General features: G+C 62.9%; 55 protein-coding genes (1 of these 55 cut by a window edge). 30 read left to right on the forward strand and 25 right to left on the reverse strand.

Annotated features, from left to right (window positions below; genetic code table 11):
• A partial coding sequence (locus MESCI2_RS0100005; protein ID WP_027034738.1) for a corrinoid protein occupies positions 1-648 on the forward strand: 648 nt, incomplete at its 5' end.
• 83 nt (positions 649-731) lie between these two features.
• Here MESCI2_RS0100005 and MESCI2_RS01000000134015 read toward each other — a convergent pair.
• Positions 732-872, reverse strand: coding sequence for an entericidin A/B family lipoprotein (locus MESCI2_RS01000000134015; RefSeq protein WP_023812312.1), 141 nt, complete (start codon positions 870-872; stop codon positions 732-734).
• Between the two features lie 64 nt (positions 873-936).
• Here MESCI2_RS01000000134015 and MESCI2_RS0100015 point away from each other — a divergent pair, with 64 nt between their 5' ends.
• From MESCI2_RS0100015 to MESCI2_RS0100060, 10 genes are all read left to right on the forward strand, one after another.
• Entirely contained in the window at positions 937-1,566 is a 630-nt protein-coding gene (locus MESCI2_RS0100015) for a DUF1638 domain-containing protein (RefSeq protein ID WP_027034739.1), read from the forward strand.
• A 115-nt stretch (positions 1,567-1,681) separates the two neighbouring features.
• Positions 1,682-2,257, forward strand: a complete 576-nt coding sequence (locus tag MESCI2_RS0100020) for a DUF4893 domain-containing protein (RefSeq protein WP_027034740.1) — start codon at positions 1,682-1,684, stop codon at positions 2,255-2,257.
• 95 nt (positions 2,258-2,352) lie between these two features.
• Positions 2,353-3,135 (forward strand): formyl transferase, encoded by a 783-nt coding sequence (locus MESCI2_RS0100025; protein ID WP_027034741.1) that lies wholly within the window; start codon positions 2,353-2,355, stop codon positions 3,133-3,135.
• Between the two features lie 204 nt (positions 3,136-3,339).
• The gene (locus MESCI2_RS0100030) at positions 3,340-3,642 is read left to right on the forward strand and encodes a virulence factor (RefSeq protein WP_027034742.1); all 303 of its coding nucleotides are present in this window, start codon (positions 3,340-3,342) and stop codon (positions 3,640-3,642) included.
• Entirely contained in the window at positions 3,635-4,261 is a 627-nt protein-coding gene (locus MESCI2_RS0100035) for a methylenetetrahydrofolate reductase C-terminal domain-containing protein (protein WP_027034743.1), read from the forward strand. The genes MESCI2_RS0100030 and MESCI2_RS0100035 overlap by 8 nt, the downstream gene beginning before the upstream one ends.
• Positions 4,258-5,349, forward strand: coding sequence for a methylenetetrahydrofolate reductase (locus tag MESCI2_RS0100040; RefSeq protein ID WP_027034744.1), 1,092 nt, complete (start codon positions 4,258-4,260; stop codon positions 5,347-5,349). Before MESCI2_RS0100035 ends, MESCI2_RS0100040 begins: the two co-directional genes overlap by 4 nt.
• An 81-nt stretch (positions 5,350-5,430) precedes the next feature.
• Positions 5,431-6,405, forward strand: coding sequence for a methyltetrahydrofolate cobalamin methyltransferase (locus MESCI2_RS0100045; RefSeq protein WP_027034745.1), 975 nt, complete (start codon positions 5,431-5,433; stop codon positions 6,403-6,405).
• Positions 6,356-8,506, forward strand: coding sequence for an ASKHA domain-containing protein (locus tag MESCI2_RS0100050; protein ID WP_032900275.1), 2,151 nt, complete (start codon positions 6,356-6,358; stop codon positions 8,504-8,506). The genes MESCI2_RS0100045 and MESCI2_RS0100050 overlap by 50 nt, the downstream gene beginning before the upstream one ends.
• A gap of 188 nt (positions 8,507-8,694) precedes the next feature.
• A complete protein-coding gene (locus MESCI2_RS0100055; RefSeq protein ID WP_027034747.1) occupies positions 8,695-8,880 on the forward strand; it encodes a hypothetical protein in 186 nt (61 codons plus the stop codon).
• A gap of 232 nt (positions 8,881-9,112) precedes the next feature.
• On the forward strand, positions 9,113-10,060 hold the full coding sequence (locus MESCI2_RS0100060; protein ID WP_027034748.1) for an alpha/beta hydrolase: 948 nt from the start codon (positions 9,113-9,115) through the stop codon (positions 10,058-10,060).
• A gap of 27 nt (positions 10,061-10,087) precedes the next feature.
• Here the strand turns inward: MESCI2_RS0100060 and MESCI2_RS0100065 are convergent, their stop codons facing one another.
• Positions 10,088-10,987 (reverse strand): LysR substrate-binding domain-containing protein, encoded by a 900-nt coding sequence (locus MESCI2_RS0100065; protein ID WP_013531163.1) that lies wholly within the window; start codon positions 10,985-10,987, stop codon positions 10,088-10,090.
• A gap of 221 nt (positions 10,988-11,208) precedes the next feature.
• On the opposite strand from MESCI2_RS0100065, the gene MESCI2_RS0100075 reads away from it, so the two are divergent.
• Positions 11,209-11,394: a hypothetical protein gene (locus MESCI2_RS0100075; RefSeq protein ID WP_013531162.1), complete on the forward strand. Its 186-nt coding sequence runs from the start codon at positions 11,209-11,211 to the stop codon at positions 11,392-11,394.
• Positions 11,395-11,691: 297 nt separating this feature from the next.
• Here MESCI2_RS0100075 and MESCI2_RS1000000138380 read toward each other — a convergent pair whose 3' ends face one another.
• Positions 11,692-12,084 (reverse strand): hypothetical protein, encoded by a 393-nt coding sequence (locus MESCI2_RS1000000138380; RefSeq protein WP_197031498.1) that lies wholly within the window; start codon positions 12,082-12,084, stop codon positions 11,692-11,694.
• Between the two features lie 129 nt (positions 12,085-12,213).
• On the opposite strand from MESCI2_RS1000000138380, the gene MESCI2_RS0100085 reads away from it, so the two are divergent.
• The 3 genes from MESCI2_RS0100085 to MESCI2_RS0100095 all read left to right on the forward strand — a co-directional run bounded on the left by MESCI2_RS0100085 (position 12,214) and on the right by MESCI2_RS0100095 (position 14,003).
• Positions 12,214-13,152, forward strand: coding sequence for a GlxA family transcriptional regulator (locus MESCI2_RS0100085; protein WP_348625597.1), 939 nt, complete (start codon positions 12,214-12,216; stop codon positions 13,150-13,152).
• 72 nt (positions 13,153-13,224) lie between these two features.
• Positions 13,225-13,515: a DUF1778 domain-containing protein gene (locus tag MESCI2_RS0100090; RefSeq protein WP_027034749.1), complete on the forward strand. Its 291-nt coding sequence runs from the start codon at positions 13,225-13,227 to the stop codon at positions 13,513-13,515.
• Positions 13,512-14,003, forward strand: coding sequence for a GNAT family N-acetyltransferase (locus tag MESCI2_RS0100095; protein ID WP_027034750.1), 492 nt, complete (start codon positions 13,512-13,514; stop codon positions 14,001-14,003). Before MESCI2_RS0100090 ends, MESCI2_RS0100095 begins: the two co-directional genes overlap by 4 nt.
• Before the next feature lie 34 nt (positions 14,004-14,037).
• Here MESCI2_RS0100095 and MESCI2_RS0100100 read toward each other — a convergent pair whose 3' ends face one another.
• The 12 genes from MESCI2_RS0100100 to MESCI2_RS0100155 all read right to left on the reverse strand — a co-directional run bounded on the left by MESCI2_RS0100100 (position 14,038) and on the right by MESCI2_RS0100155 (position 29,212).
• Positions 14,038-14,379 carry a peptidase inhibitor family I36 protein gene (locus MESCI2_RS0100100; protein ID WP_027034751.1) on the reverse strand — a complete coding sequence of 114 codons (342 nt, stop codon included), beginning with the start codon at positions 14,377-14,379 and terminating at the stop codon, positions 14,038-14,040.
• Positions 14,380-14,545: 166 nt separating this feature from the next.
• Complete coding sequence (locus tag MESCI2_RS0100105; protein WP_027034752.1) at positions 14,546-15,394, reverse strand: DUF1194 domain-containing protein; 849 nt, start codon at positions 15,392-15,394, stop codon at positions 14,546-14,548.
• A gap of 94 nt (positions 15,395-15,488) precedes the next feature.
• Complete coding sequence (locus MESCI2_RS0100110) at positions 15,489-18,050, reverse strand: GcvT family protein (protein ID WP_027034753.1); 2,562 nt, start codon at positions 18,048-18,050, stop codon at positions 15,489-15,491.
• A gap of 154 nt (positions 18,051-18,204) precedes the next feature.
• Positions 18,205-18,963, reverse strand: coding sequence for an FkbM family methyltransferase (locus MESCI2_RS0100115; RefSeq protein WP_027034754.1), 759 nt, complete (start codon positions 18,961-18,963; stop codon positions 18,205-18,207).
• The gene (locus tag MESCI2_RS0100120; protein WP_027034755.1) at positions 18,960-20,192 is read right to left on the reverse strand and encodes a glycosyltransferase 87 family protein; all 1,233 of its coding nucleotides are present in this window, start codon (positions 20,190-20,192) and stop codon (positions 18,960-18,962) included. Before MESCI2_RS0100120 ends, MESCI2_RS0100115 begins: the two co-directional genes overlap by 4 nt.
• 21 nt (positions 20,193-20,213) lie before the next feature.
• A complete protein-coding gene (locus MESCI2_RS0100125; RefSeq protein ID WP_245270233.1) occupies positions 20,214-21,644 on the reverse strand; it encodes an aspartate aminotransferase family protein in 1,431 nt (476 codons plus the stop codon).
• A gap of 104 nt (positions 21,645-21,748) precedes the next feature.
• Complete coding sequence (locus MESCI2_RS0100130) at positions 21,749-22,756, reverse strand: NAD-dependent epimerase/dehydratase family protein (protein WP_027034757.1); 1,008 nt, start codon at positions 22,754-22,756, stop codon at positions 21,749-21,751.
• Positions 22,753-23,187, reverse strand: coding sequence for an EamA family transporter (locus MESCI2_RS0100135; protein WP_027034758.1), 435 nt, complete (start codon positions 23,185-23,187; stop codon positions 22,753-22,755). Before MESCI2_RS0100135 ends, MESCI2_RS0100130 begins: the two co-directional genes overlap by 4 nt.
• 124 nt (positions 23,188-23,311) lie before the next feature.
• A complete protein-coding gene (locus MESCI2_RS0100140; RefSeq protein ID WP_027034759.1) occupies positions 23,312-24,664 on the reverse strand; it encodes an FAD-binding oxidoreductase in 1,353 nt (450 codons plus the stop codon).
• 2 nt (positions 24,665-24,666) lie between these two features.
• On the reverse strand, positions 24,667-26,100 hold the full coding sequence (locus MESCI2_RS0100145; RefSeq protein WP_027034760.1) for a UbiA family prenyltransferase: 1,434 nt from the start codon (positions 26,098-26,100) through the stop codon (positions 24,667-24,669).
• Positions 26,101-26,306: 206 nt separating this feature from the next.
• A complete protein-coding gene (locus tag MESCI2_RS0100150) occupies positions 26,307-26,570 on the reverse strand; it encodes a hypothetical protein (RefSeq protein ID WP_023812335.1) in 264 nt (87 codons plus the stop codon).
• Positions 26,571-26,725: 155 nt separating this feature from the next.
• A complete protein-coding gene (locus MESCI2_RS0100155; RefSeq protein WP_027034761.1) occupies positions 26,726-29,212 on the reverse strand; it encodes a mechanosensitive ion channel family protein in 2,487 nt (828 codons plus the stop codon).
• A 241-nt stretch (positions 29,213-29,453) separates the two neighbouring features.
• Between MESCI2_RS0100155 and MESCI2_RS0100160 the strand changes: the two genes are divergently transcribed.
• The 5 genes from MESCI2_RS0100160 to MESCI2_RS0100180 all read left to right on the forward strand — a co-directional run bounded on the left by MESCI2_RS0100160 (position 29,454) and on the right by MESCI2_RS0100180 (position 36,259).
• A complete protein-coding gene (locus MESCI2_RS0100160; RefSeq protein ID WP_027034762.1) occupies positions 29,454-30,713 on the forward strand; it encodes a sarcosine oxidase subunit beta in 1,260 nt (419 codons plus the stop codon).
• A 17-nt stretch (positions 30,714-30,730) separates the two neighbouring features.
• Entirely contained in the window at positions 30,731-31,057 is a 327-nt protein-coding gene (locus tag MESCI2_RS0100165) for a sarcosine oxidase subunit delta (RefSeq protein WP_027034763.1), read from the forward strand.
• Positions 31,054-34,047, forward strand: coding sequence for a sarcosine oxidase subunit alpha (locus tag MESCI2_RS0100170; RefSeq protein WP_027034764.1), 2,994 nt, complete (start codon positions 31,054-31,056; stop codon positions 34,045-34,047). The genes MESCI2_RS0100165 and MESCI2_RS0100170 overlap by 4 nt, the downstream gene beginning before the upstream one ends.
• Positions 34,040-34,642 (forward strand): sarcosine oxidase subunit gamma, encoded by a 603-nt coding sequence (locus MESCI2_RS0100175; RefSeq protein ID WP_027034765.1) that lies wholly within the window; start codon positions 34,040-34,042, stop codon positions 34,640-34,642. Before MESCI2_RS0100170 ends, MESCI2_RS0100175 begins: the two co-directional genes overlap by 8 nt.
• A gap of 174 nt (positions 34,643-34,816) precedes the next feature.
• Positions 34,817-36,259, forward strand: a complete 1,443-nt coding sequence (locus tag MESCI2_RS0100180; RefSeq protein WP_027034766.1) for an MFS transporter — start codon at positions 34,817-34,819, stop codon at positions 36,257-36,259.
• An 11-nt stretch (positions 36,260-36,270) separates the two neighbouring features.
• Here the strand turns inward: MESCI2_RS0100180 and MESCI2_RS0100185 are convergent, their stop codons facing one another.
• Complete coding sequence (locus MESCI2_RS0100185) at positions 36,271-36,975, reverse strand: nitroreductase (protein WP_027034767.1); 705 nt, start codon at positions 36,973-36,975, stop codon at positions 36,271-36,273.
• Positions 36,976-37,178: 203 nt separating this feature from the next.
• Between MESCI2_RS0100185 and MESCI2_RS0100190 the strand changes: the two genes are divergently transcribed.
• The 5 genes from MESCI2_RS0100190 to MESCI2_RS0100210 are packed head-to-tail and all read left to right on the forward strand — an operon-like array spanning position 37,179 to position 44,739.
• Positions 37,179-37,742, forward strand: coding sequence for a helix-turn-helix domain-containing protein (locus tag MESCI2_RS0100190; protein ID WP_027034768.1), 564 nt, complete (start codon positions 37,179-37,181; stop codon positions 37,740-37,742).
• A gap of 20 nt (positions 37,743-37,762) precedes the next feature.
• Positions 37,763-40,216 carry a GcvT family protein gene (locus tag MESCI2_RS0100195; RefSeq protein WP_027034769.1) on the forward strand — a complete coding sequence of 818 codons (2,454 nt, stop codon included), beginning with the start codon at positions 37,763-37,765 and terminating at the stop codon, positions 40,214-40,216.
• Complete coding sequence (locus tag MESCI2_RS0100200; protein WP_027034770.1) at positions 40,213-41,118, forward strand: homocysteine S-methyltransferase family protein; 906 nt, start codon at positions 40,213-40,215, stop codon at positions 41,116-41,118. Before MESCI2_RS0100195 ends, MESCI2_RS0100200 begins: the two co-directional genes overlap by 4 nt.
• On the forward strand, positions 41,111-42,292 hold the full coding sequence (locus tag MESCI2_RS0100205) for a pyridoxal phosphate-dependent aminotransferase (protein ID WP_027034771.1): 1,182 nt from the start codon (positions 41,111-41,113) through the stop codon (positions 42,290-42,292). Before MESCI2_RS0100200 ends, MESCI2_RS0100205 begins: the two co-directional genes overlap by 8 nt.
• Entirely contained in the window at positions 42,289-44,739 is a 2,451-nt protein-coding gene (locus MESCI2_RS0100210) for a GcvT family protein (protein WP_027034772.1), read from the forward strand. Before MESCI2_RS0100205 ends, MESCI2_RS0100210 begins: the two co-directional genes overlap by 4 nt.
• A 147-nt stretch (positions 44,740-44,886) precedes the next feature.
• Here the strand turns inward: MESCI2_RS0100210 and MESCI2_RS0100215 are convergent, their stop codons facing one another.
• Genes MESCI2_RS0100215 through MESCI2_RS0100245 form a run of 7 tightly spaced genes read right to left on the reverse strand, consistent with a single transcriptional unit; the run spans position 44,887 to position 51,443 of the window.
• Positions 44,887-45,474 carry an NAD(P)H-dependent oxidoreductase gene (locus MESCI2_RS0100215; protein ID WP_027034773.1) on the reverse strand — a complete coding sequence of 196 codons (588 nt, stop codon included), beginning with the start codon at positions 45,472-45,474 and terminating at the stop codon, positions 44,887-44,889.
• Positions 45,474-46,055, reverse strand: coding sequence for an NAD(P)H-dependent oxidoreductase (locus MESCI2_RS0100220; protein WP_027034774.1), 582 nt, complete (start codon positions 46,053-46,055; stop codon positions 45,474-45,476). Before MESCI2_RS0100220 ends, MESCI2_RS0100215 begins: the two co-directional genes overlap by 1 nt.
• Positions 46,055-47,458 carry an FAD-binding oxidoreductase gene (locus MESCI2_RS0100225; protein WP_027034775.1) on the reverse strand — a complete coding sequence of 468 codons (1,404 nt, stop codon included), beginning with the start codon at positions 47,456-47,458 and terminating at the stop codon, positions 46,055-46,057. The genes MESCI2_RS0100220 and MESCI2_RS0100225 overlap by 1 nt, the downstream gene beginning before the upstream one ends.
• Complete coding sequence (locus MESCI2_RS0100230) at positions 47,458-48,759, reverse strand: cytosine deaminase (protein WP_027034776.1); 1,302 nt, start codon at positions 48,757-48,759, stop codon at positions 47,458-47,460. The genes MESCI2_RS0100225 and MESCI2_RS0100230 overlap by 1 nt, the downstream gene beginning before the upstream one ends.
• Positions 48,760-48,763: 4 nt before the next feature.
• Positions 48,764-49,615: an ABC transporter permease gene (locus MESCI2_RS0100235; RefSeq protein WP_027034777.1), complete on the reverse strand. Its 852-nt coding sequence runs from the start codon at positions 49,613-49,615 to the stop codon at positions 48,764-48,766.
• Positions 49,602-50,426: an ABC transporter ATP-binding protein gene (locus MESCI2_RS0100240; RefSeq protein ID WP_027034778.1), complete on the reverse strand. Its 825-nt coding sequence runs from the start codon at positions 50,424-50,426 to the stop codon at positions 49,602-49,604. The genes MESCI2_RS0100235 and MESCI2_RS0100240 overlap by 14 nt, the downstream gene beginning before the upstream one ends.
• Before the next feature lie 12 nt (positions 50,427-50,438).
• On the reverse strand, positions 50,439-51,443 hold the full coding sequence (locus MESCI2_RS0100245) for an ABC transporter substrate-binding protein (RefSeq protein WP_027034779.1): 1,005 nt from the start codon (positions 51,441-51,443) through the stop codon (positions 50,439-50,441).
• A 265-nt stretch (positions 51,444-51,708) separates the two neighbouring features.
• On the opposite strand from MESCI2_RS0100245, the gene MESCI2_RS0100250 reads away from it, so the two are divergent.
• From MESCI2_RS0100250 to MESCI2_RS1000000136390, 4 genes are all read left to right on the forward strand, one after another.
• The gene (locus tag MESCI2_RS0100250) at positions 51,709-52,092 is read left to right on the forward strand and encodes a RidA family protein (protein ID WP_027034780.1); all 384 of its coding nucleotides are present in this window, start codon (positions 51,709-51,711) and stop codon (positions 52,090-52,092) included.
• A 54-nt stretch (positions 52,093-52,146) separates the two neighbouring features.
• Entirely contained in the window at positions 52,147-52,950 is an 804-nt protein-coding gene (locus tag MESCI2_RS0100255; protein WP_027034781.1) for a creatininase family protein, read from the forward strand.
• A gap of 185 nt (positions 52,951-53,135) precedes the next feature.
• The gene (locus MESCI2_RS0100260; RefSeq protein WP_027034782.1) at positions 53,136-53,390 is read left to right on the forward strand and encodes a type II toxin-antitoxin system ParD family antitoxin; all 255 of its coding nucleotides are present in this window, start codon (positions 53,136-53,138) and stop codon (positions 53,388-53,390) included.
• Positions 53,390-53,686 carry a type II toxin-antitoxin system RelE/ParE family toxin gene (locus tag MESCI2_RS1000000136390; protein WP_081738553.1) on the forward strand — a complete coding sequence of 99 codons (297 nt, stop codon included), beginning with the start codon at positions 53,390-53,392 and terminating at the stop codon, positions 53,684-53,686. Before MESCI2_RS0100260 ends, MESCI2_RS1000000136390 begins: the two co-directional genes overlap by 1 nt.
• A 14-nt stretch (positions 53,687-53,700) precedes the next feature.
• Here MESCI2_RS1000000136390 and MESCI2_RS0100270 read toward each other — a convergent pair whose 3' ends face one another.
• Both MESCI2_RS0100270 and cobD read right to left on the reverse strand, forming a co-directional pair.
• On the reverse strand, positions 53,701-54,210 hold the full coding sequence (locus MESCI2_RS0100270; protein ID WP_027034784.1) for a tyrosine phosphatase family protein: 510 nt from the start codon (positions 54,208-54,210) through the stop codon (positions 53,701-53,703).
• Positions 54,207-55,256, reverse strand: a complete 1,050-nt coding sequence (cobD, locus tag MESCI2_RS0100275; RefSeq protein ID WP_027034785.1) for a threonine-phosphate decarboxylase CobD — start codon at positions 55,254-55,256, stop codon at positions 54,207-54,209. Before cobD ends, MESCI2_RS0100270 begins: the two co-directional genes overlap by 4 nt.
• On the opposite strand from cobD, the gene cbiB reads away from it, so the two are divergent.
• On the forward strand, positions 55,255-56,113 hold the 5' portion of the coding sequence (gene cbiB, locus MESCI2_RS0100280; protein ID WP_027034786.1) for an adenosylcobinamide-phosphate synthase CbiB. Its footprint extends 110 nt past the window's final position; only the first 859 of its 969 coding nucleotides appear in the window; it begins with the start codon at positions 55,255-55,257; its stop codon lies beyond the right edge, outside the window. The genes cobD and cbiB overlap by 2 nt on opposite strands.

A 56,113-nucleotide genomic window follows, 5' to 3' on the forward strand; every position in this document is an offset into this window, starting at 1 on the left:
CAGCAGATGCACGACGATCTCTATGACGGGCTGAAGGAAGAGATCGAGGAAGGCACCAACATCCTGCTCGAGCGCGGCTGGGTGCCCTATAAAGTGCTGACGGAAGCGCTGGTCGAAGGCATGCGCATCGTCGGCGAGGATTTCCGCGACGGCATCCTGTTCGTTCCCGAAGTGCTGCTNTCGGCCAACGCGATGAAGGCCGGCATGTTCATCCTGCGCCCGCTGCTCGCCGCCACCGGCGCGCCCAAGCAGGGCAAGATGGTCATCGGCACCGTCAAGGGCGACATCCACGACATCGGCAAGAACCTCGTCGGCATGATGATGGAGGGCGCCGGCTTCGACGTCATCGACCTCGGCATCAACAATGCGGTCGAGAAATATCTCGATGCGATCGAACAGCACCAGCCCGACATCATCGGCATGTCGGCCCTGCTGACCACGACCATGCCCTATATGAAGGTCGTCATCGATACGATGAAGGAAAAGGGCATCCGCGACGATTACGTCGTGCTGGTCGGCGGCGCGCCGCTGAACGAGGAATTCGGCAAGGCCGTCGGCGCCGATGCCTATTGCCGCGACGCGGCAGTGGCGGTCGAGACCGCCAAGGACTACATGAAGCGCAAGCACAATGTGCGCGCTTCGGCCTGAGTGGCCAATTCAGAATGGACAATAGGAAGCCGCGCCTTGCAGCGCGGCTTTTTTGTTCCCAGATGAAGAAGTACGGGCGCGGATCAGGGGTTGTTGACGGTGTCCTCGACCGCATTGGCGGTTGATTTGACGTCCTTGCCGACGCCGCGGACGGTGTTCGCACAAGCTGTGAGGGCCAGGGCGCAGGTCAAGATGGCTATTGGCGTGATGCGTAGCAGTTTCATGGACGGTGTCTCCCTCAATAGATAAATTAGCGCTACAGCAACGAAGGCCGGCTCGACGGGTTCCATGGCCAAGACGCAAAAAACGAAACCGAATCAAGACGACAGGCTGCTCGTTATCGCCTGTGGGATGATTGCGCGCGAAATTCTGGCCGTCAAGGAACAGCTCGGACTGGACCACCTCGACCTGACCTGCCTGCCGGCGGAATTCCATTTCTATCCGGACCGCATCGCCCCGGCCATGGACAGGGCAATCGAAAAGGCCAAGGCCGAAGGCTACAGCAACATCTTCGTCGGCTATGCCGATTGCGGCACCGGCGGCCTGCTCGACAGGGTCTGCGAGAAGCATGGCGTCGAGCGCATGGTCGGCCCGCACTGCTTTGCCTTCTATCAAGGCATGGATGCCTACGCAAAAATCGCCGACGACGACATGATGTCGTTCTATATGACCGACTTCCTCTGCCGGCAGTTCGACGCTTTCTTCATGAAACCGCTGGGCCTCGACAAGCACCCGGAGTTGATCAAGGACTATTTCGGCAACTACGAGAAGCTGATCTATCTGGCCCAGACCAACGATCCGGAACTCGACAAGGTCGCCGAAAAGGCCGCCAAAATGCTTGGTCTCGTCTATGAACGCCGCGCAACCGGCTATGGCGACCTGACGGCCGGAATGGCGCAGGCGGCTGCACACGCCTGAAGCAATTCTTGACCCCGCTATGCTCTAACCCTGGGTGACAGGCCACCGAGAACGGGTAAGTTGTGCGCCACAAGGCAACAGGCCCTCCAGGCCATTCGAACGTGGAAACGCACCGATGACCCCTCGCCTCTTGATAGCCGCACTCGGTCTCCTCTGTTTCGCCCTGCCCGCTCATGCCGATGGCGAGATACAGAAACTCATCACCCCGGCCGACAAGAAGCGGCTCGACAATTATGGCGAGACGCGCAAGGCGGCGCTTGCCGAGGCGAAAGCTGGAGATGCGGCCGAGGTCAAGCAACTCGACGCCTTGCTGGCAAGACCGCTGGTGGCCTTTTCCGACAAGGACCTGACCGGCAGTTGGCGGTGCCGCACCATCAAGGCCGGCGGGTCTTTGCCGCTCGTCATCTATGGCTGGTTCAAGTGCACGGTGACCGACGACGGTTCCGGCTGGCGGCTGGAAAAGATCAGCGGCTCGCAGCGCACCAAGGGCCGCTTCTTCGACGACGGCGAGAAACGCGCGATCTATCTCGGCTCCTTCTATGTCAACGATGATCCGGCAAAGCCCTATGGCAGCGGCCCGCAAACCGACCAGGTCGGCTATGCCTTCCGCAACAGCGCCAAGGAATGGCGCATCGAATTTCCGGCGCCCTACTACGAATCGAAGCTCGATATCATCGAATTCAAGCGCTGACCGGGCATCGAAGATGCTGATCACCAAGGATTAACCCGGACGCCCTAGCATCCCAGCCATTGTCGAGAACGGGTTGCTTGGAGGGGGCAAGATCCATGGCAGCATCAGAATCCAGTACGCGTCCGATCGTGGTCGTCACCGGCGGCGGCCAGCATGTCTGGGCTATGATCAATGCAATCGCCGATCGCGTTGGTCCTGTCAGCGTCATCCTCGAAACCCCTGAATCCAAAAAGCAATTGCTGCGTGGCCGGGCTCGCCGCCAGGGCTGGATCTCCGCCATGGGCCAGCTTGGCACGATGGTGCTGAGCAGGTTGGGCAAGCGATTCCTGGCCGGCCACAGCGCGCGCTTGATTGCCGAGGAGAAGCTGGAGGTTGAGCCGCGACCAGGCCAGGAGATCATACAAGTAGCCTCCGCCAATGGGCTTGAGTGCCTGCAGGCGATCCAGAAGATCCGGCCAGGCGTTGTACTGCTCAACGGTTGCCGACTAATCTCGGCTGAGATGCTGAGCAAAATGCCCTGCCCGGTGCTCAACTACCATGCGGGCATCACGCCCAAATATCGGGGCATGAATGGCGGCTATTGGGCCCTGGTATCGGGCGATGCGCAGAATTTCGGCACGACTGTCCACCTCGTCGACGCTGGCGTCGACACTGGTGGCGTGCTGAAGCAGGCGCGCGGCAGATCGAAAAAAGGCGACACCATCTCAAGTCACGCGCTACGCCAGACGGCGTTCTCGCGCGACATCTGCGTCGAGGCGGTCAGCGATGCTCTGGCTGGAAAACTCACGACGATCGATCCCGGCCTGCCTTCGAAACTGTGGTATCACCCGACGATCTGGTTCTACCTCTGGACGGGCCTCAGAACCGGCATCTGGTAGCGCGTTTTTCGTCCCGGGCGGCATGCTGCGCGCCGGCGTTTCCGACGCGTCGAACCGGGCGCTGGCACACGCCGCAAACGAATAAACCCACCTTTCATTTTACGACATCGAAATGCGTCGCTTTTGAATGCGCGCGCGTCGTCCCATAACAAGCGGCCCCACTGCGCTTGCGGCAATGCTCGATAGTTCGAGGAGTGAGAATTCATGGCCGATCTGATCGTCGTCTACTGGCGCGATATCCCCGCCCAGATCATCGTCAAGAAGGGCCGGCAGAACGCCAAGCGCGAACTGCCGCTGCGCTTCACCGAGGCGATCGACATGTGCGCCATGCGCACCGGCGCCGGCGGCACAGACGACTATCTGGCCGAATGGCGCAAAGCCGATCCCATTCCGGTCGGCGACGACCTCGAAGCCGAAGTCGAGAAGGCATTCAACGACATCGATACAAAATACGACCGTGAGCGGCTGGTCGCGCTGGTCAAGGCGGGCGGCAAAGAAAATGTCTGAAACCATTCCTGCCAAGGAGGGGCCGGCTGTTACCCAGGCAACTCTGGTCAAGAAGGCGGCGCCGAAATCCGACTACAAGCCGGCCGACGTGTCGCCGCAGCGGCGCGTACAGCGTTCCTTCGCGGTCAGATTATGGTCTGTGCGGCACTCGCGATTACTCGAATGGTTCTACGCCAAATTCGCCGACATGTTCCTGCTCCTCCATCCCTTGTGGAAGGGCATAGGCTACGGCCGCGTCGAAGGGCCGATCAAATTCGTCGAGAAGCGCGTCAAGGGTTTCATGTTCGACTGCCGCATGTGCGGCCAGTGCATCTTGTCCTCGACCGGCATGTCGTGCCCGATGAACTGCCCCAAGCAGCTGCGCAACGGCCCCTGCGGCGGCGTGCGCGCCAACGGCAATTGCGAGGTCGAGCCCGATATGCCTTGCGTCTGGGTCAAGGCCTGGGAAGGCTCGCAGAACATGGTGCACAGCGACAGGATCCTGACCGTGCAGAAGCCGGTCGACCAGTCGCTGCGCGAAACCTCGGCCTGGCTGCGGGTGACCGCGCAGGCGGCCACCGCGCGCGAAGCCGCCGCTGCCGCCAAGAATGGGGCGGCAAACACCGGGGCGTCGGCATGATCGGACGTCAGCGCGACGAGAACCCCGCCGGCATCGATCTGCCGCTCGAACCCCTGCCCGGCCACACCTCGCGCGGCCGGCTGGAGCGCGTGCTTCGGCGCGGCGAGTTCGCGGTGACGACGGAGCTCAACCCACCCGACAGCGCCGATCCCGAGGACGTCTACAACCGCGCGAAGATTTTCGACGGCTGGGTCGACGCCATCAACGCCGTCGACGCTTCGGGCGCCAATTGCCACATGTCCTCGGTCGGGATTTGTGCGCTTTTGACCCGCATGGGCTATGCGCCGATCATGCAGATCGCCTGCCGCGACAAGAACCGCATCGCCATCCAGGGCGACGTGCTGGGTGGTGCCGCGATGGGCGTCGCCAACATGCTGTGCCTCACCGGCGACGGCGTGCAGGCCGGCGACCAGCCCGGGGCCAAGCCGGTGTTCGACCTCGACTGCATGTCGCTCCTGGAAACCTGCCGCATCATGCGCGACAATGGCAAGTTCCTGTCCGGCCGCAAGCTGACGACGCCGCCGCAGCTTTTCCTCGGAGCTGCGATCAATCCGTTCGCGCCGCCGATCGACTTCCGTCCGCACCGGCTGGGCAAGAAGATCGCCTCCGGCGCGCAATTCGTACAGAGCCAGTATTGCTTCGACGTGCCGATGTTCCGCACCTACATGCAGAAGGTGCGCGACCTCGGCTACACCGAAAAATGCTTCATCTTGGTTGGCGTCGGCCCGCTCGCCTCGGCCAAGACGGCCAAGTGGATCCGCTCCAACGTGCCGGGCATCCATATTCCCGATTCTGTCATCAAGCGGCTGGAAGGCGCCCAGGACCAGAAAAAGGAAGGCAAGCAGCTCTGCATCGACATCATCAACGAGGTGAAGGAAGTATCAGGCGTTTCCGGCGTCCATGTGATGGCCTACCGGCAGGAGGAATATGTCGCCGAGATCGTCGATGAATCGGGCGTGCTGAAGGGCCGCCAGCCATGGAAACGTGAGATCCGCCGCGACGATCAGCTTGTCGCCGACCGGCTCGACAGCATCTTGCACGACGACATTACCGAAACGCAGGTGGACATGGTGAAGACCGCGCATTGACAGCGCGGACGGCCACCCATTCGCTTGAACGAAACCAGACAACGATATAAAGAAATCTTTATATCACGGCGGAGAGAATTCATGACCCGTACCATCGTCGCCTCGGCGACACGAGAAATCATCATCGGCTTCGACCAGCCGTTCTGCGTGATCGGTGAACGCATCAACCCGACCGGCCGCAAGAAGCTGGCCGCCGAGATGATCGCGGGCAATTTCGAGACCGTCATCAGGGACGCATTGGAGCAGGCAGCCTGCGGCGCCACCATGCTCGACGTCAACGCCGGCGTCACCTCGGTCAATCCGAACGAGACAGAACCGGGCCTTCTGGTGCAGACGCTGGAGATCGTGCAAGGGCTGGTCGACCTGCCGCTGTCGATCGACAGTTCCGTCACCGCCGCGATCGAAGCCGCACTCAAGGTTGCCAAGGGCCGCCCGCTGGTCAACTCCGTCACCGGCGAGGAAGAAAAGCTCGAAGCCATCCTGCCGCTGGTCAAGAAGTACAACGTGCCTGTCGTCGCCATCTCCAACGACGAGACCGGCATTTCCATGGATCCGGACGTGCGCTTCGCCGTCGCCAAGAAGATCGTGCAGCGCTGCGCCGATTTCGGCATTCCGGCGCATGACGTCGTCGTCGATCCGCTGGTGATGCCGATCGGCGCGCTGGGCGATGCCGGCCGCCAGGTGTTCGCGCTGCTGCGCCGCCTGCGCGAAGAGCTCAAGGTCAACACCACATGCGGCTTGTCCAACATCTCCTTCGGCCTGCCGCACCGCCACGGCATCAACGCCGCCTTCATCCCGATGGTGATCGGCGCCGGCATGACCTCGGCCATCATGAACCCGGTGCGTCCGCAGGAGATGGAAGCCGTGCGCGGCGCCAATGTGCTGAACGGCACCGACGAGAACTGCACCAACTGGATCCGCACCTACAAGGACTACAAGCCGGCCGAAGGCGGCCAGGCGATCGCCGCCCCGACGCAGGTCAACGCGCCGGGTGATGGTGCTAGCAATGGAGGTCGCCGCCGTGGCGGCCGTGAAGCCCGGATGGGCCGAGGATAAGCGCGCAATCGTGAATTCACCTGCAAACATCACCGACCCGCTCGTGCTGTTCATGCCGTCGGGCAAGCGCGGGCGGTTTCCTGTCGGAACGCCGGTGCTCGATGCCGCGCGCCAGCTTGGCGTCTATGTCGAAAGCGTATGCGGCGGACGCGCCACCTGCGGACGCTGCCAGATCGAAGTGCAGGAAGGCAATTTCGCCAAGCACAAGATCACCTCCTCCAACGACCACATCACGCCCAAGGGCGCCAAGGAAGAGCGCTATGAGCGCGTCCGCGGCCTGCCCGAACGGCGCCGCCTCTCCTGCTCGGCGCAGATCCTCGGCGACCTCGTCATCGACGTGCCGCAGGACACGGTCATCAACGCGCAGACAATCCGCAAGGATGCCGACACCAGGGTCATCGCCCGCGATTCAGCGATCCGCATGTGCTATGTCGAGATCGAAGAACCCGACATGCACAAGCCGCTTGGCGACCTCGACCGGCTGAAGATCGCGCTGATGCACGATTGGGGCCTGAAAAGCCTCGATTTCGATTTTCATCTGCTGCCGCAGGTGCAAGGCATCCTGCGCAAGGGCAACTGGACCGCGACCGCCGCCATCTACAAGGATGCCGACTCAGAGACCGCGCGCGTCGTGGCGCTGTGGCCCGGCCTTAAGAACGAAGCCTATGGGCTGGCTTGCGACATCGGCTCGACCACCATTGCCATGCATCTGGTGTCGCTGCTGTCGGGCCGCGTCGCCGCCTCGTCGGGCACCTCGAACCCGCAGATCCGCTTCGGCGAGGACCTGATGAGCCGCGTCTCCTATGTGATGATGAACCCCGATGGCCGCGAAGGCATGACGGTCGCCGTGCGCGAGGCGATCTCGGGTCTCGTCGACAAGGTCTGCGCCGAAGGCAACGTCCAGCGCAACGACATCCTGGACAGCGTCTTCGTCGGCAATCCGATCATGCATCATCTGTTCCTCGGCATCGATCCGACCGAGCTTGGCGGCGCGCCCTTTGCGCTGGCTGTCTCAGGTGCGGTGCATATCAAGGCATCCGACATCGGCCTGAAGCTCAACCAGGGCGCCAGGCTCTACATGCTGCCTTGCATCGCCGGCCATGTCGGAGCGGACGCGGCGGCCGTCACGCTGTCGGAAGGCCCGCATCGCCAGGACGAGATGATGCTCATCGTCGATGTCGGCACCAATGCCGAGATCGTGCTCGGCAATCGTGCGCGGGTCGTGGCCGCTTCTTCGCCCACCGGCCCTGCCTTCGAGGGTGCCGAAATCTCAGGCGGCCAGCGCGCAGCACCGGGCGCCATCGAGCGCGTGCGCATCGATCCCGATACGCTTGAACCAAAATACCGCGTCATCGGCTCTGAGCTGTGGTCCGACGAGCCGGGCTTCCTGGAGAGCGTGCAGGCGACCGGCGTCACCGGCATATGCGGCTCCGGCATCATCGAAGTGGTGGCGGAGATGTATCTCGCCGGCATCATTTCCGAGGACGGCGTCATCGACGGCGGACTTTCGGCCCGCTCCCCGCGCGTCACCGCCAACGGCCGCACCTTCTCCTATGTGCTGAAGGAAGGCTCCGCCGCATTGACGGAAGATGGGCCGAAGATCACCATCACCCAGACCGACGTGCGCGCCATCCAGCTTGCCAAGGCAGCGCTTTATGCCGGCACCAAGCTGTTGATGGAAAAGCAGAACACCGAGCATGTCGACCGCATCCATTTCGCCGGCGCCTTCGGCTCCTTCATTGATCCGAAATACGCCATGGTGCTGGGTCTGATCCCGGATTGCGATCTCGACAAGGTTTCGGCAGTCGGCAACGCTGCCGGTGCCGGCGCGCGCATGGCGCTGCTCAATCGCGGCTACCGCCGCGAGATCGAGGACACGGTCAGCAAGATCGAGAAGATCGAGACGGCGCTGGAACCGAAATTCCAGGAGCATTTCGTCTACGCCATGGCGCTGCCCAACAAGGTCGATCCGTTCCCGAAACTGTCGGCGGCGGTGAAACTGCCGCCGCGCAAGACGGTCAGCGAGGACGGCCTTGCCGGCGACGCCACCCCGCGCCGGCGTTCGCGCGAAGGCCACGCCGCCAGGCGCGGACGGGAGTAAGCGGGCCGCGCCCAGGCCACCGCCTTTCCAAACTCATTTGCATGCAAATGTTTCCGGATCGCTTGATCCGGAAACCAAAGCGCTGTTTTCGTGAAATTCGCCAGATACATGGCAGGCGCATTCAACCGGCATCGAACGGCAGGCAGGAAATATCTTTCAGCCGCCGCAACGCTCCAGAGGAGACGACGATGTCGATGCTCGAAAGCCTCGGCCGCTATGGCGCGGCCATCAAGAATGCTCACGACCGCAGCAAGGCGCGGCGCCTGTTGAACAGCCTGCCGCCCGAAATCCAGAAGGACATCGGCTGGCCGGTATCGCCGCGATCCAGCGAAAAGGCAGCACTCATCAATACCATCTGGAGCGCCGCGCGCTGATGACCTTCGCCGACAAATGCAAATTGCTCGGCCTGCGCCGGGGATATCGCATGTACCCAGCGACGACCAGCAACCGGCTGCGTGCCGCACTTTTACCGCGTCGCTGAGCACTGCGGCGCGGATCACACCGCCGTGTAGACGCGGGCGTGAATCTTGACATTTTCAGCCACGGCACGATCTTTCGATTTAGGGGGTTCTCTTAGTCGGCTTTGGCCGAAGTTCGTGTATCCGCATGCCAAGTTTGAAAAGCCATGTCGTGTCTTTTGTTCTGCGGCACAGCCGTAAGCAGGCATTTGCCAGTCCGGAAAATCTGCAGCGCTGGATCGCGGCCGCGCGCAGGACGGAGAACCACCAACCCCCTGCCTCGCTGCACCAGCGTCTCGACATCCAGACACACACCGTAGATGGCTTTCCGGTCTACGAAATCGCCCCAAGGACCGGCGAGCAGAAGCGGATTCTCTACTTGCACGGCGGCGCCTATGTCTTTGAGATCACGCCCTATCATTGGCACTTGATCGCCGAGATGGCGGATCGGCTGGGCTACGGCATCACTGTCCCGATCTATCCAATCGCCCCCGAACACGATTTCCACGCCATGTTCGGCATGGTTGGCGACGTGTACCGGCAGATGCTCGACGAGACAGAGGCTGAGGACATTGTGTTCATGGGTGATTCCGCCGGCGGCAACATGGCCGTGGTGCTGACCATGATGGCCGCCGAAGAAGGACTGCCCCTGCCGTCGCGGCATGTGCTCATTTCGCCGGGCCTCGACGTGTCGCTCACCAATCCCGCAGTGTTCGAGGCGGAACGCAACGACCCTTGGCTGGGCATAGCTGGCGGACGAGAGGCAATTCGTCTGTACAGTGCCGGCATCGATCCCAGCGACTGGCATATCAGCCCGGTCTATGGAGATCTGTCAGTGCTGCCAAGAACACTGCTTTTGACCGGCTCGCGTGATCTGTTGACTCCCGACAATCTGATCTTCGCCGAAAAAGCCCGCGCAGCCGGCGTTGAAATCGATCTTGTCTATGAGGAAGGCATGTTCCACGTCTGGCCGCTGATCGACATGCCGGAAGCCCGACGCGCCCGCGAGCGCATCGTCGCGTTTCTGGGAGAGAGCCGGATCGTGCAAGATACGAGAATAAGGCCTGAAGAGCGCCCCGCCGAAGCGGCGGAGTAGCTCTATACTATCGTCCTTACCAGCCGCTCAGAACTTGCCGGTTTCCCGGAACACTTCGAAGGTCGCGCGGATGTGGTCGGCGACCGCCTTGACCGGCGCGCTGGCATCCGGCGCCACCACCATCGCCAGATTGTAGGTGCCGATATCGGGCATGCCGTCCTTCGGGCAGAGCTCGACCATGTCGTTGCCGAGGAACGACTTCGGCAGCGGCGCCACGGCGAGATCGGACATGATCGCGGCGCGCTGGCCGGCCGTGTGCGCGCTCATATAGGCGATGCGGTAGTTCCGGCCCTCGCGGCCAAGCGCATCGAGCGCTCCGGCCCGCCAGGCGCAACCCTCTTCCCATAGCGATACCGGCAAGGGCTCGCGCAGATGCGCGCAGCCGCCCTTGGCACCGGCCCAGACGATCGGCTCGGTCAGCAGCACCTCGGCGCCGAGCGCGCTGGTCTTGTAGGAATTGGTCAACAGCGTGATGTCGAGCGCCCGGTCGTCCATGCGCCGGCGCAGATTGCTGCTCTGGTCTATGGTGACGTCGACGGCGATCGACGGATGCGACTGCGCGAAACGCTTCAGCACATGCGGCAGCACGCGCTCACCGTAATCGTCCGGCGAGCCAAGCCGCACCACACCGACAATCTCGGGAATGATGAACTTCGACACCACCTCGCGGTTGATGGACAGCAGCCGGCGGGCATAGCCGAGCAGCATCTCGCCATCCGTCGTCAGCGACACTGAGCGAGCGTCGCGCGCGAACACCGAGCGGCCGAGAATGTCCTCGAGCTTCTTGATCTGCATGGAAACGGCTGACGGCGTGCGGAACACGGCATTGGCGGCGGTGGTGAAGCTGCCAGTCTCGGCAATCGCCACGAAAGTGCGCAAAACATCGAGATCGAGCAGCGGCAGCGGATGATTGAGCGGGGCGTTCATGGCAACCGACCTTCAATTTTTCTGATACAAATCATCATTCCATTTCGTTTGATTGAACATCAGATTGGGAGGATAGTCAACTCCATCGAAGCAGGCTGCTGCCACAAGCAGCCATGAAACGACCTCGGCACAGACCTGCATTCGACACGAAATGAAGTTGAAACAAACCCGACGTAACCAACTCGCGGTCTGGCACCAGCCAGCCACCAAAGGAGAATGAAATGTCTATCCTGTCGTCCCTTGGTCGCATCGCGACCGAATTCAGCGCGGCCCGCGCCCGCTACCAGACCGAACGCGCCATCCGCTCCCTGCCGATCGAACTGCAGAAGGATATCGGCTGGCCAGAGGCTTCCGACACCAAGACCGGTACCCGCAATGGCATCGGATCCTGGGCTGGAGCAAAGTAGATCGTGTGTACCATGTGCTGAAGGCCTGCCGCGCAGCCCGCTCGGCAGGCCTTCTCTGTTTCATTTGTATTCAAATGAGTTTTTGGAGCCATGTCGCCGGCGCATGACGCATATGAGAAAGCCGCATAGCAGCTCCTGATTCCAATTAATGCCTTGTAAATAATCGTAAATTTTGGGCACCTTGCCCAAATCTGTCGCACTCGATGTCGCATTTCATATCAAGCGCTTCGCTTTTGCGATTTAGTTTCTGCTTACACAAGCCTATATCAGCGTCAGCAAACGAGCTGCCCCACTCCATCAAGCGAAGGCGACCCGTCTGAGCAACAAATGGAGATGATTATGAAGCTTTTTGCACGCCTCTTTGCCCGCCGCGAAATGAACCTGACCACCGCTCTTGAGCGTCAGCGTCTTGCCAACACCATGCCCGGCCAGACCGGCGCCATGAATGCGGCGCGCCTCGGCTTCGTCGCCTGAAGATTTTAGGCGGCAGCGCATCCCTGCCGCTGCTTTAAAACTGTAACGCCGCCGGGCTCCAGCCAAGGCGGCGTTTTTGTTCTGCGCGCAGCCGTACGTTACTCGTCCCTTGAACAGTTGGTGCCACTTCCAGGGCGCGCTGCACGCCGATTGCCCATTTGCGACCCATGTCGCAAATTTAATCTTGTCGTAGCGGCGTAGCCGATTGACAGACATGGTTTTTCCTGATGTCGCTATGCTATTCGCGACATCCTGTTCGCGTCATGGCTGTGTGAGGTTCCCTTGAACGCCGTAAAGCATCCGATCAAGCGATCGTTTGTATTCTTTCTTATTCCCGATTTCACCATGATCGCTTTTGCGACCGCGCTCGACCCGCTGCGCTCGGCCAATCGCATGCTCGGCTATGAGGCCTATCGCTGGCGCCTCGCCAGCATCGACGGCAAGCCGGTGCGCGCCTCGAACGGGGTCGAATGCGCGGTCAACACGTCGCTCGAGGATGAGCGCAAGAAGATGGCAGGCCCCGACCGACCGAACATGGCCATCGTCTGCAGCGGCATCAATGTCGAGCGTTATCAGAACAAGTCCGCCTTCGCCTGGCTACGCGAGGAATACAATCGCGGCGTCGCCGTCGGCGGCCTGTGCACCGGCGCGCATATCCTCGCCGCCGCCGGCCTGTTGTCCAACAAGCGTTGCGCCATCCACTGGGAGAACCTGCCGGGCTTTTCCGAGGCGTTCCCGAAGGCCAATGTCTTTGCCGACCTCTTCGAGATCGACCAGAACATCTACACCTGCGCCGGCGGCACCGCCGCACTCGACATGATGCTGAAGCTGATCGGCGACGACTTTGACGAGAACCTCGTCAACCGCGTCTGCGAGCAGGTGCTGACCGACCGCGTGCGCAGCCCCACCGACCGCCAGCGCCTGCCGCTGCGCGCCCGCCTCGGCGTCCAGAACTCGAAAGTGCTGACCATCATCGAACTGATGGAGGGCAATCTGTCAGAGCCGCTGTCGCTGATCGAGATCGCCGACCATGTCGACCTGTCGCGTCGTCAGATCGAGCGGCTGTTCCGCACCGAGATGGGGCGCTCCCCCGCCCGCTACTATCTCGAAATCCGGCTCGACCGCGCCCGTCATCTGCTGATCCAGTCATCGATGCCGGTGGTCGAGGTGGCGGTCGCCTGCGGCTTCGTCTCGGCCTCGCATTTCTCCAAATGCTACCGAGAACTCTACGCCCGCTCGCCGCAGCAGGAGCGCGTCGACCGCAAGCAGCTGCTGGCGGCGTGATCCGATACGCCTTAGAGAATTGTCATGACATTGTCTGGCAAAATGTGATATCCTTATGTCGAAAGGTGTCACATGACCACGAGAACGACTCGATCCGAAAAACTGGACTTGCGTCTTACCGTCGAGGCAAAGCGGACGCTCGCGACCGCAGCCGCCGTTGAGCGCCGTTCGCTGAGTGATTTTGTCCTTGAAAGTGCACTTGGGCGCGCCGAGGAAACATTGGCGGACCGACACAGCTTCTCCCTCGACGCAGAAAAATGGGCTGCGTTCATGGCGGCGCTGGATGCCCCCACGCGAGATCTTCCGCGCCTGAAGCGCCTGCTGAGTGAACCGAGCATCTTTTCCGGCCGCGATCCAGCGTGAGCCGGTTTCGTATCGAGAAACTGGCTCGCACGCATCTGGTGGATGTGTTCGATTGCGGCGAGCAGCCGCTCAATAGGTTTCTCGCCAGGTACGCGCTTCAAAACCAGCAAGCAAATGGCTCGCAAACCTATATTGGTCTCTCCGGCGAAGATGTGATCGGCTTCTATACGCTCGTGGTTGGTGAAGTCGCCTATGATGGTGCGCCCGAGCGGTTGACGAAAGGCCTTGCGCGCCATCCGGTTCCGATAATGCTGCTGGCGCGTCTCGCGGTCAGCCTGAACTGGCAGGGCAAAGGCGTTGGCGGCGGAATGCTGCGCGATGCCATCCTGCGCAGCCTGCAGGCGGCTGACATTGCAGGCATCCGCGCGGTGACCGTACATGCCAAGGATCACAACGCCCGCGCCTTTTACGAGCGTTATGGTTTCATTCAATCCCCAACCGACCCGCTACACCTCTATGTGCTTGTAAAGGATTTACGGAACCTTTGAGGCACACGTAACCGGTCTGCGCCGCACCTGAACCTCAGTAGCCGTCGCAGGTGCATTCCGCCGAGGAGATACGGTCGTTCCAGTCACTGCCGCCCAAATTGCGGATCCTGCGCGTGATCTCGATCGAGCGGCCGCCCATCCGAGAATCCTCATAGGCCACGAGCGTGCAGCCGCGGCGAACGATCACCGACGACACACGGTCATTCCAGAACTGGCCGCCACGAAAATTCACGGAGTCCTCGGCACCCATGCCGATGGACCGCCCGCGAAAATTCCCGTTCTCGAACATGATGCAGGCAGCCTGGTTGTATTGGGCGCTGGCGACGTCGGCATACAGCACGGACGCGACTGCGGTCAGAATGGCAAGACGTCTCATCGGTTTTTCCTCGGTTCGGCCGCGCTCCTGGCTGGGTCACGCGGCCTGCCCAGTTTGCCACTGCTTCGGTAGCGGAGGCAAGCCTGGAGCGTAAGCCCGAACAGGTAGGCAGCGGGGCAAGAATGGGAGGCGGTTTGGCCAAAGATCACGCTCAATGGGAAGAGCTTTAGCGGCTGTCGAACATCCAGCTGCGGTTTCGCCACATTTTCTCGCCGACCAGACAGTCGGTGGTGGACCTCTCCTGCGCCAATATCACCGGCGGATGCGCGGCTTCTTCCGCCGCCCATTGCGGCGAGGCCGGACCGGCGAGTTCCAGCACCAGTTTGCGACGGATGGCTTCGGGAAACTGCGTCCAGTCATTGACCGGGATCATGAAGGCTCCGGGACCGCCAATGACGCAGTCGCTGTAGTAGCGATCGAGATTGCTGACGTCGTAGGCACCGGTGAAGCCGCCTCGCGTCATCAGCGGCAGGCCGTTGATGACGATGCCTTGCTTGATCAGCCCGTCGCGGGTCAGGTTGACCGGCGCGCCCTGGTTGTTGGGGCCGTCGCCCGAAATGTCGATGACCCGCTTCGTGCCCCGGTAGCCGCTTTCGGCAAACAGGTCGTTGCCGAACTCCAGCGCTCCGGAGATCGAGGTACGCCGCGCGCTGTTGGGCGGCTGCGCCGACAATTGCGCAACCACGCGCTCGGCGTCGGTGCGGCTGGCGATCACCGTCCACGGCACGATGACGCGCTGCCAGCTGGTGCCGGCCCATTCGACATAGGTGACGGCGATCTTGCCATAAGCGCCATCGGCAATGGCCTGCAGCACATTGTCGTGTGTCAGTGCCGCTGCGTAGCCGTGACGCTGGATCTCGAGTTCGTCCGGAGACATCGACAGCGAGACATCGACGGCCAGCACCAACTCGACATCGACGGGCTCGTCAGCAAGGGACGCCGGCGCCAACCAAAGCGTCAGCGCGAACGCGGCGCAGCCTGAGAGGAAATGTCTTGCGCGGGCAAAAGCAGACATTCCGCAAGGGTAAGCGAAAACCGCGGGCTTAAAAAGAGAAAAGCCCGGCCGACGGCCAGGCTTTTGCCTTCATGCCCTTTGCGCCGGCCAGTGATCAGCTGCGCGGCTTTAAATTCTCCGGGTCGTAGAGCGGCTTGTAGCCGACCGCAGCCACTTCGACGGGATAGGTCTCGCCGAAGTACTCGATCGTGAGCTTGCGGCCTTCCTGGGCGTACGCCCATGGCAGATAGGCAAGACCGATATTCTTACCGATGGTCGGGCCATAGGCCATCGAGGTGGTAAAGGACCGCCTGCCGAGATCGTCGACCAGCGTCTCGCCAGTCTTCGGATCCATCACCGGCATCGTGCCGACCGGATAACGGGCCACGCCCTTCGCATCGACATTCTCGGTCATCACCAGCGTGCACAGTATGGCCGGTTGGTGCTCGCGGGCGCGGTATTCGACATGCCTGGCCTTGCCGCAGAAATCGTTCTCCTTGACCTTGGGGCGAGCGAGATCCGCTTCGAGCAGATTGTACTCGGTCAGAAGGTCGGCGTTCTGCAGGCGCAGGCTCTTTTCCATGCGGCGGGTGTTGGCGTAGGTCTCGACACCGAAAGGCATCACGCCGGTCGAGCGCAAGGCGTCCCAGACGGCCAGGCCGTCCTCGTAGCGCATGTGCAGCTCCCAGCCCTGCTCACCGACATAGGAGATGCGGAAAGCGGTGACGTCCTTGCCACCGATCCTGACAGGCTTGATCGCCGCGAACGGGAAGTTCTCAACAGAGAGCCCGTCCGGATTTTCGACCACCTTCTGCAAGGTCGCCCGGGCGTTCGGCCCCCAGATGCCGATGGTCACATACTTCTCGGTCACGTCGGTGATGGTGACGTCGAAACCTTTGTCCTGCGCCGTGCGGCGCATGTACTGGAAGTCGCGCGGGCCAGCATCCGCGCCGTCGATCAAACGACAGCGGTCGGCCATGCGGATGACGGTAAAGTCGGCGCGCACCATGCCTTCCTCGTCGAGGAAGTGGGTGTAGATGCCCTTGCCGATGTTGTTGTCGCCGCCGATCTTGGCCGCGCACAGCCATTCCAGCAGCGCGACATGGTCGGGACCTTCGATGTCGTACATGGCGAAGTGCGACAGGTTGACGATGCCGCAATCCTCGCTCATGGCGAGGTGCTCGGCATTGGAGACGCGCCAGAAATGGCGGTTGTCCCATTCGTTCTCACGCACCGGCACGCGGTTGCCGTATTTTTCCAAGAGATGCTCGTTGGCGGCATAGCCGTGGGCGCGCTCCCAGCCGCCGAGTTCCATGAAATAACCGCCGAGTTCCTTCTCGCGTTCCCAGAACGGCGAGCGCCTGATGTTGCGGGCCTTGGAGAACGGCTCGCGCGGATGCACCGCCGGATTGTAGACCTTCATCGCCGTCTCGGTGCAGCGATCCCAGATGAACTGCTCCTTGGTCTGGTGCGGATAGAAGCGCGCATAGTCGATAGCGTGATGGTCGATTTCCGTGCGGCCGTCGGTCATCCAGTCGGCGATGAGCTTGCCCATGCCGGGACCATCCTTGACCCAGATGGCGACCGCATACCACAGGCCCCGCACCTTCTGGCTTTCGCCCATGGACGGGCCGCCATCGGCCGTCACCTGAAGAAGCCCATTGAAGGAATGGCTCTCGTTATAGCCGAGTTCGCCCAGGATCGGCGTCAGTTCCATGGCGCGTTCGAGCGGCGCCAGGATTTGTTCCATCTCGAGGTCGCGCTGCGAGGGTGAAAGCCGCGCCTGATCCTTCTCCAGGAGGTCGCGCGGATGGCAAAGGCGCGGATTGGTCTCTTCGTAGTAACCCCATTCGATCTGCCCGCCCTCGGCGGTCTTGGGATCACCGGTGTCGCGCATATAGGCCGAATTGCCCTGGTCGCGCAGCAGCGGCCAGCCGATCTCCTTGCCGGTGCCGGCGAACTCGTTGTAGGGGCCGAAAAAGGTCAGCGGATGGTCGATCGGCATGACCGGCAGGTCCTCGCCCACCATCTCCGCGATCAGCCGGCCCCATATGCCGGCGCAGACGACGACATAGTCGGCCTCGATGGTGCCGCGGTCCGTCACAACGCCTGATATGCGGCCGTCCTTGACGACAAGCGACCTGGCCGATGTGTTGGCGAAGGATTTGAGCTTGCCCGAGGCTTCCGCCTGGTCGACCAGCTTGCCGGCGACAGTCTGCGAGCGCGGGATGACCAGACCGGCATCGGGATCCCAAAGGCCACCCTGCACAATCGCTTCTTCGATGAGCGGAAATTTTTCCTTGATCTCGGCCGGCTCGATCAGGCGGGCGCGCGTGCCAAACGCCTTGGCCGAGGCGATCTTGCGCTTGATCTCTTCCATGCGGCTGTCATCGCCGACGCGCGCGACCTCGAGGCCGCCGATACGCGCGTAATGACCCATCTTCTCGTAGAAATCGATGGAGTAGAGCGTCGTCCAGCACGACAGGAAATCGTGGCTGGTCGTGTAGCAGAAATCGGAGGCATGCGCGGTCGAGCCGATATCGGTCGGGATGCCTGATTTGTCGATGCCGACAATGTCGTCCCAGCCGCGTTCGATCAGATGATGGGCGATCGATGCGCCGACAATACCGCCCAGGCCGACGATGACGACCTTCGCCTTTTTCGGAAACTCTGCCATTGCCCGCGACTCCAAAGTGATAAAGCGGGCGGACTATAGGGCGGAGCGGCAGCACGATTGAAGCCTGTTTGCGACATTGGCAAAAAGCCGAGCGACCAGACGGCAGAATGCTTCACACCGGCGCCTGGGGCGGTTCGCTTTTCGGTGGGCTAACTCAGGCGAAGGCCCAGATGTCCTCGGCCTGGAAACCGACCTGATAGCCTGATGTCTTCAGCTTGACCACGACCTGGCCGATCTCGGCAGCCGGCAGCGCGCCGACCTCGACCTTGATCATGCCGGGACGGTAGCGCTTGAGGTCGAGCTGTTCGAAGACGATCCAATCGGCGCCCTCGCAATCGACGAGAAAGGCGTCGATATGGGTGATGCCGTTGCGGTCGAGCAGCGTCTGCAAGGTCTCGGATGGCACCTCGATGTCCCTGAGATGCGGCGCGAACTTGTTGAAGTTGGCGTCGGCCTCGCCCCAGGCATTCTTGCCCGACATCAGATTGGTGTCGGTGACCGACGAGCAGCCGATGAACTCGATGGGCAGCGTGCCGGCCTCGAGCGCGGCGGCATCGAAGGTGTGGACGGTGATCGTGCCCTTTGTCTTCGTGACCGCCACCGGCTCGATGATGAACCGGCCAGTGTCCGGGTAGTTGGCGCGCAGTCGTTTCTGATTGTACGGGATCGGCTCGACCAGCATCGCGCGTGCGCCGGCAATCCGGTGCAGCCACGGCGTCACATCGTCGAACAGCGCGCCGTCGCAGGCGCCGACATTGACCATCTGGAACGGCCGCCCCGCCCCACCAAACCGCGCCTTCAGCGCTGCCTTGGCCAGGAATTTCGTGCCGCGCAGCGACGGCCCGCGATCGAGAACTCCCTTGGGAAGACCAAGCGACAGGGCAACGCGCGCCAGGCTGGATAGCGAACTCATGACTTGTCTCCGGGAATGATTTGCAAGGCAGCGCGATTCTGGCTGCGGGCCACGGCTGCCCACAACGCCATGAACGGCGTCGCCAGCAGCAGGAATGGCGGGATCAGATGCGGGAAATAGATGCGCGTGTCGTGGATCGGGAAGACGGTGAACTTCGCCAGCGCGCCGAGCACCAGTGCCGCAAAAAGGATGCTGGCGCGGCGATCGAGGCGGAAGCCGGCACGGGCGACAGCAAACCAGCCGGCCAGTGCCAGCACCGACACGCCGACCCAGCTGTTCAGGCTGACGGCGCGCAACAGCGAGGTGGCGAAAGCCCTGAGATAGGCACCCACCGAGAATGGCGGTTCGAACCCGTCCATATTGTAGTGCTGCTCGATGCTGGAGAACCACAGATGCGGCCACCAGCCGGGATGATGCGCCCAGTGCGAGATGGCAAAGTAGGCGATGAAGGACGCGGCAAAGCCAACCAGCGCACCCCATGCTTTCTGCCGGAACACGACCAGCAGGATCGCGAAAATCGCAAGGAAAACAATATTGTCCGGGCGCACCATGAAGGCGAGGAAGAGCAGGATCGCCGTCGCCACCTCGCGGCCGCGGACATAGGCATAAAGCCCGCCCAGCAACAGCGCCGATGTGAGCAGATCCGGCGTTGAGGCGCGCGCCGCATCGCCGAAATCGGCCATGATCAGCACCGCGCCGACCACCGGCGCCAAGGCCAGTGCCCCCTCGGAGCGCAGCCACAGCAGCGCGATCGCGCCGAACAGCAGAACCGAGAACAGTGAGACCAGGCGCATCGCCTCGACCGGCGACATCACCGCGCTCATCGTCGACAGGATCTCGGCATAGAGGAACTTGATCCGGTACATGCCGAGTAATGAATGGAAGTCGGCGGCATTCTCCGCCATGTGGCTGCGGAAGCCGCCGCCATCGTCGGTCAGCGTCTTGTAGTCGCCTGCGGACACGCCCGATTTGACAGTGTTGTAGGCATAGTCATGCAGCGCCTGCGCATCGGGATAGGTGCCTTCCTCCGCTATAGCAAGATAGGGCAGCATGTCCCAGTTGGCGTCGGGCATCACCCATGCGGTGAACGCCGTCAAAAGGATGTAGAGCGCGAAGGCCGCCGCGCCGATGGGTGCCGCCAGCCGCGCATAAGCCCCCTCGCCCCACGCCAGACCGGCCTCGGTGAGCCGGTCGAGTGGGTTTTGTGGAGCGGGCGACTTGGTCAGCATCGTTGTACCCAGCGAACTCGCTTAACGAACCTGGCTTTTGACGAAATCCTTCACGATCGACACGATGCCGCGCGACAGCAGGCTGTCGAAGGCATCGACGAAGCGGTCGACATGCTCGCGCTGGCAGATCAACGGCGGCTCCAGCCGGATGACGTTGCGGTTGTACTCGGTGAAGGCGACCAGCACGTCGTAATCGCGCAGCAGCAGCGCGCCAACGAAGCCCGACAGCGAGCCCTTCAGCTTGTCGTCGAGCACGCTGACGATCGGCCGCAGCACCATCGGCAAGGTCTGCGAGAAGTCGTGGAACTCCAGGCCGACCATAAAACCCTTGCCGCGCACATCCTTGATGATCTTCGGGTACTTTTCCCTGAGCGCCTGCAGGCGCTGCAGCAAATAGTCGCCGGTGACGGCGGCATTGTCGATCAGCCCCTCGTCATAGAGCACGTTGAGCCCCTCGATCGAGGTGACGCAGGCCTCGCCCATGCCGCCGAAGGTCGCCATGGCATGGATCATCGCCGTTTTCGGCGTGCCATAGGCCTTCATGTAAACCTCGCGCCGCGCGATCATGGCTCCCACCGCCGCCTTGCCGGCGCCAAGCGACTTGGCCAGCGCGGTCACATCGGGAATGACGCCGTAATGCTCGAAGGCGTAGAAGCGGCCCGAACGGCCATAGCCGCACTGCACTTCGTCGGCGACCCACAGCACGCCATACTGGTCGCACAGTGCGCGCAGCTTCTGCCAATATTCGGCCGGCGCCTGAATGATGCCGCCACCGCCCTGGATGGTTTCAAGCACGATGACCCCGACCTCCGGGTCGGAGCGGAACAGGCGCTCGACCGCCTCGATGTCGGCGAACGGGATGCGGACCGTGTTTTCGGCCACCTTGAAGTCGGCGCGGTAAAGCTGGCCGTCTGTGATGCCCAGCACGCCCTTGGTCTTGCCGTGGAAGGAATTCTCGGCATAGACGATCTTCGGCCGCTTCGGACCGGCGGCGCGCTCGGCGAGCTTCACCGCCGCTTCCATCGCTTCCGAGCCGGACGAGCCCAAAAATACCATGTCGAGATCGCCGGGCGAGCATTTGGCGATGTTGTGCGCAAGTGCCGCCGCATATTGCGACATGAAGGCGATGGCGATTTCCTGGCGCTTCTCCTCCTGGAATTTCTTGCGTGCTTCCAGGATGCGCGGATGATTGTGGCCAAAGGCCAGCGAACCGAAGCCGCCGAAGAAGTCGAGGATCTTGCGGCCGTTCTGGTCGATGTAGAACATGCCTTCGGCACGCTCGATCTTGATCTTGTGGAAGCCGAGCAGCTTCATGAAGTGCAACTGGCCGGGGTTGAGATGCGCCTTGAACAGGTCGGTCATGCGGGCCACGTCCATCGCCTTGGCCTGCTCGACGCTGATCAAATCGGGCTTGGCGATGGTGGCGGGCGACAGCGACGGCGCGCTGACCATGGTGCGCAAATTGGTCTGCTCTGGCTTGGCCATGACGGTCATTTCAATCTCCTGTCTGCACGCACGACCAGGGTCGAGCGCAACGAAAGCTGTTTTGCGAGCCGCTATTCGGCGGGCACATGTTTGGTGGCGACTGCGTGACCGGCTTTCTTTGCGCGGTACTCGCTGTAGGCGGCGATCAGCATGTCCTCGTCGCGATATTGCGGCACCCAGCCGAGCTGGCGCCCGGCCTTGGACACGTCGAGCACGCAGTCCTCGTCGGCGATCAGATACTGCTCCGGGTCCATGATCGGCATGTTCAAGAGGTCGAGCAGGTCCAGCGTGCGCTTGACCGCCCAGCCCGGTGTCGGGATCAGGATCGACTTCGAGCCGGCGTGCCTGATCAGGTCGCCGAGCAATTTCTTCACCGGTGGCGGGTTGAGCGAGCCGAGGTTGTAGGCCTCGTTTGGCACACCGGCCTTCCAGGCCGCGCGCGCGGCCTCGGCGCAGTCGAACACCGAGATGAACTGATAAGGATTCCTGCCCGAACCGATCATCGGCACGGGAAGGTTCCAGTCGATCAGCTTGAACAGTTTTTCCAGAATGCCGAGCCGGCCTGGGCCGATGATCAGGCGCGGGCGAAACAGCGAGATCGACATGCCGCGCTTGCGCCATTCGGCGGCGAGCTCCTCTGTCTTCTGCTTCGACCAGCCATATTCGCCCAGCGGCGCCACCGGGTGCTCCTCGGTCATCGGCTGCATGACCGTGTGGCCGTAGATCATGTCGGTCGTGTAGTGGACGAGTTTTGACGCACCGGCTCCGTCCATGGCCTGCATGATGTGCTCGGTGCCATGGAAATTCACAGGGAAGAAGAAATCGTGCCGCTTGGCCCGCACCTGGATCGGCGACAGCATCTTGGCCGACAAATTGTAGACCATATCATCGGCCTTCAGCCCAACCGCCGCGACCGAGGTCGGATCGGTGACGTCGCACTGGATAAAGCGGACGGTGCGGTAGTGCGGCAGGTCGCTCTTGACGATGTCGGCGACGACAACCTCTTCACCATCGGCGACAAGCTTCGGGGCAAGATGGCGGCCGACGAAACCGTCGCCGCCGAAAATCACATGTCTCATCGAACGATCTCGTTTGCTTGGATCTTGTCGGGCGCGATGGAAGCGGTCTGGTCCTCATGCCCTCGCCCACTTTGCGCGATCAGCACCGTGCCGACGCAGATGAAGGCGATGCCGGCGATCCGCCAGCCATTGAGGTCCTCGCGGAAGACGAAATAAGCGAAGATGGCGACGGCAACATAGGCGAGGCTGAGGAACGGATAAGCGAAGGAGAGCTCGACCTTGGACAGCACATAGAGATGCGACGCCATCGAGATGACGAAGGTACACAGGCCAAGGAACACCCAGGGGCTAAAGACGATCTGCAGCAGCTTGACGAGCGGATTGACGCCCTCGAACGAGATCGGTCCGAGCGACATCATGCCTTGCTTCAGCATCAGCTGCGCGGCGGCATTGGTCATGACGGTAAAGAGAATGAAGACGATGTATTTCATGTGTTCCAAGCCGCCCCTTCGCGCTTCCTATTACAAACCCGCAAACATTTGGTGAAGTCCCAACAATATTTTGAGTGAATTGCGTTATTAATCATCAATTGACCAAGAATTATTCGAATTTTATCTATTCGGCCGCCTCGACCGAGCCTCGTCTCGCATCCAATCTCTTCGCAGTGCGCGCCCAGAAGTCAGACATGAAGGCGTGGTCTCGGAGCGCTTCCAGCCGCTGCCATTCGGGAAAGGACGAAGCGAAGATTTCGGCCCCCATGCGAGCGTCCTTGTACGGATTGACCGCGCCGCCGGCCTCGACCGTGATGCGGTCGAGTTCCCGCAGCAGTGTCAGCGTCGCGGCGCCCCTGTTGGGGAAATCCAGTGTCAGCGTGTAGCCGGGACGCGGAAACGACAGCAGCGCCGGCGAGCGGATGGAGCCAAAGCGTTTCAGCACCGTGAGGAACGAGCCCTGCCCGGCTTGCCTTGCAGCCGCCAGCAATGCCGGCACGGCCTCGCGCGCCGTCTCTTCCGGCACCACGCTCTGGTGCTGGAAGAGCCCTTTCGGCCCATAAAGCCGGTTCCAGTCGCGCACGCCGTCAAGTGGAAAGAAGAAGCCCTGATATCCGGCCTGGCGCGGCACCGTTGCTCGGCTCTTCCTCCACCTGTAGGCAGCGTTGAAGGCGGTCAGGAACGGCCGGTTGAGCACATTGAACGGCGGCTGCACCGGTACCGAAAAATTGCCGCCGACGCACGAGGCGGCATGCGAGCCGTGCTCGGCGTGATTGCCCGACAGCAGCAGGCCGCGACCGCTGTTGCGGCCGCCGGCGAGCTGGTCGATCCAGGCGACCGCATATTCGTTGGCCTGATCGGCCGCCTCGGCCAGGTCGAAGAATTCGCAGAGATCACGAAACGGCGTCGCCTTTTCGACGATGTCGAGGGAATGCACCCGCATCAACCGGATCGAGGCCGACAGGATGAGGCCGGTCAGCCCCATGCCGCCGATCGTTGCCGCAAACAGCCGCGTATTGTCTGTCGCCGAGCAGCGGTGGGTCTTGCCGTCGGACCTGAGCAGCGTGAAGCTCTCGACATGGCAGCCGAAGGTGCCGCGCCGATGATGGTTCTTGCCATGCACGTCATTGGCGATGGCCCCGCCGAGCGTGACGAATTGCGTGCCTGGAACCACCGCCGGAAAGAAACCGTAAGGGGCGGCGTGGGCGATGATGTCGGACAAGAGCACGCCGGCATCCGCCTCGAGAACACCGGTTTCGGCGTTGAAGGCGTGGATCCGGTTCAGCGACCGCATATCGACGACCGCTCCGGCCTCGTTCTGGCAGGAATCGCCGTAGGAGCGGCCATTGCCATAGGCAAGCAGCGACGCCGGCTTGGCCTGACCGCCCTTCAGCAGCGCGATCGCCTCATCGGCACCGATGGCGCGCGGCGCCGGTGGTGTGGCAAGGCCAAAGCTTGGGAAGCGTCCGGCGGCCATGCCTACCAGCCCCCGATGACCAGCATCACCGCGCCGATCAGCACCACGATCTGGCTGCGCCAGTCGCGGATGATGAAGACGACCGGATCGTCATGCATCTCGTTGCGGCGCGCCAGGATCCAGACGCGCATGGTGAGATAAAGCACGATCGGCGCCAGCGGCCAGATCAGCCATGGGTGCGGATAGAGTTCCCGCACCGCGACACTGTCCATGTAGAGCGCCAGCACCAGCGCCGAGGAGAAGGCAGAGGCCATGCCGGCCTGGGCGACGATCTCCTGGTCTTCGGTGCGATAGCCGCGACCGGCAATGCGCTCGCCGGGGGGAATGGCGGTGGTGCGCAATTCGACAAAGCGCTTCACCAGCGCCAGCGACAGGAAGAAGAAGATAGAGAAAGCCAGCAGCCAGAACGAGACGTCGACGCCGGTCGCCGCCGCACCGGCCAGGACGCGGATCGTGTAGAGGCCGGCGAGCGTCAGCACATCGACCAGCAGCATGCGCTTGAACGACAGCGAATAGGCAGTGGTGACGACCATGTAACCGCCGAGCACAGCCATGAATTCGGGCGACAGGAACAGCCCGGCGCCGATGCCGATCGCCAGAAGCACCGCGATCGCGCCAAGTCCGAACGGGATCGACAGCGCACCGCTGGCGAACGGCCTGTTGCGCTTGGTGAGGTGTTTGCGGTCGAGCGCGAGGTCGAAGAAATCGTTGAGGATGTAGATGGCCGATGCCACCGCGCTGAACGAGACGAATGCCAGCAGGCATTCCCAGATCATGTCGGTGTTGAAATATTCATGCGAGAGCACCATCGGCACGGCGATCAGCGAATTCTTCAGCCACTGATGCACGCGCAGCATCTTGACGATGGTCCGCAAAGTCGGCTTCGGCACCGGCACCGTCTCGGCGCCATGGGCCGCCTGCCAGCGCGCGGCATGGCGGTCGGGCGCGACGACGATCGCGTTGCGCGCGGCATCGAAGACCTGGAGGTCATGGCGGCTGTTGCCGGCATAGTCGAAACCGCCATCACCATAGGCTGCGATCAGCGAGGCGCGCTTCCTGCCCGAGGTGAGATTGGCGAGACCATCGGTAGCCAGCACCTGGTCGAAAATGCCGAGATGGGACGCGATGGCGTCGGCGAACTTGCGCGGCGTACCGGTCGCCAGCACGATCTTGCGGCCTTCGGCGTGCTCGGTCCGGAGGCGGCAAAGCAGCACCTCGCGATAGGGCAGCGATGCCGGATCGATGTCGATGCGCTGCGCGATCGCCTGCTTCAGCCGCGCCGGCCCGCCGGCGGCCCAGAAAGGCACGAGGAAGATATAGAGCGGGTTCTTCTTGAGAAGGATGAACAACCCTTCCCACAACAGGTCGGTCGCGATCAGCGTGCCGTCGAGATCGACCGCAAGCGGTATTGCGTTCCTGTCCGACCGCGCATCCATGTCCGTCCTGCCCTGCCCGCGTAGAGTGGCGCGCCGCTTTTCGGCGTCTTGAGGCTGGTATAGCGGGCGATGGCGTAGCGAACGTTAAAACGCACGGTTGCAGACGGCTGCCACGGCGGTATTTCCGGCGTCATTGTTAAACAACTGATACCGGAAACGATAAAAGGCCGGGCAAATGCCCGGCCTCTACAATCGTGACGCCTGGATTACTTGATGCGGGCGACACCGCCCGAGATCTCGACGGTTTCCGAACCGGTCAGGGCTTCGAGGTCGCCATTGGGCAAGGTGACGAAGCAGCCATTCGGGCAGAACTCAACCGTTTCGCCACCGGCCAACGCAAGGTCGGTCTTGCTGCCGCCCTCCGTCACGACCAGCGTGCGGGTCTCGGCATCCTTGTTGACCGCGCTCGCGGCATGGACCGAGCCGATGGCGGCGACCAGGGCGACGGCAGCGACGAGAGACTTCCACATGGTGCAATATCGGTGTTCCCACCGCCTCTGTTGCATTTCGCAAGGCATTTTCGCCTTTGCATGGAGCTTATATGAGATGGAAGCTGAACCGCAACTGAATGCCGCATTCATGCCGCAATCGGTTCCGGCAGGATCAAGGTCGACGGAGTTTCAGCTTAGTCCGGATCTGGCTTCTTGGTTTTGCGGGACTTGACCAGTCGCTTCTTCTCCGCCTCGGCTTCGGCCTTTATCTGCTCCTGTTCGGCGAAGTCGGCCTCGATCTTGTCGTCGTCTGTCGGCCACGCCTTGGGCTTGTGGGTCTCGACCACGGCGCGCGGCGTCGAGGGGATCTCGATGTGTTCGCTGCTGAATTTTTCGAGGACGGCAAAACGGATGTCGTTCTGCGCGATGTTGCCGTTCATCACATCGGCCAGGAACACGCGGATCTCGAATTCCAAGGCGGCAGGGCCGAAATTGGAAAACAGCACGAAGGGTTCGGGGTTCTTCAGCACCATCGGGTGGCTGCGGGCGATCTCCAGCAGGACGGCATGAACCTGCTTGACGTCGCTGCCATAGGCGACGCCGACCTTGATGTCGATGCGGCCGAGCTTGTTGCGGTGCGTCCAGTTGCCGACGGCGTTGTTGATCAGGTTCGAATTGGGCAGGATCACCGACTGCCGCTGGAAAGTCTCGATCTCGGTGGCGCGCACGCTGATCTTCTTGACCGTTCCGCTGACATCGCCGGCGACGATCCAGTCGCCGACCTTGAACGGCCGCTCGGCCAGAAGGATCAGGCCGGAGACGAAATTGGACACCACATTCTGCAGGCCAAAACCGATACCGAGGGAAAGAGCGCCGGCGACCAGGGCCAGGCTGGACAGGTCTATGCCCGCCGCCGAGATGCCGACCAGTGCCGCGAGCGCGACGCCGGCATAGCCAACCGCCAGCCTGATCGAGTTGCGCACGCCCGTATCGACCTTGCCACGCGCCATCACCGAACCGTCGAGCCAGCCCTGGAACCAGCGCGTCAGGAAATAACCTATGACGAAGACGACGATGCCGGAGAGGATGCCGGTGACCGAGATCGTCACCGACCCGATGTTGATCCCGGTTGCGAGTTTGTAGGCCCAAGCCTGGATATCGCCGGGCTGGAAACCCCACATCAGCAGGATCAGCGGCAGGAACACCAGCACGATCATCACATTGATGGCGACGCTGACGACAAGGCCGAGTTGGTCGAGGGCCGTATCCTCGTAGCTGGATTTGGCCGACAGCCAGCGCCCGACGGTCGTGTTGGCGAAAGCACCCTCCTCGCCGATCGCCTGTGCCGACAGGAAACCGATGTAGGCAGTGATCAGCGCGGTGCCGGTGACGACGACCTGCAGCGAAACGAACAGAGCAAGGCCGATATAGCCGAGCAGCGCCGCGACGATGGTGAAAAGACCAAGTGCAAGCGCCGTATAGCGCAGCCATGCCGGCCACGGCCGCCAACTTCCATCACGCGCCTTGAATGGCCTCAGCATCGCCATCAGGATCAGGATGACGCCGACGATGATGGTTGCGCCGAAACTGCGGGCAATGGTCAATGACAGCGGCGAGCCCATTTTGTCGTTGATCACCGACAGGAAGGTGTTGACGCTGATGACCACGGCCATGGCGGTGGTAAGGCGCACCAGCCAGCGCGCCGGCCCCGTTTCGACCGGGATCAGCCGCCAGTTCGGCAGCCGCGGCTCCAGCGCCGCATTGGTCAGCCGGTTGACGCAGAACACCACGCCGATGGCGGTCGCCAATGCATTGAGGAACAGGCCAATATCACCACGCAACACATTGTAATAATTGAAGAAGAAAATCGTCGATCCCAGAAAAGCGGCAACCGCCAGCGTCGGCAGCAAGGTCGACCAGAAAGCCACCGACAAGCGGCTGAGATAGGACGGGTCTTCATTGGAGGGATCGGCTTCGAACACCCTCCCGAACAGCCGCCTGCCGCCGACCAGCAGCACCAGCGCCAGCCCAAGCGCCACGAAGGTCGCTGCGAGGATGGCCTGGAACTTGAACTTGAAAGCGAAGCTCAGCCAGGAAGACACCGCCTTGTACAGATTGGTGTATTCGTCCTGGGCGTCGGAGAAAACCTGCGGGCTCAGCGCATCCGACAGCACGTAGCGTTTGGTCAAAAGATTGCGGAACAACTCGCTGCGCATATTGCCGATCTTGTCGATCAGCCCGCTGATGCGGATCGACAGGGCCTGGGCCTGCGCAATGACCGCGTTGATCTCCGCCTTTTCCGCCACCAGCCCCTCACGCTCGCCAGCGACGATGTCTGGCTCCGGCGGCTGGCCGGCCGCGGGTGCCGCGCCAAGCTGCTCAAGACGGCTGTTGATCTCGCCAAGACGCGTGCGGAAGGCCAGCGCGCTGTTCAGCGATTGCCGCGACAACTCCTCGAGCTGCAGGCGGATATCGACAAGGCTGCTATCCTCCTCGGCGTCCTGCTGTATCTGCTTCTCGAAATTGTCCGTCTTGGTCGTCAGTGCCTGGATGATCTTCTGCTGGTCGGCGACCAGTCCGGCAGGCGCCTGGCCAAGCCCCTGTGCCATCGCATCGAACGACAGCGGCGCCGAGACGACAAGCGTGAGGATCAAAATGAGACGAAGCAATCGGAAAAGCATGATTTGTTGGCGACTCATCGGCGGCAAAGGCAATTTGAAAAGCCTGTCCTTGATAAAGACGGCCCTATCATGGGGCAAGCCGTCGTATCGCGAGCCCATCCGATCATTGACCCTATTGATCCCTGCCCCCAACTGATCCCTGACCAATGCGTCGGCCAGTCGAAAGGCGATGGCGCAATACTGGCTTTGCGGATGCGGCCTGCTCTATAGTCTGCCGCATCGCCCGAACCGGATGACATCAATGGCAGAGTACTCGGCCTTTTCGCTGCTCGCGAACGCGCTCAAGGGAAACAAGGATTGGAAGCCGGCATGGCGCAAGCCTGACCCGAAGGCGTCCTATGACGTCGTCATCATCGGTGGCGGCGGTCATGGGCTGGCGACCGCCTACTATCTTGCCAAGGAACACGGCATCACCAATGTCGCCGTTGTGGAAAAGGGCTGGCTCGGCTCCGGCAATGTCGGCCGCAACACGACGGCGGTGCGCTCGAATTATCTGCTGCCGGCCAACACCCGCTTCTACGAACACTCGATGAAGCTGTGGGAAAACCTTTCGCACGAGCTCAACTACAACGTCATGTTCTCGCAGCGCGGCTGCCTGAACCTGGCGCACACGCCGGCCCAGTTCGACGACTATGCAAGGCGCGGCAACGCCATGCGCCATCTCGGCGTCGATGCCGAACTGATGACGAAGGCTGAGATCAAACGTCTGATTCCGGCGCTCGATATCTCCGACAGCGCGCGCTTCCCGGTCGTCGGCGGCCTGATGCAGCGCCGCGCCGGCACCGCCCGCCACGATGCGGTGGCCTGGGGCTATGCGCGTGGCGCCGACCGTCGCGGCGTCGACATCATCGAGAATTGCGAGGTCACCGGCTTCCTGCGCGACGGCGACCGCATATCAGGCGTGTCCACCTCGCGCGGCGACATCCGCGCCAGGAAGGTGGCCGTGGCGGTCGCCGGCAGCACCGGACGCGTCATGCAGCTGGCCGGTATCGAGACGATGCCGATCGAGAGCCATGTGCTGCAGGCCTTCGTCACGGAATCGCTGAAACCCTTCATCGACACGGTCGTCACCTTCGGCATGGGCCATTTCTACATGTCGCAGTCGGACAAGGGCGGCCTCATCTATGGCGGCGACATCGACGGCTACAACAGCTACGCCCAGCGCGGCAATTTGCCGGTCGTCGACGAGGTGATGAGCGAGATGCTGGCGCTGTTCCCCGGCCTTGCCCGCGTGCGCATGCTGCGCTCCTGGGGCGGCGTCTGCGACATGTCGATGGACGGCTCGCCGATCATCACCGCCGGCCCCCTGCCCGGCATGTATCTCAACTGCGGCTGGTGTTATGGCGGCTTCAAGGCGACGCCGGCTTCCGGATGGTGCTTTGCCTGGACCATCGCCAAGGACCAGCCGCACGATCTCAACGCCCCCTTCACCCTCGACCGCTTCCACCGCGGCCTGGTGATCGACGACAAGGGCCAGGGTGCAAACCCGCGGCTGCATTAGGCATTAGGTAGAGTTCAATGTTGATCACTTGCCCCTATTGCGGTCCGCGCGACGTCATCGAGTTCACCTATCAGGGTGACGGCAACCGCGAGCGCCCCGATCCTGCCTCTCAGAATTTCGAGGCGTGGAATGCCTATGTCTATGACAGGCTGAACCCGGCCGGAGATCACAACGAGATCTGGCAGCATTCCGGCGGTTGCCGCGCGCATCTCAAGGTCGTGCGCAACACGCTGACGCATGAGATTTCCAGCGTCGCCTTCATGCGCAGCGATCATGGGCGCGGTGATCATGGACGCGGCGATCATGGCTCGGCCGCACGCCGCAAGGCGGAGGACAAGGCATGAGCCCGCGCCGCGCCGACACTGGCGGCCGCATCGACCGGCTGAAAACCATCCGCTTCACCTTCGATGGCACCGCCTATACCGGCCATGCCGGCGACACCCTGGCGTCAGCCCTGCTGGCGAAGGGCGTCACGCTTTACGGCCGTTCGTTCAAATACCACCGCCCGCGCGGCCTGCTGACAGCCGGCGTCGAGGAGCCCAACGCCCTGGTGACGGTGCTGAAGGGCGAGGTCCGCGAGCCCAACATTCCGGCGACCATGGTCGAAATCCATGACGGGCTGGTTGCCATCAGCCAGAACCGCTTTCCCTCGCTGGCCTGGGACATCAACGCCGTCAACCAGCTGGGCGGCAAGATCCTGTCGGCCGGCTTCTACTACAAGACCTTCATGGGACCGGTGTTCGGTCCGCTCAAAGGCACGCGCTTCTGGATGTTCTGCGAACATTTCATCCGCCGCGCAGCCGGTCTTGGCAGTGCCGGATCGGCAAAGGACCCGGCCCGCTACGGGCGCATGAACGCCTTCTGCGACGTGCTGGTGGTCGGCTCGGGGCCGGCCGGCCTGATGGCCGCCAAGGCCGCCGCCGATCAGGGTGCCCGCGTCATGCTGGCAGATCTCGAGCCGCTTTTCGGCGGTTCGGCCAACTGGTCCGAGGAAACGATCGATGGCGCGCCTGCCGCCGATTGGGCGCGCCGCACCGTCGCCCAACTCGCAGGCCGCGACAATGTCCGGCTTCTGCCGCGCACCACGGTGTGGGGTTATTACGACAACAACACGCTTGCCGCGCTCGAACGGGTCAGCGACCACAAGGATCAGCCAGTCAAGGGCGAGCCGCGCCATCGCTATTGGGCGATCCGCGCCAAATCCGTCGTCCTGGCCACTGGTGCGTTCGAGCGGCCGCTCGTGTTCCCCGGCAATGACCGGCCAGGTGTGATGCTGGCGCATGCCGCCGAGCGCTATGCCAACGAATTCGGCGTGCTGCCGGGCGAGCGGATCGCGCTGTTCACCAACAATGACAGCGCTTACCGCGCCGCCGTCGCCTTGAAGAAGGCCGGTGCCGCGGTCGTCGCCATCGCCGATGTCAGGCCGGAACTTTCGCCGGAGATGCGCAAGCTGGCCTCGGAAGCCGAGGCCGAGATCTTCGCCGGCCATGCCGTCGTCGCCACCGAAGGCGGAAAGGCGCTGTCCGGCCTCAAACTGCAACGCTTCGACATGACCAATGGCGCACTCATCGGTGATGCCCGCAGTATCCACGCCGATTGCCTGCTGATGTCGGGCGGCTGGTCGCCGACCATCCATCTGGCCAGCCAAGCCGGCGCCAAGGCGGAATGGAATGCCGCGCGGCAGGCCTTCCTGCCGCCGAAACCAGCACAGAGCTGGATCGGCGCCGGCGCCTTCACCGGAAGCTTCTCGACGGCAGAAGCCATCGCCGAAGGCCGCACCGCCGGCATTGCCGCGGCCGGTGGACAGAGCACGCCTTCTGTATTGCCGGTGGTAGAAGCCGTGCCCGGCGATCCCGATCCCGCGCCGGTGTTCGAGATCAGGGCCAAGGGCAAGAGCTTCGTCGATTTCCAGCACGACGTCACGGCTGAGGACGTGCGGCTGGCGCACCGCGAGGGCTTCGTCTCGGTCGAGCATCTCAAGCGCTATACCACGCTCGGCATGGCGACCGACCAGGGCAAAAGCTCCAACGTGCCTGGCCTTGCCATCATGGCCGAAGCTCTGGGCAAGCCGATCCCCGAGGTCGGCACGACACGCTTCCGGCCACCCTTTGCGCCGGTGTCGATCGGCTCGCTGGCGGCGGAACGTTTTGGCGATCTCAAGCCCGAACGATTGACCCCGATGCATGATTGGCATCTGGCCAACGGCGCGACCATGTATTCAGCCGGCCTCTGGTATCGCCCGATGATCTACGGCCATGCAGGCGAAACGGTCGAGCAGGCCTATGTGCGCGAAGCCAAGGCGACACGCGAAAGCGCAGGGATCGTCGATGTCTCGACATTGGGCAAGATTGCCGTGCAGGGCCCCGACGCCGCCGCATTCCTCGACCGTGTCTACACCAACATGTTTTCGACGCTCGCCGTCGGCAAGGCACGCTACGGGCTGATGCTGCGCGAGGACGGCCTGGCCTTCGACGACGGCACCACCTGGCGGCTTGGCGAGCAGGATTTCCTGATGACCACCACCACGGCCAATGCCGGCAAGGTGATGCAGCATCTGGAATATTTCCTCGACGTGATCTGGCCGGAGCTGAAAGTCCACGTCACTTCGGTGACCGACGAATGGGCGGGGGCCGCGATCGGCGGGCCGAAGGCCAGGCAGATCCTCGCCGCCTGTGTCACCGGCACATCGGTCGACAACGCCGCCTTGCCCTTCATGGGCATCGTACGTGGCGAAATATCAGGCGTGCCGGTGATGATTTGCCGGCTGTCCTTCTCCGGTGAAATGGCCTTCGAGGTCTATTCCGGCGCCGGCCACGGCACCCATGTCTGGGAAGCGCTTGTTGAAGCAGGCAAGCCGTTCGGGCTGGTCACCTACGGGCTTGAAGCGCTGGGCACGATGCGCATCGAAAAGGGCCATGTCACCGGCGCCGAGATCGATGGCCGCACCACGGCGCGCGACCTGCATCTCGACTGGATGCTATCGAAGAAGAAGCCGTTCATCGGCTCGGCGATGATGGACCGCGAAGGCCTGATCGCGTCTGATCGCCTGGAACTGGTCGGCCTGATCGCCCTCGACAACCGACCGTTCAATGGCGGCGCGCACATCGTCGAGGAGGTTGACGAGGCCAATCCGCACGGCTCGATCGGTCACATCACCGCCTGCTGCTATTCACCGGCGCTCGGCAGGCATATCGCGCTGGCGCTGGTCAAGGGCGGCAAGGCACGGCAGGGCACGCGCGCTCATGTCTCCGATCCCCTGCGCAACCGGTTCGGACCGGTCGAGATCGTCTCCAACCACTTCTTCGATCCGGACGGGAGCCGCATGCATGGTTGAGCGCCAGTCACCCGAACCCTTGTCGCCGCTTGAGCCTGAATTCCATGTCGGCTCGCACGGCAATTTCGAGCACGGCGTCGAGATCATCCTGACCGAGACCAGGCCGGGCTCGATCGTGCAGCTCGCCGCGTGGCCCGGCGAGGAGAAGAAGCTGATAGCAGCCATTCGCACCGTCACCGGGCTTGCCCTGCCCGATGGCGCCGGCGGCGGCTTGAGCGACGGCGTGAAATCGGTGTTCGGCTTCGCGCCGGGAAAGTTCACCGTTGCCGATGAAGCCGAAGGCCTGGCTGCGGCCTTTGCCAAAGTGGTGACCCCCGCCATTGGCACCGTGACCGACCTCTCGCACGGCCGCACCGCCATCCGCATTGCCGGGCCGAAGGCCGAATGGGTGCTGGCGAAATTCTTCGCCATCGATTTCGCGCTGCCGGCCTTTCCCACCGGCGCCGGCCGTTCGACCACCCATCACGATGTCTTCGCCCAGATCCAGCGCACCGGCGCCGACCAGTTCGACATCTATGTCTTCCGTTCGTTCGCACGCTCGTTCTGGAAGGCGCTCTGTCACGCCAGCGAGGAAGTCGGCTACGAGGTGCAGTAGGCGGGTCGGCCGGATGGCCGCGTTGCCCACATCTGGCATCAACGCCAGCCGCTTCTGCCGCTAGAGAATCAGGCTGCCGGCGCCCATGGTGCGAAAACGTGGCCGCCCAACCGGCCCAGGGATATGAAATCCCTTCTTCAAGAGTCGGCACATTCGTTTGGTTCGAACATCTCCATGACCGCAGAACTATCCGCCGGCGCCACGGATCGCGCCGATGTGCCGGCCAGAGCCCTGCTCCTGCTGCCGCTGACGGTTGCCTGCGGCGTGTTCATGACCAGCCTCGACCAGAATGTCGTGGTGACCGCGCTGCCGGGCATCAGCGAAAGCCTCGGCCGTCCGCCCAGCCAGCTCGGCCTCTTGATTACCGTCTATGTCGCCAGCCTGATCATCTCGATGCCGCTTGGCGGCTGGGCCGCCGACCGCTTCGGACTGCGCAATGTCTACTGTTTTGCCTTGCTGGTGTTCGCCGCCTCGTCGGCGCTCTGCGGGCTGTCCGACAACATCTGGACGCTGGTCGGTGCGCGTGCGCTGCAAGGCTTTGGCGGCGCCTTGATGGGCACGCTCGGCCAAGTCGTCATCCTGTCGACCTTTCCGCGCAGCCGCACGCTGAAGATCAACATGTACATATCGCTGGCCGGCCAGTCCGGACCGCTGGTCGGCCCGCTCGTCGGGGGCGCGCTGACCACCTACATTTCCTGGCGCTGGATCTTCTTCATCAACGTGCCGTTCGCGCTGGCGGCGGCAATTCTTGCCGCCTCTTTGTTTCCGACGATGACCAAACCAGTGCGCACGCCGTTCGATTTTCCAGGCTTCCTGCTGGTCGGCAGCGGCATGGTGCTGCTCGTCTTCGGCATGGATTCGCTTGCCGCCAAGGATGCCGCGGGCGGCATCATCGCCGCCGAACTGGCGCTGGCGCTCGTCATCCTGACCATCGCCTCGTTCTACTGCCTGCGCGTGCGCAATCCGCTGCTCGATCTCAAGCTATTGCGCATCCGCACCTTCCGCATTTCGTTCCTCACCGGTGGCGGGCTGGACACGATCGGCCTCAGCTCGGTCGTCTTCCTGCTGCCGCTGATGTTCCAGCTCGGCTTCGGCATGAGCGCGGTGCAGGCGGGGTCGCTGACCTTCGTCGCCGCGGTCGGCTCCGTGGCCATGCGCTTCTTCATGCCGCGCGTCCTCAACCGCTTCGGCTTCCGCCGCGTGCTGGTCTACAACACGCCCATCGTTGCCGCCATGGTTGCCGGCTTCGCCTTGATGCAGGCGACGACGCCGGTGTGGATCGTGCTCACTTACATCTTCGTCTTCGGCGTCTTCCGCTCCGCGCAATGGGCCTCGACCGGCAACCTCGCCTATTCCGACATCGCGCCCGAGCAGCTCGCCCGTTTCAGCGCGCTCTATTACATATTATGGCAGCTGGCGGTGGCGATCAGCGTCGGCCTGGCTGCGGCGGCATTGTCATTTCTGGCGGGCAGCGGCCCTGCCGTCGCAGACGATTTCCGCATCCTGTTCGTGATCGAGGGCATCATCACGCTCTGCGCGTTGCTTGCCTATCTCAAGCTGACGCCGCAAGACGGCGCCCATGTCAGCGGCCACGGCGCACAGATGAACACGGAATGAGGCTGGCAGGCCTACTCGCTGAACGTCACCCACTCTTCCAGCGGCACGCGGTCGGTGCGGAAGGCGTTTTCAGGTTTTGACGTATCTTCATAACCAACCGCCATGCCGCAGACGACGATCTCTTCGTCCGGAATGTCGAGCACCGGCCTGATCTGCCGGTGATAGGGCGCGAAGGCCGCCTGCGGACAGGTGTGCAGACCCCTGCCTCTAGCTGCGACCATGATGTTCTGCAGGAACATGCCGTAGTCGATCCACGAGCCCTGGTTGAGGCGGCGGTCGATGGTGAAGATCATGCCGACCGGAGCGTCGAAGAAGACGAAGTTGCGGTCGTGCTGGGCGCGCATCTTGTCGACCTCGCGGCGACCAATGCCGAGCGCGCCATAGAGGCCGAAACCGTTGGCGCGGCGGCGGGTCAGATACGGCTCGAAGAACTGGGTGGGATAATACCGGTACTCGTCCCAATCGGCTTTTTCGGCGCGAATGCCGGAATTGAGAATGGCGTCTGATATCCGCTGCTTGCTCTCGCCCTTGGTGACATAGACCTTCCATGGCTGCATGTTGGTGCCGGATGGGGCGCGCGCCGCAACCGCCAGAATGGCGCGGATGGTGTCGTCGTCGACCATGTCGGGCAGGAATGCGCGCACCGAACGGCGCGACAGGATCGCCTCGTCGACAATCTCGGCCTCGCCCGCAATTCGGGGGTTATTTTCCAGCATGGGCCGTCCTTACCCTTTGTCTCGATCGGACGTCCCCACTCGCCGCTCTCGGCGGAGCCTTTGCATGAACCGTCAAAATCGCGCAAGCAAATCTTATGTGTCCGTGAAAATCTACTTGATTTTTTCATGAGCTTGATCTCTCATGAAATTTGACTGTATTTTTTCACAAAGTGAGCGCTTTGCCTTCGACTACCGCAAGAACATTGCAGGGACCTGACGAACGCGTGCTGGCCGGCGATATCAGGGCCCTGCGCAAGGCGCGCGGGCTGACACTCGCCGAGATTGGCCTGAAGCTTGGCCGTTCGGTCGGCTGGGTCAGCCAGGTCGAGCGCGGCCTGTCGACGCCCTCGCTCGGTGACCTCAGAGCCTTCGCCGAACTGTTCGGCGTGCCGATCAGCCTGTTCTTCAGCCATGACGTGCCTGTCGAAAGCGAGCGCGGCGTGGTCGTGCGCGCCGGCAGGCGCCGCACGCTTGGCACAAGCGAATCCGGCCTGGTGGAGGAGCTTCTGTCGCCCGATCTCGGCGGTAGCTTCGAGATGGTGCGTTCGGTCTTCGCGCCGGGCGCGGAACTGAAGGCCGAGGCGCAGCGGCCGACCGAGGAAGCTGGATACGTCGCCTCCGGGCTGTTCGACATCGAGATCGGAGGTGTCTGGCATCGGCTTGGCGAGGGCGACTCCTTTCGCTTCGAAGGCAAGTCCTACCGCTGGCGCAATCCGGGTGCCGAGCCGGCAATTGTCATCTGGGTGGTTTCACCACCCGTCTATTGAGTTCAAGTTTGGAGAAGAACATGGCGGGTTTGCCGAGCACGGCGCGCGTGGTGATAATCGGAGGCGGCGCCGTCGGCACCTCCGCGCTCTATCATCTTGCCAAGGCGGGCTGGACCGACTGCGTGCTGCTCGAAAAGAATGAGCTGACCTCCGGCTCGACCTGGCATGCCGCCGGCAACGTGCCGACCTTCTCCTCGTCCTGGTCGCTGATGAACATGCAGCGCTATTCGACCGAGCTTTATCGCGGGCTGGCCGACGCGGTCGACTATCCCATGAACTATCATGTCACCGGCTCGCTGCGCCTTGCCCACTCGGTCGAGCGCATGCAGGAATTTCAGCGCGCCAAGGGCATGGGCCTCTACCAGGGCATGGACATAGACATTGTCGGTGTCGACGAGATCCAGCGTCGCTATCCCTTCATCGAGACGCATGATTTGAAAGGCGCACTCTACGACCCAAGCGACGGCGACATCGATCCGGCGCAGCTCACCCAGGCGCTGGCCAAGGGTGCGCGCGACATGGGCGCGAAGATCATCCGCTTCTGCCCGGTCACAGGCGTGCGCCGCGAGAACGACGAGTGGGTGGTCGAGACGGCACAGGGCGAAATCCGCTGCGAGATCGTCGTCAATGCCGCCGGCTACCGTGCCGCCGAAGTCGGCCGGATGTTCGGCCGCGACGTGCCGATGATGGTGATGAGCCATCAGTACATATTGTTCGAGGAGATTCCCGAACTGGCGGCATGGTCGAAGGAACAGGGCAAGAAACTGCCGCTGCTGCGCGACGTCGACACCTCCTACTATCTGCGCCAGGAGAAGAACGGCATGAATCTCGGCCCCTATGAGCGCAATTGCCGCGCGCATTGGGCCACCCACAACGATCCGATGCCGGAGGATTTTTCCTTCCAGCTGTTCCCCGACGACCTCGACCGGCTGGAACATTATCTGGCCGACGCCGTCGCCCGCGTGCCGATCCTTGGCACCGCCGGCCTGTCCAAGGTTATCAACGGGCCGATCCCTTACACGCCGGACGGCAATCCGCTGATCGGCCCGATGCCCGGCGTTCCCAATGCCTTCGAGGCCTGCGTCTTCACCTTCGGCATTGCCCAGGGTGGCGGCGCCGGCAAGGTGCTGGCCGAATGGGTGACCGAGGGCCGGACCGAATGGGACATGTGGTCGTGCGACCCGCGACGCTTCACTTCCTATGCCTCGGCGCCGGATTATTGCGTCGCCAAGGGCATGGAGATCTACGGCAACGAATATGCCATCCAGTTCCCGCGCCATGCCTGGCCGGAAGGCCGCGACCGCAAGCTGTCGCCGATCCACGATCGCATCAAAGCGCTCGGCGGCCGCTTCGACGCCTATAATGGCTGGGAGCGTGCCACCTGGTATGCGCAGGACGGCGATGACATCTCCGAGGAAGCGACGCTGACATTCCGCCGCGAGGGACCGTGGCAGCACCGTGTGCGCGAAGAATGCCTGGCCGTGCGCGATGCCGCCGGCATTTTGGACCTGCCGGGCTTCTCGCGCTTCAACCTCGACGGTCCCGGTGCCGCCGAATGGCTGAGCCTGCAGGTCACCGGGCTGGTGCCGAAGCCAGGCCGCATCGGTCTCGTCTATTTCGCCGACGACAAGGGCCGCATCGTCACCGAAATGTCCGTCGTGCGTCACGACGAGAACCTGATGACGCTTATCACCGCGGCGGTCGCGCAGTGGCATGATTTCGAATGGCTGAAATCGCGCATGCCCAAGGACGCACCGTTCAAGCTGATCGACCGGACCGAGGAATTCTCGACCCAGATCCTGGCCGGCCCCAACTCGCGAAAAATCCTCGCCGATGTCTGCGAGGCCGACCTCACTCTGCCATGGCTGACGCATCAGGAGACAAAGATCGCCGGTCGCTGGGCCAAACTCGTGCGCGTCTCCTTCGCCGGCGAACTCGGCTGGGAAATCCACACCAGGGTGGACGACACATCAGCCATCTTCGACGCCGTCTGCGCGGCAGGCCAGCAACATGGGCTGAAGCCGTTCGGCATGTATGCGTTGGATTCACTCAGGCTTGAAAAAGGCTACCGCACCTGGAAGGGCGACCTGTCGACCGACTATTCGATCCTGCAGGGCGGGCTGGAGCGCTTCGTCAAATGGGACAAGCCCGATTTCCGTGGCAAGGCTGCACTCCAGAACGAAAAGCAGCAAGGCGTGAAGAAGCGCTTCGTCACGCTGGTTATAGAGAACCCGGGCGACTGCGACGCCCCTTCGGTGTCGACGCTGTGGCATGACGGCAAGATCGTCGGCGAGACGACCTCAGGCGGCTGGGGTCATCGGGTCGACAAATCGATCGCGCTCGGCATGCTGCGCGCCGATCTGGCCGAGCCAGGTACATCAGTCGAGGTCGAAATTTTCGGTGACCGCTTTCAGGCGATCGTGCAGAAGGATGAACCGCTGTGGGATCCGAAGAACGAAAGACTGCGCGCATGAAGAAAATCATCCTCACCGATGGCGGCATGGGCCAGGAACTGGTCCGCCGCAGCCAATCAGAGCCGACGCCGCTATGGTCGGCCAGGGTGCTGATCGACGAACCGGATCTGGTGCGCGACCTGCACGCGGAATTCATCCGTGCCGGCGCACGAATCATCACCATCAACACCTATTCTGCGACACCCGAACGCCTGGCGCGCGAGGGTGCGGAAGACCTCTTCAAGCCGTTGCAGAAGCGCGGCATCGAATTGGCCAGGCAGGCCCGCGACGAGGCCGGCGATGCAGCCATCGCCGGCTGCCTGTCGCCGCTTTTCGGCAGCTATGCACCTGCGCTGACCATTTCCTTCGAAGAGACGCTCGATATCTACCGCCGCATCGTTGCCGAGCAGGCCGATGGCGTCGACCTGTTCCTGTGTGAAACCATGGCGTCGGCGGACGAAGCCCGCGCGGCGGTCACCGCGGCATCGGAAAGCGGCAAGCCGGTATGGGTGTCGTGGACGCTGGCCGACCACGGCAAGCCGCGGCTGCGCAGCGGCGAAGCAATAGCCACCGCGGCAAGCGCGCTCGACGGCCTGGCAGTCGCCGCGCGGCTGGTCAATTGCTGCCGACCGGAAGCAATCGCGGCGGCTTTGCCTGAACTGATCGACCTCGGCGGCCCGGTCGGCGCCTACGCCAATGGCTTCACCTCAACCGAAGCACTCAAGCACGGCGGCACCGTCGATGTGCTGCATGCTCGTCACGACCTTGGCCCGGATGCCTATGCCGACCAGGCGATCGGCTGGGTGGAGGCTGGGGCAAGCATCGTTGGCGGCTGCTGCGAAGTCGGACCTCCGCACATCGCCGCTCTGCGCGACCGGCTCGAACAGGCCGGCTACGAAATTTCGGGAGTTTTGCATGCCTAGACCATCATCGCGCATTTCCGGCATCGTGCCTTCGGGCAAGGACGGCTGGGAAGTCCATTTCGCCGCCTGGACGCGCAAGGAGGCCGGCGAAGACATCATCATGCTGTCGGTCGGCGATCATGATTTCGATACGCCTTCGCAGACGATCGAAGCCTGTGTGACCGCGGTTCGCGGCAGCAATCATCACTACACCCCGCTTCCCGGCCTGCCGCGCCTGCGCAAGGCGATGGCGGCAGCTTCGAGCGCCTGCACCGGCGTCGAGACGTCGCCGGATCAGGTGATCGCCACGCCGGGCGGCCAGGCCGCACTCTACGCGGCCGTGCAGGGCGTGCTCGACCAGGGCGACCACGCCATCGTCGTGGCGCCCTATTATGCCACCTATCCCAACACGTTCAGCGCCGCAGGCGCTGATTTCACCGTCGTCGAGACACCGGCCGAGGATGGCTTCCAGCCACGTGCCGACATGATCCGCGCGGCAATCCGACCGAACACGCGCGCCATCCTGATCAACACGCCGAACAATCCGACCGGTGCGGTCTATTCGCGCGAGCGGCTGGAGCAGTTGGCAGAAGTCTGCCGGGAGCACGACCTCTGGCTGCTGTCGGACGAAGTCTACTGGACGCTCGGCGGCGGCGAGCACGTCTCGCCGCGCTCGCTGCCAGGGATGGCCGAGCGCACGCTGGTCATCAATTCGATGTCCAAAAGCCACGGCATGACCGGCTGGCGCATGGGCTGGCTGACGGGACCGGAGGAGATGATCACGCTCATGATCAATCTCAATCTGGTGACGACCTATGGCCTGCCGGCCTTCATCTCGATCGCCTGTTCCGAGGCGCTGGAGAACCGTTACGGCGTCAAGGAGATCGCCGAACGTTACGCGGCACGCCGCACCGTCCTGCTCGACGCCGTGCGGGGCATGAACGACGTCACCGTGCGCGGTTCGGAGGGCGGCATGTATGTCATGCTCGATATCTCGGCCGTCGAACCCGACGACGAGAAATTCGCCTGGGCCCTGCTCGACAAGGAAAAGGTCGGCGTCATGCCCGGCTCCAGCTTCGGCGAGGCGGCCGCCGGCCACATTCGCATCAGTCTCTGCCAGCCCGAACCCGTGCTGCAGGAAGCTGCACTTCGTCTGCGCCGCTTTGCTTCCAGCTACCGTCGCGAGGCAGCATGACCGCCAAGGCAGTTCCCGTCAAAGCAAGGGCGGTCATCATCGGCGGCGGCGTTTCCGGCTGTTCGGTCGCCTATCACCTGGCCAAGCTTGGCTGGACCGATATCGTGCTTCTCGAACGCAAACAGCTGACGTCGGGCACGACATGGCACGCCGCCGGCCTGATCGGCCAGTTGCGCGGTTCGCAGAACATGACACGGCTGGCCAAATATTCCGCCGACCTCTACGTCAAGCTGGAAGCCGAGACGGAGGTCGGCACCGGCATGCGCCAGGTCGGTTCGATCACCGTGGCACTGACCGAGGAGCGCAAGCACGAGATCTACAGGCAAGCGTCGCTGGCGCGTGCCTTCGATGTCGATGTCCGCGAGATTTCGCCCAGGGAAGTCAGCGAGATGTACCCGCATCTCAATGTTTCCGATGTCGTCGGCGCCGTGCATCTGCCGCTCGACGGCCAGTGCGACCCCGCCAACATCGCCATGGCGCTCGCCAAGGGCGCGCGCCAGCGCGGCGCCACCATCGTCGAGAACGTAAAGGTCACCAAGGTCCACAGCAAGGCCGGCCGCGTCACCGGCGTGTCCTGGGCACAAGGCGAAGAGCAAGGCACGATCGAAGCCGACGTCGTCGTCAACTGCGCCGGCATGTGGGCACGCGAACTGGGCGCGCAGAACGGCGTCACCATACCGCTGCATGCCTGCGAGCATTTTTACCTCGTCACCGAACCGATCCCCGGCCTCACCCGTCTGCCGGTGCTGCGCGTGCCCGATGAGTGCGCCTACTACAAGGAAGACGCCGGCAAGATGATGCTGGGCGCCTTCGAGCCGGTGGCCAAGCCGTGGGGCATGGACGGCATAAGCGAGGATTTCTGCTTCGACCAACTGCCGGAGGACATGGAGCATTTCGAGCCGATCCTCGAAATGGGCGTCAACCGCATGCCGATGCTGGCGACCGCCGGCATCCACACCTTCTTCAACGGTCCGGAAAGTTTTACGCCCGACGACCGCTACTATCTCGGCGAGGCGCCGGAGCTGGCCGGCTACTGGATGGCGACCGGCTACAATTCGATCGGCATCGTCTCCTCCGGCGGCGCCGGCATGGCGCTGGCGCAGTGGATCAATGACGGCGAAGCCCCCTTCGACCTGTGGGAAGTCGACATCCGCCGCGCACAGCCGTTCCAGAAGAACCGCCGCTACCTCAAGGAGCGCGTCTCCGAAACGCTCGGCCTGCTCTATGCCGACCATTTCCCCTACCGCCAGATGGCGACCTCGAGGAATGTCAGGCGTTCGCCGCTGCACGAGCATCTGAAGGCGCGCGGCGCCGTTTTCGGCGAAGTCGCCGGTTGGGAGCGCGCCAATTGGTTCGCACGCGAGGGCCAGGAGCGCGAATACCGCTATTCCTGGAAGCGCCAGAACTGGTTCGACAACCAGCGCGAGGAGCATCTGGCGGTCAGGAACGGCGTCGGTCTGTTCGACATGACCTCGTTCGGCAAGATCCGTGTCGAGGGCCGCGACGCCTGTGCTTTCCTGCAAAGACTGTGCGCCAACGACATGGACGTGGCGCCGGGCAAGATCGTCTACACCCAGATGCTCAACAATCGCGGCGGCATCGAGAGCGACCTGACCGTCTCGCGCCTGTCGGAAACCGCCTACTTCCTCGTCGTCCCCGGCGCCACGCTGCAGCGCGATCTGGCTTGGCTGCGCCGGCATCTGACCGACGAGTTCGTCGTCATCACCGACGTGACGGCGGCCGAAAGCGTGCTCTGCCTGATGGGCCCGGACGCCAGAAAGCTGATCCAGAAGGTCAGCCCCAACGATTTCTCCAATGAGAAAAATCCGTTCGGCACGTTCCAGGAGATCGAGATCGGCATGGGCCTGGCCCGCGCCCACCGCGTCACCTATGTCGGCGAACTCGGCTGGGAACTCTATGTCTCGACCGATCAGGCGGCCCATGTCTTCGAGGCAATCGACAAAGCCGGCGCTGATGTCGGCCTGAAGCTTTGCGGCCTCCATACGCTGGATTCCTGCCGCATCGAAAAAGCCTTCCGCCATTTCGGCCACGACATCACCGACGAGGACAATGTGCTGGAAGCCGGCCTCGGCTTCGCGGTGAAGACCGCCAAGGGCGACTTCATCGGCCGCGATGCCGTGCTGCGCAAGAAGGAAGCTGGATTGAACCGCCGACTGGTCCAGTTCCGGCTGAAGGATCCAGAGCCCCTGCTCTTCCACAACGAAGCGATCCTGCGCGACGGCAAGATCGTCGGCCCGATCACTTCAGGCAATTACGGCCATCATCTCGGCGGCGCGGTCGGGCTAGGCTATGTGCCATGCGAGGGCGAGAGCGAGGCCGACGTGCTGGCCTCAACCTACGAAATCGAGATCGCCGGCGAGCGCTTTGCGGCGGAAGCGTCGCTGAAGCCGATGTACGATCCGAAATCGGAGCGGACGAGGATGTAGTGCCTCTTCCTTCGCCCCGTTTACGGGGAGAAGGTGGGCCCGAAGGGCCGGATGAGGGGCGGCGCCAACCTCTGCAATGTTCGTGCTGCCCCTCATCTGCCTGCCGGCATCTTCTCCCCGTTTCACGGAGAGAAGGAGGCTAATTCCCTAAAACCGCTCCAACTTCCCCCGCACCTTCGCCAGAAACGCCGCCCGCGTTGCCGGCGTCGAGGCATCCATCAAATAGTGCGCCAGGAAAAACGTCCGGCAGCGTGTCGCGCACAGCGCCCGCATGCCGCGCAGCAGGGTCTTGCGTCCCGGCTGGCCGACGACGACGCTCCACCAGGTCGGCGCGCCGCAGGTTGTGATGACGCCGACCTTGGTCACATGCGTCATCAGCGACTTGATCCGGCCCTTGCCCGCCGGCAGCTTGAAGGCGACGTCCGTCGCCCACACCCGGTCGAGCCAGCCCTTCAGCATCGCCGGCAGCCCGTACCACCAGGTCGGATAGACGAACAAGATCGCTTCGGCCCAGTTGAGCAGTTCGAAATGCGGCTTCAGTGCCGGGTCCTGCGGCGCCTGGTCATTGTAGGAGCGCCGCTCGTCGCAGCCCATCACCGGGTCGAATTTCTCGGCATAGAGGTCGAGCAGCCGCACCTCCCAGCCTCGCCGCATCAGCACGTCGATGGCGGTGTCGCGAATTGCCGCACAGAAGCTGTCCGGCACCGGATGGCAGTAGACCACCAGCGCGCGCATCAGAAGGCATCCATGCTGGCCGCGACCTTGGCCATGAAGGTCTTGCGGCTGTGGTCGGTCGACAGGTTCATCGCGTAGTGCGCAAGGTAGCTCACCGGCGCGCCCGGCTTTACGGTGGCGCGCAGCATGCGCTTGATCAGTTTGCGTGGCGGATCGCCCATCAGCATGGCGCGGAATCGGCTGCCGCCATAGGTGGTCACCGCCGCAACCTTACGAATGTTGTGCAGCGACGGCTGCGCCTTGCCGTCGACCAATTTGAACGACACGCCGGGCAGGAAGACGCGATCGAAAAAGCCTTTCAGTATCGCTGGAAAGCCATAGTTCCAGACCGGATAGGAAAGCACCAGCGCATCGGCTCGCAGCAGGCGTTCGACATAAGGCGCGACAGCATCGGCGGGGCCGCGCTGGTTGTGATAGTCCAGTCGTTCCTGGCGCGTCAGCCGCGGATCGAAATCCTCGGCATGGAGATCGCAATCATCGACCGCATGGCCCGCTGCCCTCAACCGCTCGACGATCATCCGGTGCAGGCCGGCATTGAAGCTGGTCTCGACCGGATGGGCGTAGAGGACGAGGATGTTCATCATCCCACCTTCTGCAACCCCTTGAACAAAAAAGTCCGGCCCGAACGATAATCATAGTCCGGATTTTCCCAGGCAATCATCTTGCCGGGGTTGAGCAGGCCCTGCGGATCGGTCTCGCGCTTGAAAGCGAGCTGCACCGCGTCGGTCTGCTTCATGCCGCCCTCTTCCAGCGTGTAGCGATGCGGGTTGAAGATCGGGCAGCCATTCTCCTCATGCAGGCGCACGATCTCGTCGAGCCGCGCTTCGGTGGTGAACTTGACCAGCGGCAGGCCGAAGCAGGTGATGTTGCCGTCCAGCCGCACGAATTCCAGATGCGAAAAAACCTCGCCCGGAAACATCGCGTCCATCCTCTCGACCAGCGCCAGTTGGTTGGGAAAGGGATAGAGCGACTGCAGATAGGTAATCGAAGGATCAACGCGCAGCGCCCTCAGCGTCGTATGGTTCCAGGCCAATTCATAGGCCGGCGGCAGGCCCTTTTTCTCGTCCGGCGTCGCGGTTACCGCATTGTAGATCACCTCGCCGCCGGCACGGCGGGTGAAGGCCAGGAAAGCATCGAGCCCATGTTGCGCCACCATGACGACGCAGATGCTCTGCCCCTCCGTCAGGAATTTCTGGTGCCGCTTGAAATAGAGCTGCGGCACGGGTGCGGCTATCGGCGTGATCAGCTTGGTCAAAATACCGTCCTGGCAGGCCAGCGCATTGCCATACCGGGCGACATCCATGAAAGCGTCGAAGCCGACGATGACGTCGATCCATTCATAGGCCGCGGTCAGCGGCATCTCGACCTCCGATATGATGCCGTTGGTGCCATAGGCGTGGGTGACCTTGTGCAGATCCTCGCCGGTGAGTTCGAGCGCTTTCGGTTCGGCCTCCATGGTCACCACACGCAGGCGCAGCACATTGCCGAAATCGCGCAACCCGCCGAAATTGATCGAGCCGACGCCGCCCGAACCGCCGGCGATGAAGCCGCCGATCGAAGCGGTGTTGTAGGTGGAAGGCGACAGCCGGAGTTCCTGCCCGGAATGCGCCCGCGTTGCCTTGTCGATATCGGCCAGGATGGCCCCCGGCCCGGTCACCACGCGACCTGGCGCGATCGACTTGATCTCGTTCATCTCGGCAAGGTTGAGCACGACGCCGCCGGAGAGCGGCATCGCCTGGCCGTAATTGCCGGTGCCGCTGCCGCGCGGCGTCACCGGCACGCCACGGCGGTGACAGGCGGCAAGCACGCTGATCAGTTCGGCCTCGTTCTTCGGCGTCACGATCAGGTCGCCGGTGACATGGTCCAACTGCTGCTTCAGCACCGGGCTGTACCAGTAGAAGTCGCGGCTCTTCTGCTGGACGATGGCCGGATTGTCGTCGACCTTCAGGCCTTCGAGATCGCGTTTGAGCGCCGAAAAATCCATCATTCCACCATCAATTCGTCGAGTTCGGCGTAGTCCGGCAATTGCCGGTCGATCGCCTTGCCGCCGCGCACGACGATGCGATCCGATTCGGGCCGCGACAGCAATTCCGTCCAGCTTCGGCCTTTGAACAGGATGAAATCGGCATCGCCGCCGGCAGCCAGCGTGCCGAAGCCGTCGAGCCGCATCACCTTGGCGGGCGTCGCGGTGACCGTTTGCGGCCAGTCGGCAACCGGATGATCGAAATGCAGGATGCGCGTCGCCATGCGGTAGACCTCCAGCATGTCGAGATCGCCATAGGCGTAGAAGGGATCACGCGTGTTGTCGGAAGCGACCGCCACCGGAATGCCCCTCGCCCTCATCTCGTGCAGCAGCGTCACGCCGCGCCAGCGCGGCGTGGTTTGGTCAGCGCGCCGGTCCTGCAGATAGAGATTGCACATCGGCAGCGAGACGACGGCGAGCCCGGCCTTCGCCACCTTGTCCAGCGTGTCGAGCACATCGAGGTCCGGCTGGCGCGCCAGCGAGCAGCAATGACCGACGAGGATGTTGCCTTCGAAACCGTTCCAGAGAGCGGCCTCGGCGATCTTCTTCAGCGAAATGGCGGAGATATCATCGGTCTCGTCGGCATGGAAATCGAGATCGAGGCCATGCTTGATGGCTTGCGCGAAGACATGGTCGAGCAGTTCTTCGAGGTCCGGCACCATATAGGTGACGACACCGAGCACGCCCTTTGCCGCGGCAACCCTTTTGGCCAGCCTGTCGAACCACTTTTTGTCACGCACGCCTTCGATGCCGAGCAAACAGGCGCCCTGCAACTCGATACGGCCGCGCCATGCCTCGCGCATCGCCTCGAACACCGGCCAGGAGATTTCCTCCTGCGGCGCGACGCTGTCGATGTGGGTGCGCAGCGCCCTTGTGCCATGGGCGTAGGCGCAGCGCAGCGAGAAATCCATCCGCCGCGCCAAATCCTCGGCGCTCCAGCGTGCCACACGATCGGCACCGGCGGCATTCAGCGCGCCCATGAACGTGCCGTCGGGATTGGGTTTTCGCGGCCAGATATGGCCCTTGTCGATATGCGTGTGGCAGTCGACGAAGCATGGCAGCAAGACGCGGGCGCCAAAGTTGACGGCGTCCGCCGGGACTGCTGCACGCGCATGCGCGGTGATGGCTGAAATCTTGCCGTCAGCGACAGTGACGTCGGCAAGCGCGAAGCCATCGCTGTCGGGGACAGCAGCGAGCCCCGGTGTCAGGGACGCGTGAAGCCTGACGTTGGTAAGCCGGTATGAACCTGTGTTGGGAATCAAGGGCCTAGCGCTCCTGCTTCAGCGCGCTTTCGTGCCAGCGCCGCAAAATGAGATGCGAAATCAGCGACAGCACGAGGAAGATCAGGATGCCGGTCAGCGAGATCAGGAACAGCGCCGCGAACAGCCGCGGCGCGTTGAGCCGGTAGCCGGCCTCGATGATGCGCGAGGCAAGGCCGGACGACTGGCCGGTGGTACCGGCGACGAACTCGGCCACCACCGCGCCGATCAGCGACAGGCCGCCGGCGATCTTCAACCCGCCGAGGAAATAGGGCATCGCCGCCGGCAGCCTGAGATAGCGCAATTGCTGCCAGCGCGTTGCGCCATTGAGCTTGAACATGTCGCGCAGATTGCGGTCGACGGAGTTGAGGCCAAGCGTGGTGTTGGACAGGATCGGAAAGAAGGCGACGATCCAGGCGCACAGCAGAAGCTTGGTCGTCTGGTCGTTCACATAGATGTTGATCAGCGGAAAGATCGCCACGATCGGCGTCACCTGCAGCACGATGGCGAACGGGAAGAACGACATCTCGACCCATTTCGACTGCGCGAACAGCACCGCCAGCCCGACCCCGCCGATGACGGCCAGAGCCAGGCTGAGGAAGGTGATGCGCAAGGTCACCAGCAGCGAGGAGAACAGCAGGCCGGCATCGTTGTAGAGCGTCCACAGCACCACACCCGGGCGCGGCAGGATGTATTGCGGGATCTCGTTCCACACACAGATACGATCCCAAACCCAGATCGCCAGGATCATGATCGCCAGCGGCAGCACCCAGCGGCCGATCCGTTCGAATCGCTCCTGGCGCACGCGGCGCGCTTCCTCGGGGTCGAGTTCGAGCACGCGCTCGTCAATGGCCGTCATGATGCGCGCCTGCTGTTGAATTGATGGCCTTGACCAGCACGTCGGAAGCCTGACGGCACAGCGCCGCATAGTCGGGCGAGGTGCGAAACGCCTCGTCGCGCGGATAGGAGGCCTCGATGGCGAGTTCGTCGAACACCCGGCCCGGCCGCGCCGCCATGACGACGACGCGGTTGGACAGGAACACGCTTTCAAAGACGCTGTGGGTGACGAAGACGACGGTGAAGCGCTCGTCCTGCCACAGTTCCAGGAGATCGTTGTTGAGCTTGAAGCGGGTGATCTCGTCGAGTGCGGCGAACGGTTCGTCCATCAACAGCACGCGCGGTTTGGTCACCATGGCGCGTGCGATCGAGACGCGCATCTTCATGCCGCCGGACAGTTCGCGCGGCACCGCGTCTTCGAAACCGGTCAGATGCACCCGCGCCAGCATTTCCGTGATCGCCGGTGTCGCCTTGGCACGCGAAATGCCTTTCAGCCGAAGCGGCAACCAGACATTGTCGAAAACGTTGGCCCAGGGCAGCAGCGTCGGCTCCTGGAAGACGAAGCCGATGTTCGAGCGGTCAGCTGAGCCGCCGCCGCGCCAGTCGAGCACGCCGGAGGTCGGCGTCGACAGGCCGGCGATCAGCCTCAGCGCCGTCGACTTGCCGCACCCCGACGGCCCGAGCAGGCTGAGGAAATCGCCTTCCCGGATCGTCAGGTCGACGTCGCTCAGCGCCGTCACGCCGTTGGAGAAGACCTTGCCGACACCCCTCAGCGCCAGCAATGTCGATGCAACGTCCGAGGCCGGCGCTTGCGCCACCTTTTCCCTTATCATGCCGGGACCGGCCTATTTCTTCAGCTCGAGCCCGACGCCCTTGTTGATGAAGGTCAGCGTGTAGGCCTTCTTGATGTCGATGCCGTCGGGTGTGACCTTGGCCTTGACCATCTTGTCGTAGAAACTCTTGATCCGCTCGTCGGTCATGGCGCCGATGCCGAGCTTTTCCGTGTCACCGGAATCGGCCAGGCCGAACTTCTTCATCTGCTCGATCGAGAACGCGATCTGCTCGTCGCTCATGTCGGGATTGTCTTTCTTGATCATGTCGTTGGCGGCCTTGTTGTCGCCGTAGAGATATTTGTACCAGCCCTTGGCCGAGCCATCGACGAAGCACTGGACCACCTCCGGCTTCTTGTCGATCGTATCCTGCATCACCTCGATCGTCGTCGAATAGGTGTCCCAGCCATAGTCGGCGAGCAGGAATTGGTTCGGCACGAAGCCGCCTTCCTTCTTGACCGCGAACGGCTCTGAGGTGACGTAGCCCTGCTGGATCGACTTCTTGTTGGCGATGAAGGGAGCGGTGTTGTAGGTGTAGGGCGCGCGCTTGGAAGCGTCGAAGCCGAGTTCGATGACCATCCACTGGAAGAAGGTCTGCACGCCCTCGTCGCCCAATATGTACTGGTCGGCGTTCTTCAGGTCCTCCCATTTGTCGAGCCCTTCGCCGGGGTGGGACATGATGACCTGCGGGTCCTTCTGGAAGTCCGCCGCCACCACGCGCATCGGAATGCCTTGCTGGACGGCATCGAAGGCCGACAGCAGATTGCCGCCCATGTAGAAATCGATCTTGCCGGCCAGCAGCAGCGGTCGGCCGCTGACCTGCGGACCGCCCTGCATGATGGTGACGTCGAGGCCGCAGGCGGCGTAGGTGCCGTCCGCCACGGACTGGTAATATCCACCATGCTCCGGCTGGGCCAACCAGTTGGTGCCGAAGGTGACTTTCTCATTCGCAGCCGCACCCAGCGTGCTGGCTGCAAGCAGGGCCACCGCCGCCACCGAAATCTTCTGTCTTCCGTACATCGACACCACCCTTTGTTTGCTCCGGCGCGCCACGCGCCAGGCTCGACACCAAAGATTCAAGAAGCAAGACACATGCCACCGGCGTCTGGCGCCGGGACCGCCCGCTTGAAAGACGTTGCCATGCCAAGCGCGGACGGGTCATGCTGTACGAAAGGCATCGTGCCTATTTTTTGAACGGCTGTCCACAATCGCCCGGGCAACATGCACCGCCATCTTGAAGGTGCAATGGGTCAAGCCTTAGGCTACGGCCAAACCGGAGATTGCCATGTTCAGATTCCTCACCCCGAAGTCGATCAAGCCGCCCTTTGCCCGCTACAGCCACGGCGTCGAGGTGCCGCCCGGCAAACGGCTGGTGCTGTGCTCGGGCCAGGTCGCCATCACCGCTGACGACCAGATTCCCGAAGACGCCGGTGCGCAGGCCGAGCTCTGCTTTCAAAACATCGCGGCGATCCTCGGCGAAGCCGGCCTGGGTCTCAGGGATATCGTGCGCATCAACGCCTATGTCACCGATCGCGCGCATCTGCGGCCCTACATGGACGTTCGCGACCGGCTGTTTTCCAGCCCGGCGCCGGCCTCGACGCTGATGATCGTCTCGGGATTTGCCCGGCCCGAATTCAAGGTCGAGGTCGAAGCCATCGCGGCTGGGTGATCGACAGGTCGCGCTTGCCGCGCTAGGTCTGCCTGACCATTGATGAGGCGTGACATGACCGTACCCAAAAGACGCGTGTGGTGGGGTGACTACCGGACCACCGAATACGCCTCGATCGACCCGGAGGCGACCATCGCCGTGCTGCCGGTGGCGGCGATCGAGCAGCATGGCCCGCATCTGCCTGTCTCGACCGACACCTCGATCATGAACGGCATGCTCGACACGGTGATTTCCCGCCTGCCCGACGATCTCGACATCCGCATCCTGCCGGTCCAGGCAGTGGGCAAGTCGAACGAGCATCTTCACGCACCGGGCACCCTCACTTTGCCGGCGACCACGCTGGTCGAAGCCTGGACCGAACTCGGGCTGTCGATCGCGCGCGCCGGGGTGCGCAAGCTGGTCGTCGTCAATTCGCATGGCGGCAACGAGGAGATCATGGGCATCGTCACGCGCGAATTGCGCGTGCGCGAAAAAATGCTGGCGGTGAAGACAAGCTGGCAACGCTTTGGCCGCCCGGCCGGCATGTATACCGAGCTCGAGGACCGCCACGGCATCCATGGCGGCGATGTCGAGACCTCGCTGATGCTGCATTTCCGACCCGACCTTGTCGACATGGGCAAGGCCGACAATTTCGTATCCAACGTCGCCAAGGCCGAGAAGGAATTCTCGCTGCTGCGCCACACCGGCACCCACGCCTTTGCCTGGATCGCTGGCGATCTCAACCCGAACGGCGTGGTCGGCGATGCCAGCATTGCGACGGCTGAGAAGGGCCGGCTGACGGCAGAATATCAGGCCGACGGCTTCATCAGCCTGCTCAGGGATGTGCGCAAGGCGAAGCTCGCGGAGTGGTTGACGTAGCCTCCAAACCAGTGGCCTGGCATCGAAAGGCAAGCGCTGTCATCGCTATTCCAGATCCTCTTGAACAAACGAGGCGACGGAGGAGCGGATCAGACAATCGCGCTTTCGCACCGGAGATTTCCGCACAAGAGATTTTGACAAACTTTGCCAAAATGGACCATACTGGACGGGATATGGAGGCCAGTATGGCAACAATGAACGTATCATTGCCCAACACGATGAAGGATTGGGTTGAGGCGCAAACCGAAACGGGCCGCTACGCCAACGCGAGCGACTATGTGCGCGATTTGATCCGTCGGGATCAGGAGCGCAACGACAAGATTGCCGCCATGCAGCGCTTTGTCGATGATGGCTTGAAGAGTGGCATCGGCAATCGATCCAGGGATGCGCTTTTCACGGAGGCGGTTAAACGCGCTGGAAAGCCATCCGGCAATAGGTAGTGGGATTTCGCCTTTCTTTAGCTGCGGAAGAGGACATTGTCGGTATTGCCGAGCAAGGAGTGCGCCTGTTCGGCGCTGTGCAGGCCAGACAGTATCATGACGAGTTGTTCGCAATCTTCGACCTGATCGCTGCCAGTCCCCGAATAGCGCGGGAGCGGCTTGAATTGGCGCCACCGATGCGTATCCATCCTTTCAAAGCCCATCTTGTCGTCTACCGGATCGAAGCCGACGATGACGTGTTCATTGTCCGGGTACGCCACGGGCATGAAGATTGGGCGAATGAAGGCACTCGATAACCCAACAGAGGCAGCTAGCTGTCGATCTTCAGCGCGAATGGCGTCCCTTCGAAAGCGTCGGCGCCGCGCCCGATCGCCTGGATCGCCTCGATCATGCGGCCGTTGCGATCAAGCAACGCATCGGCCACCGCGATCAGTCGCGGATTGGGCGTTGCCGAAGGCGACAGCACCCGCAACGTCCGCGCCAACTCGGCCTCGTCGCGCTTCGGCGCCAATGCGGCCGCGATGATATAGGCCGAAGCCGTCGAGCGGCTGATGCCGGCATAGCAATGCACGAGCATCGGCCTTGCCCGGTCCCAGCGGCGCGCGAAATCGAGCAAATTGCGGACATGCTCCTCGCCCGGCATGGTCATGCCGTCCTGCGCCATCGCGATGTCGTGCATGACCAGATGCAGATGATTCTCTCGGGCGATCGAGGCCGGCCGCACCACCTCCGTTCCGGCGGCGAGCAGCGAAAGCATGCGGTCGGCGCCGGTCCTGGCCACGGTTTCCTCGATCTTTGCCAGCGAGCAGACGTGGATCATTGTTTTGAACCCTTCGATTGATCCTCGCGCCGCGACGCCCATTCGGCAAGAGCGGTTTCAAGCCGCTGCCACTCCTCGTCATTCCCCGGCAGGCCGGCGCGCAGAACGTCAGGCCGTTCGGCGAAATGACGAAGCACGATGCCACACGCGCCAAGTGCTGAAAACAGATCGGCGGCATCGGCCAAGCGGAGATAGCGAAACAGTGTGGTGCCACCAGCAACAGGAATGCCGAAGCGGCCGAACAGCGCATCGAGCCGCGCCGAAGCACCCGCAAGGGACGATCGCATCGCGTCCTGCCAGCCGATGTCGGCTAGCGCGCGGATGCCATATTCCAGCGCCGGGCCGGCGACGGCCCATGGTCCGAATTGCATTTCCAGCCTTTCGACCGTCGCAGCATCGGAAAGTGCAAAACCGAGCCGCAGGCCGGCCAGACCAAAGAACTTGCCGAACGAGCGCAGCACGACGATGCCGCCCTGGCCGACATCGCCGCAGAGGCTATGCTCGCGCGGCCCGACATCCATGAACGCCTCGTCGACAACCAGCAGCCCGCCCTTGGCGCGCAATCCGGCAGCCAGAGCCAGCAACCGGTCGCGCTCGATGACACGTCCATCCGGATTGTTCGGATTGACGATGATGGCGAGGTCGGCGTCCGCCAACGCTTCGAAATTGTCGACCTCCGCCACCTGGTGCCCGGCGATCGCGGCGGCGCGGGCATGTTCGGCGTAGGTCGGACCCAGCACCAGCGCCTTGCCGGGGCCAATCAGCGATGCGACGCGCGGCAACAGGATCTGCGTGCCCGGTGCCGCCACGACGTTGGCTGGTGAAGGCGCGCCGTAAGTACTGGCCGCGATTTCTGTCAGCTCACGCGTGCGCGCGGCTTCCGGCAACCGCGACAGCGAGGTGGCGGGCAGGTCGAAAAGCAGGTAGGAGTGCGGATTGATACCGGTCGAGAGGTCGACGAATGGCAGCAGGGCGTTGGGGAAAAGCGCCCTCGCGCGGCCAAGACTTCCACCATGGTCCACAACCGCCCCATTAAGAAGCTTCATGTCAGTCCTGATCGCTTTCCTGTCATTGGCCGTCGAATTCGCCCTCGGTTACCCCGATTGGCTGTTTCGCGCCATCGGCCATCCGGTGACGTGGTTCGGCAGGCTGATATCTTTTCTCGACCGCAGGCTCAACCGCGCCACTGATCCCGACGCGCTGCGTCGCAAGCGCGGTGTCCAGGCGCTGCTGGTCATCGTGCTGGTGCCGGCGGTGATCGCCCTCAGCGTACAGATCCTGTTCTGGTTCGTTCCCATGGGCCTGGTCATCACGGTCCTCCTGGCAACGTCGCTTCTGTCGCAGAAGAGCCTTTATGAGCATGTCGAGGCGGTGGCTGACGCCCTCGACACCGGCGGCCTCGCCTTGGCCCGCCTTGCCGTGTCGCGGATCGTCGGCCGCGACCCTGAAACGCTCGACAGGGCCGGCGTCTGCCGCGCGGCGATCGAGAGCCTGGCCGAGAATTTCTCCGACGGCATCGTCGCCCCCGCCTTCTGGACCGGCATCGGCGGCCTGGCCGGCGGCGCCGCCTACAAGGCCGCCAACACCGCCGATTCGATGATCGGCCACCGCACCCCGCGCCACGAGGCGTTTGGCTGGGCTGCGGCACGCTTCGACGACTGGATCAACCTGCCGGCGTCGCGGCTGACGGCGCTGCTGATCGTGCTGGCGGCGTTCCTCGTCAAAGGCGCTGATGCGAAAAATGCCTGGCATGCGGTATGGCGCGACGCGAAAAAACATCGCTCACCCAATGCCGGCTGGCCGGAAGCTGCGATGGCTGGCGCGCTCGGCCTGGCGCTCGCCGGGCCGCGCAGCTACGGCGGCGTACTGGTTGACGACGTCTTCATGGGCGAAGGCGGGCGGC

It is taken from the genome of Mesorhizobium ciceri WSM4083, from assembly GCF_000519305.1.
Lineage (GTDB): Bacteria > Pseudomonadota > Alphaproteobacteria > Rhizobiales > Rhizobiaceae > Mesorhizobium > Mesorhizobium ciceri_B.

Coding starts and splice junctions, on each gene's coding strand:
- MESCI2_RS01000000134015 (WP_023812312.1), bottom strand. CDS start 872: ATGAAACTGCTACGCATCACGCCAATAGCCATCTTGACCTGCGCCCTG.
- MESCI2_RS0100015 (WP_027034739.1), top strand. CDS start 937: ATGGCCAAGACGCAAAAAACGAAACCGAATCAAGACGACAGGCTGCTC.
- MESCI2_RS0100020 (WP_027034740.1), top strand. CDS start 1,682: ATGACCCCTCGCCTCTTGATAGCCGCACTCGGTCTCCTCTGTTTCGCC.
- MESCI2_RS0100025 (WP_027034741.1), top strand. CDS start 2,353: ATGGCAGCATCAGAATCCAGTACGCGTCCGATCGTGGTCGTCACCGGC.
- MESCI2_RS0100030 (WP_027034742.1), top strand. CDS start 3,340: ATGGCCGATCTGATCGTCGTCTACTGGCGCGATATCCCCGCCCAGATC.
- MESCI2_RS0100035 (WP_027034743.1), top strand. CDS start 3,635: ATGTCTGAAACCATTCCTGCCAAGGAGGGGCCGGCTGTTACCCAGGCA.
- MESCI2_RS0100040 (WP_027034744.1), top strand. CDS start 4,258: ATGATCGGACGTCAGCGCGACGAGAACCCCGCCGGCATCGATCTGCCG.
- MESCI2_RS0100045 (WP_027034745.1), top strand. CDS start 5,431: ATGACCCGTACCATCGTCGCCTCGGCGACACGAGAAATCATCATCGGC.
- MESCI2_RS0100050 (WP_032900275.1), top strand. CDS start 6,356: ATGGAGGTCGCCGCCGTGGCGGCCGTGAAGCCCGGATGGGCCGAGGAT.
- MESCI2_RS0100055 (WP_027034747.1), top strand. CDS start 8,695: ATGTCGATGCTCGAAAGCCTCGGCCGCTATGGCGCGGCCATCAAGAAT.
- MESCI2_RS0100060 (WP_027034748.1), top strand. CDS start 9,113: ATGCCAAGTTTGAAAAGCCATGTCGTGTCTTTTGTTCTGCGGCACAGC.
- MESCI2_RS0100065 (WP_013531163.1), bottom strand. CDS start 10,987: ATGAACGCCCCGCTCAATCATCCGCTGCCGCTGCTCGATCTCGATGTT.
- MESCI2_RS0100075 (WP_013531162.1), top strand. CDS start 11,209: ATGTCTATCCTGTCGTCCCTTGGTCGCATCGCGACCGAATTCAGCGCG.
- MESCI2_RS1000000138380 (WP_197031498.1), bottom strand. CDS start 12,084: ATGTCTGTCAATCGGCTACGCCGCTACGACAAGATTAAATTTGCGACA.
- MESCI2_RS0100085 (WP_348625597.1), top strand. CDS start 12,214: ATGATCGCTTTTGCGACCGCGCTCGACCCGCTGCGCTCGGCCAATCGC.
- MESCI2_RS0100090 (WP_027034749.1), top strand. CDS start 13,225: ATGACCACGAGAACGACTCGATCCGAAAAACTGGACTTGCGTCTTACC.
- MESCI2_RS0100100 (WP_027034751.1), bottom strand. CDS start 14,379: ATGAGACGTCTTGCCATTCTGACCGCAGTCGCGTCCGTGCTGTATGCC.
- MESCI2_RS0100105 (WP_027034752.1), bottom strand. CDS start 15,394: ATGTCTGCTTTTGCCCGCGCAAGACATTTCCTCTCAGGCTGCGCCGCG.
- MESCI2_RS0100110 (WP_027034753.1), bottom strand. CDS start 18,050: ATGGCAGAGTTTCCGAAAAAGGCGAAGGTCGTCATCGTCGGCCTGGGC.
- MESCI2_RS0100115 (WP_027034754.1), bottom strand. CDS start 18,963: ATGAGTTCGCTATCCAGCCTGGCGCGCGTTGCCCTGTCGCTTGGTCTT.
- MESCI2_RS0100120 (WP_027034755.1), bottom strand. CDS start 20,192: ATGCTGACCAAGTCGCCCGCTCCACAAAACCCACTCGACCGGCTCACC.
- MESCI2_RS0100125 (WP_245270233.1), bottom strand. CDS start 21,644: ATGGTCAGCGCGCCGTCGCTGTCGCCCGCCACCATCGCCAAGCCCGAT.
- MESCI2_RS0100130 (WP_027034757.1), bottom strand. CDS start 22,756: ATGAGACATGTGATTTTCGGCGGCGACGGTTTCGTCGGCCGCCATCTT.
- MESCI2_RS0100135 (WP_027034758.1), bottom strand. CDS start 23,187: ATGAAATACATCGTCTTCATTCTCTTTACCGTCATGACCAATGCCGCC.
- MESCI2_RS0100140 (WP_027034759.1), bottom strand. CDS start 24,664: ATGGCCGCCGGACGCTTCCCAAGCTTTGGCCTTGCCACACCACCGGCG.
- MESCI2_RS0100145 (WP_027034760.1), bottom strand. CDS start 26,100: ATGGATGCGCGGTCGGACAGGAACGCAATACCGCTTGCGGTCGATCTC.
- MESCI2_RS0100150 (WP_023812335.1), bottom strand. CDS start 26,570: ATGTGGAAGTCTCTCGTCGCTGCCGTCGCCCTGGTCGCCGCCATCGGC.
- MESCI2_RS0100155 (WP_027034761.1), bottom strand. CDS start 29,212: ATGCTTTTCCGATTGCTTCGTCTCATTTTGATCCTCACGCTTGTCGTC.
- MESCI2_RS0100160 (WP_027034762.1), top strand. CDS start 29,454: ATGGCAGAGTACTCGGCCTTTTCGCTGCTCGCGAACGCGCTCAAGGGA.
- MESCI2_RS0100165 (WP_027034763.1), top strand. CDS start 30,731: ATGTTGATCACTTGCCCCTATTGCGGTCCGCGCGACGTCATCGAGTTC.
- MESCI2_RS0100170 (WP_027034764.1), top strand. CDS start 31,054: ATGAGCCCGCGCCGCGCCGACACTGGCGGCCGCATCGACCGGCTGAAA.
- MESCI2_RS0100175 (WP_027034765.1), top strand. CDS start 34,040: ATGGTTGAGCGCCAGTCACCCGAACCCTTGTCGCCGCTTGAGCCTGAA.
- MESCI2_RS0100180 (WP_027034766.1), top strand. CDS start 34,817: ATGACCGCAGAACTATCCGCCGGCGCCACGGATCGCGCCGATGTGCCG.
- MESCI2_RS0100185 (WP_027034767.1), bottom strand. CDS start 36,975: ATGCTGGAAAATAACCCCCGAATTGCGGGCGAGGCCGAGATTGTCGAC.
- MESCI2_RS0100195 (WP_027034769.1), top strand. CDS start 37,763: ATGGCGGGTTTGCCGAGCACGGCGCGCGTGGTGATAATCGGAGGCGGC.
- MESCI2_RS0100200 (WP_027034770.1), top strand. CDS start 40,213: ATGAAGAAAATCATCCTCACCGATGGCGGCATGGGCCAGGAACTGGTC.
- MESCI2_RS0100205 (WP_027034771.1), top strand. CDS start 41,111: ATGCCTAGACCATCATCGCGCATTTCCGGCATCGTGCCTTCGGGCAAG.
- MESCI2_RS0100210 (WP_027034772.1), top strand. CDS start 42,289: ATGACCGCCAAGGCAGTTCCCGTCAAAGCAAGGGCGGTCATCATCGGC.
- MESCI2_RS0100215 (WP_027034773.1), bottom strand. CDS start 45,474: ATGCGCGCGCTGGTGGTCTACTGCCATCCGGTGCCGGACAGCTTCTGT.
- MESCI2_RS0100220 (WP_027034774.1), bottom strand. CDS start 46,055: ATGAACATCCTCGTCCTCTACGCCCATCCGGTCGAGACCAGCTTCAAT.
- MESCI2_RS0100225 (WP_027034775.1), bottom strand. CDS start 47,458: ATGGATTTTTCGGCGCTCAAACGCGATCTCGAAGGCCTGAAGGTCGAC.
- MESCI2_RS0100235 (WP_027034777.1), bottom strand. CDS start 49,615: ATGACGGCCATTGACGAGCGCGTGCTCGAACTCGACCCCGAGGAAGCG.
- MESCI2_RS0100240 (WP_027034778.1), bottom strand. CDS start 50,426: ATGATAAGGGAAAAGGTGGCGCAAGCGCCGGCCTCGGACGTTGCATCG.
- MESCI2_RS0100245 (WP_027034779.1), bottom strand. CDS start 51,443: ATGTACGGAAGACAGAAGATTTCGGTGGCGGCGGTGGCCCTGCTTGCA.
- MESCI2_RS0100250 (WP_027034780.1), top strand. CDS start 51,709: ATGTTCAGATTCCTCACCCCGAAGTCGATCAAGCCGCCCTTTGCCCGC.
- MESCI2_RS0100255 (WP_027034781.1), top strand. CDS start 52,147: ATGACCGTACCCAAAAGACGCGTGTGGTGGGGTGACTACCGGACCACC.
- MESCI2_RS0100260 (WP_027034782.1), top strand. CDS start 53,136: ATGGCAACAATGAACGTATCATTGCCCAACACGATGAAGGATTGGGTT.
- MESCI2_RS0100270 (WP_027034784.1), bottom strand. CDS start 54,210: ATGATCCACGTCTGCTCGCTGGCAAAGATCGAGGAAACCGTGGCCAGG.
- cobD (WP_027034785.1), bottom strand. CDS start 55,256: ATGAAGCTTCTTAATGGGGCGGTTGTGGACCATGGTGGAAGTCTTGGC.